Below are 57671 nucleotides of genomic sequence, written 5' to 3' on the forward strand. Positions count from 1 at the left end.
CCACACCGAGGCCGCGGTCGACCTCATGCGCCTCGCGGGACTCGAGCCCGTCGGCGCGATCGCCGAGGTCGTCGCCGAAGACGGCAGCATGATGCGCCTGCCCGGACTCTTCGAGCTCGGCGAGCGCGACGGCATCCCGGTCATCACGATCGAGCAGCTCATCGGCTACCTCAACGAGACCGACCCGCTGCCCGCGACCGCTCCCGCCCGCCGCCGGGTGAGCCTGCGCGCCGAGTCGAACGTGCCCACCTCGCACGGCACCTTCCGCTTCCTCGCGTACAAGGACCGCATCACCGGCACCGACCACCTCGCCGTCGTGTCGGGCGACCTGTCCGACGAAGCCCCGCTCGTGCGGGTGCACTCCGAGTGCCTGACGGGTGAGGCCTTCGGTTCGCTCAAGTGCGAGTGCGGTCCGCAGCTCGAGGCGGCCCTCGACACGATCGACCGCGACGGCGGCATCGTGATCTACATGCGCGGACACGAGGGTCGCGGCATCGGCCTGATCAACAAGCTGCGCGCCTACAACCTGCAGGAGCGCGGCATGGACACCGTCGACGCCAACCTCGCCCTCGGCCTGCCCGCCGACGCGCGCGACTACGCCGCCGCCGCCGGCATCCTGACCGACCTCGGCGTCGAGAAGGTGCGCCTGCTGACGAACAACACCGACAAGGTCGCGCAGCTGCGCGGCTTCGGTCTCGACGTCGTCGAGCAGGTTCCGCTGCTCGTGGGCGTAGGCCCGAACAACCACCAGTACCTCGAGACGAAGCGCGACCGCATGGGTCACATCATCGCCGAGGACGACCTGCGCGACGCCCTCGCGCACATGAAGGAAGAGAGCGCCTGATGGCCGGCAGTGGAGCACCCGAGACCGGCGGCGTCGACGCGTCGGGTCTGAACGTCGTCGTGGTCGCGGGAACGTGGCACGAGGTCATCACGAACGGTCTGATCGCGGGCGCGAAGCGCGTGCTCGACGCGACCGGCGCGACCTACCGCGTCGTGCGCGTCCCCGGCTCGTTCGAGCTGCCCGTCGCCGCGAGCGCGGCCTTCGAGGGCGGGGCGGATGCCGTGGTGGCCCTGGGCGTGATCATCCGGGGCGGCACGCCGCACTTCGAGTTCGTCTCGTCGGCGGCCACCGACGGCCTGACCCGCGTCGCGCTCGACGCCGGCAAGCCCGTCGGCTTCGGCGTGCTGACGCTGGACGACGAGCAGCAGGGCCTCGACCGTGCGGGCCTGGAAGGCTCCAAGGAGGACAAGGGCGAAGAGGCCGCGGATGCCGCGATCCGCACCGCCCTCGTGCTGCGCGAGCTGCGCAGCTGACGCGTTCTTCACGACGGGCCCGGCGACCTCTGCGGTCGCCGGGCCCGTTCGCGTTCGCGGGCCGGAGGGAGGTGGCTGAGCCTGTCGAAGCCACCGAGGGGCCCGCGGGTCGGGGGGGCGGCCCTTCGACAAGCTCAGGGACCGCGCGCGGGCTCAGGGCCAAAGCGAGGTGGCTGAGCCTGTCGAAGCCACCGGGCGTCCGCGGGACGGGGCCGAAGCGAGGTGGCTGAGCCTGTCGAAGCCACCGGGCGTCCGCGGGTCGAGGCCGAAGCGAGGTGGCTGAGCCTGTCGAAGCCACTGGACGTCCGCGGGTCGGGGGCGGCCCTTCGACAAGCTCAGGGACCGCTCGCGGGACGGGCTCAGCGGCCGCGCGGGCTGTGAGGCCCGCCTTGCTGGCGGCGCTGCCGCGGTATCCCTACCCTGACGGGTATGGAGATCCTGCGGAACGTCGTCGTCCTGGTCCACCTCGTCGGCTTCGCCATCCTCTTCGGCGCGTGGGTCGTCGAGGCCGTCGCCCGCCGCATCCGCGTGACCCCGCTGATGAACTACGCGCTGGTCATCTCCCTCGTGACGGGCCTCGCTCTCTCGGCTCCCTGGGGCCTCGACCACGACCTCAACTACGCCAAGATCGGCGTGAAGCTCGTCGTGCTGCTCATCATCGGCGCACTGTTGGGCATCGGCTCGGCCCGACAGAAGCGCACCGGGTCGCTGTCTCCGGCGATCTTCTGGCCCATCGGCATCCTGGCCCTGCTCAACGCCGGTCTCGCCGTCATCTGGCGCTGACCACCCGCGTCGGGGCCACGCTCAGCGCGCGCATAGACTGGAGGGTCTAGACGCCCCTCACTCGGGGACGTCGCCGGTGCCTCCGCCCGTGCGCTCTCTCACCACCACCCCCGTGACCGCTGCGCGCCACCGCTGCGCCCCACCCCGGACGCGAACGAAGACCCTTCCCGTCAGGCAGTCATGACCACGTCATCCCCCTCCACTCGCTCGACCCCGGCCGCACCGGCCAACCCGCGTTCGCGCGTCATCACCGCGAGCCTCATCGGCACCACGATCGAGTTCTACGACTTCTACGCGTACGCCACGGCGGCCGTGCTCGTGTTCCCCGTGCTCTTCTTCCCCACCGGCAACGAGACCACCTCGCTGCTGCTGTCGTTCAGCGTCTTCGGCGCCGCGATGGTCGCGCGCCCCCTCGGTGCCGTCGTGTTCGGCCACTTCGGCGACCGCTTCGGCCGCAAGGCCACCCTCGTGGCATCCCTTCTCACAATGGGTGTCGCGACCTTCCTCATCGGCTGCCTGCCGACCTTCAACGAGATTGGCGTCTGGGCCGCGGTGCTGCTGCTGATCATGCGTCTCGCGCAGGGCTTCGCCCTCGGCGGCGAGTGGTCGGGCGCGGCGCTGGTCGCCACCGAGAACGCCCCGAGGGGCAAGCGCGCCCTGTTCGGCACGTTCCCGCAGCTGGGCGCCCCGATCGGCTTCATCATCGCCAACACGGTGTTCCTCGTGATCAACTTCGCGCTGCCGCACCCCGACGGCACCGCTCAGCGCTCCGCCGAGTTCCTCACCTGGGGCTGGCGCGTGCCGTTCCTGTTCTCGGCGATCATGGTCATCGTCGGCCTCTACGTGCGCCTCAAGCTCGTCGAGAGCGAGTCGTTCGCGAAGGCCGAGAAGAGCGGCGCGATCCGCAAGTTCCCGCTCGGCGAGGTGCTCCGCCGCAACTGGAAGCAGCTGATCCTCGGCACGTTCATCATGCTGGCGACCTACGTGCTCTTCTACCTGATGACGAGCTTCACGCTGTCGTACGGCACCAAGCCCACCGCCGAGGGAGCCGCCGCCGCGGCCGAGAAGGCCGGCACCGCGTTCGACGCCGCCGCCTACGTGCCCGGCCTCGGATTCGGCTACACCGACTTCGTGATCATGCAGATCATCGGCGTGGTGTTCTTCGGCGTCTTCACGATGCTCTCCGGCCCCGTCGCCGACGCGATCGGCCGTAAGCGCCTGCTCATCGGCGTGACCATCGCGATCATCGTGTTCGGTCTGCTGTTCTCAGTGTTCCTGCTGCCCGCGGCCGACCCGAAGTTCACCGGAGCGCTGGTGCAGGCGTTCCTGGTGTTGGGCTTCCTGCTCATGGGTGCGACGTTCGGCCCGATGGGCGCGGTGCTGCCGGAACTGTTCCCGACCAACACCCGCTACACCGGCTCGGCGATCTCCTACAACGTCTCGTCGATCCTGGGCGCCGCCCTCGCGCCGATCGTCGCGGTCGCGCTGTGGGCCGCCGGCGACGGCAACCCGTGGCTCGTGGGCGTGTACCTCTCGGTCATGGGCGTGCTGACGCTCATCGCTCTCGTGCTCTCGCCCGAGACGAAGGACGTCGACTACGACGACAACATCGCCGCCGGAGCGACCGCGCCGTAACCACGCGTTCGCATCGGACACCGGATGCCACGGGGCCCAGGCCTCGTGGCATCCGTCGTTCCGACAGGACTTCGTCGTTGTACGGGCCGAACTCCGGAGATCCGCAACCGCGCGAGGAGCCCGGACTGCTCGCATCGCGGTGAGTCGATGAATTCTCCGGAGTTGTGCACGCCGTCGAGCGGACCGACCGGCGGTGTCGGTGGTGCGGGGTACGGTCGAAGCACCCCATTCTTCTCCCGAGGTGAGCATGTCGTTTCCCGCTCCCGCGCGTGGTCGGCGCGGCCGCCGCGCGCCCGAAGGCCCGCGCGCGTCGTTCCGCCAGCTGGTCCCCTTCCTGCTCGAGCACAAGCGCACGCTCGTCGTCGTCGCCGTGCTCAGCGTGCTCGGCGCCGCTGCCACGCTCGCGCAGCCGCTGCTCGTCGGCGAGGTCATCTCGCGCGTGCAGGCCAGCGTGCCCCTCGGCGCCCTGGTGTGGCTGCTGGTGGGCTTCGTCGTGCTGTCGTCTGTGATCTCGGGCTTCCAGCACTATCTGCTGCAGCGCACCGGCACCGCGGTGGTGTTCTCGAGCCGGCGGCGGCTCATCGCGCGCATCCTGCGCCTGCCCATCAGCGAGTTCGACGCGCGTCGCACGGGCGATCTCGTCTCGCGCGTGGGCACCGACACGACCCTGCTCTACGCGGTGCTGACGCAGGGCTTCGCGGATGCCGTGGGCAACGCCCTCATCCTCGTCGGCGCGGTCATCGCGATGGCCTTCATCGACCCGCTGCTGCTCGGGCTCATCGTGGTGGTGGTCGGCGCCTCTCTCGCGGTGGTCGTGCTGCTGAGCACGCGGATCCGCGCGGCATCCGCCGATCAGCAGGCGAAGGTCGGCGAACTCTCCTCGGGCGTCGAGCGCGCCGTCGGCTCGATCCGCACGATCCGCGCGTCGGGCGCGACCGAGCGCGAGATCGCGGCGGTGACCGAGAACGCCACGGCCGCCTACGCCGCGGGCGTGCGCATCGCGCGGGTGTCGGCGCTCATCGTGCCGATCGCCTTCGTCGCCCTGCAGGTGTCGCTGCTGGTCGTGCTCGGCGTCGGCGGATACCGCGTGGCCTCCGGCGCCATCGACGTCGCCTCGCTCGTCACCTTCGTGATCTTCCTCTTCCTGCTCGTGCAGCCCCTGGCCTCGGCGATCGGCGCGATTACCTCGGTCAACCAGGCGCTGGGCGCGCTGGGGCGCATCCAAGAGGTGCTCGACCTCCCCCTCGAAGACGACGCCGACCGTCCCTCGTCGCCTGCGGCGGTTCCGGATGCCGCGGCCCTGACGTTCCGCGACGTGCACTTCCGCTATCCCGACAACGTCGTGAAGGCCCGCGAGGCCGCCGCCGCAGAGGCCCGCTCGGTGCTCGAGCAGGCGCACCTCGAGCGCGCGGCCGACGAGACCGCCGCCGAGGTCGACGATGACCGCGACGTGCTGCGCGGGGTGTCGTTCGAGGTGCCGCGCGGATCGCGCGTCGCCCTCGTCGGCCCCTCGGGGGCGGGCAAGAGCACGATCCTCGCCCTCATCGAGCGCTTCTACGACCCGACCGGCGGCGCGATCCTCGTCGACGGCGTCGACGCGCGCGAACTCTCCCGCGATGACCTTCGCGCCCGCTTCGGCTACGTCGAGCAGGATGCGCCGACCCTGGCCGGCACGATCGCCGACAACCTGCGACTCGCCTCTCCCGCGGCATCCGACGCCGACTGCGAGCGAGTGCTGCGCGCGGTCAACCTCGGCGACGTGCTCGAGCGCAGCCCGCTCGGCGTCGACGCTCCCGTGGGCGAAGACGGCGTCATGCTCTCGGGCGGAGAACGCCAGCGCCTTGCGATCGCCCGCGCGCTGCTGGCCGCTCCCCCGGTGCTGCTGCTCGACGAATCGACCTCGTCGCTCGACGGCGTCAACGAGCAGCGCATGCGCGAGGCGATCGACGCCGTCGCGACCGACCGCACCCTGCTCGTCATCGCGCACCGCCTCTCGACGGTCGTCGACAGCGACCTCATCGTGGTGCTCGACAAGGGCCGGGTCGTGGGTCGGGGCACGCACAGCGAGCTCGTGGCGTCCACTCCGCTTTACCGCGATCTGGCGAAGCACCAGCTGCTCGTCTGAGCGGGGCGGCGGGCGGTGGGACAGGGGCGGGCGCGTGCCTCGCTCCGAACGCGAGACTGCATCTCGCTGACAAGCCCGTTGCAGCCTGACGCCGAGATGTCAGCCGGATGCAGTCTCGCGATCGCATGGGCCCGGGCCGCCGCGATGACCGACCCCGGTGCGGTCAGGGACCGGCCGGCGGATCAGTCGCCCGCGAGGGCGTCGATCGGCGACACCGCGGTGGCCAGGCGCGTGGGCGCGACGGCGGCGACAGCGGTGAGCAGCGCGGTGGCCACCGCGACGATCCCCACGGTCGCCCACGGGATGCTCGGCAGCAGGAACGTCGGCGACGAGAACTCCGGCGGGACGCCGACCGAACCGAGCAGCGACTGCGCTCCCGCCCAGCCGTAGATCACGCCGAGCACGAGCCCGAGGGCCACCGAGGTCACGGTGAGATGTGCGGCCTCGAGCAGCACCATCCGCCGGATCTGCGGGGCGGCGAAGCCGAGCGTGCGCAGCAGACCGAGCTCCCGACGGCGCTGGATCACCCCGAGGGTGAGCAGGTTCACCAGACCGACGGCGGCGATGACGGCCGACACGGCGACGAGCGACATCATGATCGTGGCGAAGGTGTCCATGAGCGCGAGCAGTTCCTCCGGCGGTTCGCCGCCGCCCGATTGGATGAGAAGGTCGCGGGCCGACTGCGAGGCGACCGCGAACATCGTCACGAGCGTGACTCCCATCACGACGCCGATCGCCATGCGGCTCGAGCGCTCGGGGTAGCGTAGCGCGTTCTCGGCAGCCAGGCGCGCCTCGGCCGAACGGCCGAACAGACGTCCGGTCACGCGGAGCAGAGGCGGCATGACCACGGTGGCGCCGAGGCTCAGTCCCGTGAACGAGAAGATTCCGCCCACGAACGCCACGACGACGCCGAGGGGTGAGAGAAGCCCCAGGGCGATCCCTGCGGCGAGCACCAGCGTGCCGCCGAAGAAGAGGATCCCCGCGACGATGCGGCGAGCGCGACCGCCGACGGCCTCACTCCGGTCGCGCTCGGTCGCCCCCGAGATCGCCTGCAGGGGCGTCACCTCGAGCACCCGGCGCGAACCGGCCCAGGCGGCGGCCCACGTCGTGAGGGTCACGATCACGGCGGGAGCGACCAGCACCGGCTGCAAAAGCGCGTAGTCGACGTCGATCCCCCACGCGGTGCGCGCCACCGGCAGCAGCGCGGCGGCGACCGCTGTCCCGCCGATCAGCCCCACGACCGCTCCGATCGCCCCCACCACGAGACCCTGTCGCGCGACCCGCACGCGCTCCGACCGAGCCGAGGCCCCGATCAGGCGCATCAGGGCGATCTGCCGCGTCCGGCCGGCGACGATCGTCGCGAAGGTGTTCGTCGTCACGATCGCTGCGACGAACATCGCCACGCCGACCAGCAGCGCGCTGAGGATCGCCACGACCACGACGACGCTCTCGCGACCCGCGAGGTAGGGCGCCGCCAGCAACCACGCGCCGATGAAACCGGTGGCGGCGATGAGCAGCGTGCCGAAGCCGCTCGAGATGGCGGCGACCAGCACCGAGGCACCGAGACCGCGTTCCGCGCGCGGCAGGGCGCGCGGCAGGCGGCGGGGGCGCGGCGCGCCGACGGGCCGCTCGGCGACGGCGCTCACGCTCCGACCTCGGACGAGAGCATGTAGGCCGAGATCGCCTCGGCGCTCTGGCGCGGGGTGTCGGCCACGACGCGGCCGTCGCCGAGGAAGACCACCCGGTCGGCGTGCGAGGCCGCGACGGGGTCGTGCGTCACCATCGCGATCGACTGCCCGTGCTCGCGGCTCGCCGCGGCCAGCAGCGCCAGCACCTCGCGGCCGGTGCGGGAGTCGAGGTTGCCGGTCGGCTCGTCGGCGAAGATCAGGTCGGGCTGCGTCGCCAGGGCCCGCGCGATGGCGACCCGCTGCTGCTGACCGCCCGAGAGCTCGTGCGGGCGGTGACGCAGACGACCGCTCAGTCCCATCGACTCGACGAGCGCGTCGATGCGGCGTCGGGCCTCGGGCGAGGGAGACCGACCGGCCAGCTCGAACGGCAGGGTGATGTTGCCGAGCACGTCGAGCGTCGGCACGAGATTGAACGACTGGAAGACGAACCCGACGCGCGAGCGACGCAGCACGGTCAGGTCGAGGTCGCTGAGCCCGGTGATCTCGGTGTCGCCGATGAACGCGCGGCCCGAGGTCGCGGCATCCAGTCCCGCCATGACGTGCATGAGGGTCGACTTGCCCGAGCCGGACGGTCCCATGATCGCCGTGAATTCGCCGCGGCGGAGGCCGATCGTGACGTCGTCGAGCGCGTGGACGCGCGACTCGCCAGCACCGAAGGTCTTCGTGAGGTTCTGCACTCGCGCGGCCATCGGCGCGGTGTCGGAAGGATTCTGCTGCATGACTTCGACGCTACGAACCACCCCCGACCGGCGGCATCGGCCTGGCGTCGTCTCGTCGTACATCCCGGGGATGACGCTGCACGGGCGGCGGGTTGAAATGCGTCTCGAGAGGGACGGTCGTCATCCCCGGGGACGACGACCCGGCGACCTCACCCGGCCACGATCGAACCATGACATCGCACCGCACCTCACCGCTCCTGTTCGCCCTGGCCGTCGCCGCGGGCGGGGCCCTCACCCTCTCGCTCGCCGGGTGCACCGGCATCGAAGAGGCCCTGTCGCAAGAGGTCACCACGGAGTACACCGACGCCGCCGACGTCGCCGCCCGGGCCGACACCACGGTGCCGTGGCTGCCCGCCGACGCGACCGCGATCGTCGTCAAGACCAAGCGCGACGGCGAGGTCGCCACCGCTCTGGCGCGGAGCGGCTCGCCCCTCGATACGGCGACCTGCGTCGAGATGGAGCGTCAGTCGGCCCCGACCGTGCACATCGACGACGCCCCCGACGTGTACGCGAAGGATCGCGTCTTCGCGTGCGGGGCGTGGTCGGTGATCGCCACGACCGACGGCTGGTACGGCTGGACGCCCAACAGCCCCGGCGAGAAGGAGAAGTCGCCCGCGGCATCGTGAGCGGACGAACACCGACGCCCCTCCCGCGCGCCAAGAACGGGAGGGGCGTCGATTCGAGGGCTCGCCCTGTCCGTGCGAAACGGCGCGGAGGGCGAGCCGGTCTCAGGCGCGCTGCAGGCGGTAGCGCAGCGCGGCGAGCTCGGCGCGCAGGGCGGCCGGCAGGTGCGAACCGAAGGTGTCGTAGAACTCTTCGGTCAGGTCGGCCTCTGCGAGCCACGACGCGCGGTCGATCGAGAACAGCTCCTCGAGGTCGGCGGCGGGCAGGTCGAGACCCGACAGCTCGAGGTCTTCGACCTTGGGCAGGCGGCCGATCGGGCTGTCCACGGCATCCACCTGTCCGTCGACGCGACGGATGATCCAGTCGATCACGCGGGCGTTGTCGCCGAAGCCGGGCCAGAGGAACCGGCCGTCGTCGCCCTTGCGGAACCAGTTCACCTGGAAGATGCGGGGAGCGCGGTCGAAGCGGAGCTTCTGGCCGACCTTCAGCCAGTGGCCGAAGTAGTCGCCCATGTTGTAGCCGCAGAAGGGGAGCATCGCGAAGGGGTCGCGGCGCAGCTCGCCGACGGTACCCTCCTGCGCGGCGGTCTTCTCGCTCGAGACCGTCGAGCCGATGAACACGCCGTGCGACCAGTCGGTCGCCTCGACGACCAGCGGCACATTGGTCGCGCGGCGGCCACCGAACAGGATGACGTCGAGGGGGACGCCCTCGGGGGCCTCCCAGTCCTCGGCGATCTGCGGGCACTGCGCGGCGCCGACGGTGAAGCGCGAGTTGGGGTGCGCGGCGGGGCGGCCCGACGCGGGCGTCCAGGCGTTGCCCTCCCAGTCGGTGAGGTGCGGGGGTGCCTCGTCGGTCAGGCCCTCCCACCACACGTCGCCGTCGGGGCGGAGCGCGACGTTGGTGAAGATCGTGTTGCCCCAGAGCGTCTCGATCGCGGTGACGTTGGTCGACTCGCCGGTGCCGGGGGCGACGCCGAAGAAGCCGGCCTCGGGGTTGATGGCCCAGAGGCGTCCGTCTTCACCCGGGCGGATCCACGTGATGTCGTCGCCGAGCGTCTCGACGCGCCAGCCGGGGATCGTGGGACGGAGCATCGCGAGGTTGGTCTTGCCGCAGGCCGAGGGGAAGGCGGCGGCCACGTGGTACGCCTTGCCCTTCGGGTCGATCACGCGGATCAGCAGCATGTGCTCGGCGAGCCAGCCCTCGTCGCGGCCGATGACCGAGGCGATGCGCAGAGCGAAGCACTTCTTCGCGAGGATCGCGTTGCCGCCGTAGCCCGAGCCGAACGACCAGACCTCGAGGGTGTCGGGGAAGTGCACGATGTACTTCTCGTCGTTGCAGGGCCACGCGACGTCCTGCTGGCCGGGCGCGAGGGGTGCACCGACCGAGTGGACGGTCTTGACCCACGGCGCACCGCCTGCGATCTGCTGCGTGACCGAGGTGCCGACGCGGGTCATCACGCCGATGGATGCCACGGCGTAGGCGCTGTCGGTGATCTGCACGCCGATGTGGCTCAGGGGCCCGCCGACCGCGCCCATCGAGAACGGCACGACGTACATGGTGCGACCGCGCATCGAGCCCTCGAAGACGCCGTTCAGCGTCTCGCGGATCTCGGCGGGCGCGATCCAGTTGTTCGTGGGACCGGCGTCTTCTTCGCGGTTCGAGGCGATGTAGGTGCGCGACTCGAGCCGGGCGACGTCGCCGGGGTGCGAGCGGGCGAGGTACGAGCCGGGGCGCCACTCGGGGTTGAGCTTGATGAGCTTGCCCTCGTCGACCATGTCGCGGAGCAGGGCGTCGTTCTCGGCCGCCGAGCCGTCGACCCAGTGGATGCGGTCGGGCTGGGTGAGAGCGGCGACCTGGTCGACCCAGGCGGTGAGGGCGGCGAGGCCGGGACCGTCGACGGCCGGGCGCACGCCGTAGCCGGAACGGGCGGGGGCGGTGGGGGCCGCAGCGGCGCGGCCGGTGGAGCGGGGGGCCAGGAAGTCGGCGAGTGCCATGTCGTTCTCCTCGGTTGAGAGCGAATATCGGTGTCGTTCCTCCATGGTGCGGGTGCGGAACGCCGTCTTATAGAGGTTCCGCGCTGTAAGAAATAGAATTCTTTCGCTATGGTCAAGGAATGGCGTCCACCTTCGAACTCACGACCCTGGGTCATCGCATCCGGCACCATCGCCTCGCGCGGGGCTACACCCTCGACGAGCTCGGCGCCCTGGTCGGAGTGGCCGGCAGCCAGCTGAGCCTCATCGAGAACGGCAAGCGCGAACCCAAGCTCTCGCTGCTGCAGGAGATCGCCCGCGCGACCGAGACCGAGGTCACCGAGCTCCTCTCGCGCGAACCCCCGAACCGGCGGGCGGCGCTCGAGATCGAGCTCGAGAAGGCGCAGACCTCTCCGTTCTTCCGTCAGCTCGGCATCCCACCGGTCAAGGTCACCAAGGGCACGAGCGACGACACGATCGAGGCCGTGCTGGGCCTGCACCGCGAACTGCAGCGCCGCGAACGCGCCACCATCGCGAGCCCCGAAGAAGCCCGCCGCGCCAACACCGAGCTGCGCCTGCGCATGCGCGAGATCGCCAACCACCTGCCAGAGATCGAGCGCCTCGCCGAGAAGCAGCTCAAGGCCGCCGGACACTCGACCGGTGCCCTCACGCACCGCACGGTGAGCATCATGGCCGAGCAGCTCGGCTTCGAGTTGATCTACGTCAGCGACCTGCCGCACTCGGCCCGCTCGGTCACCGACCTCGAGAACGGACGCATCTACTTGCCGCCGGCATCAATCCCGGGCGGTCACGGCCTGCGCTCCATGGCCCTGCAGGCGATGGCGCACCGCCTGCTCGGACACCGCCCGCCCACCGACTACGCCGACTTCCTGCAGCAGCGCCTCGAGATCAACTACTTCGCCGCGAGCTGCCTCATGCCCGAGACGAGCTCGGTCGCCTTCCTCGCGCAGGCGAAGAAAGACCGCAACCTCGCCGTCGAGGACTTCCGCGACGCGTTCGGGGTGACCCACGAGGCCGCCGCGATGCGCATGACCAATCTGATGACGACGCACCTCGGCATCCATCTGCACTTCTTGCGCGTCGACGGCGATGGCGCGATCTCGCGCGTGTACGAGAACGACGGACTGCCGTTGCCCACCGACGTCACGGGATCCGTCGAGGGCCAGGTCGTGTGCAAGAAGTTCTCGGCGCGGTCGGCGTTCGATGAGCACAACCGCACCACCGAGCACTACCAGTACACCGACACCCCGGCCGGCACCTTCTGGTGCTCGACCCAGACGGGCACCACCAGCGACGGCGACTTCTCGATCACCGTGGGCGTGCCGTTCGACGACGCGCGGTGGTTCCGCGGACGCGAAACTTCGACGCGTGGCGTGTCGCACTGCCCCGACGAGTCGTGCTGCCGGCGCCCCGACACCGAGGCGGCCGAGCGCTGGTCGGGTAAGGCGTGGCCGAGTGCGCGGGTGCACCGGCACATGTTCTCGCCCCTCCCCCGTGGCATGTTCCCCGGCGTCGACGACGCCGAGGTGTTCGCGTTCCTCGACCGGCACGCGAACGGCTGACGCCGGGTCGGCCGGGGACGTCGGCATCCGTCCCCTCCTGCGACACCACGCAGGACGTGCGGTCGGCGAGGTCGTCCAGAGGGTCAGATAGGCGACCGCAGAACGGGATCTCCTGCGTCGTGTCGCGGAACGGCGAGTGCCTCGGACGGCGCGACCCCGGCGCACCGAGCAACGCGGAGCTGTGGCGTCCCTCCGCCTCCCCGACATGACACAGGCGTTTCGCGCGACGAAGTCTCCCAACGGGCCAGATGGGCTGCCGGAGAACGGGATCTCCTGCATTGTGTCGCGGGGATGCGAACGGAACGACGGATGCCACGACCCCGGGCCCTCGCGGGGCGCCGGGGTCGTGGCATCCGGTGTCTTCTTCGGCCTGATCAGGCGTAGGGGTTGGCCGTCAGCGTGTACTTGGTCTGCAGGTACTCGTGGATGCCCTCGTCGCCGCCCTCGCGGCCGAGGCCCGACTGCTTCCACCCGCCGAAGGGGGCCGCGGCGTTGGAGACGACGCCGACGTTGAGGCCCATCATTCCGGTCTCGAGCTTGTCGATCATGCGCTGACCGCGCGCGAGCGACTCGGTGAAGACGTACGAGACGAGGCCGTACTCGGTGTCGTTGGCGAGGCGCACGGCGTCGTCTTCGTCGTCGAAGGGGATGATCGCGAGCACGGGTCCGAAGATCTCCTCGCGGAGGATGTCGCTGCCGGGCTGCACGTCGGAGACGACCGTGGGCTCGAAGAACGTGCCAGGGCCGTCGATGGGCGAGCCGCCGACGGTGACGGTCGCGCCGCGTTCGACGGCGTCACCGACCAGGGTCTTGGCCTTGTCGACCGCGCGGTCGTCGATGAGGGGGCCAATCTGCACGCCCTCTTCGGTGCCGCGGCCGATCTTCATGCCCTGCACGCGCTCGGTGACACGGCGCGTGAACTCCTCGACGACGCCGCGCTGGACGATGAAGCGGTTGGCCGCGGTGCAGGCCTGGCCGATGTTGCGGAACTTCGCGAGCATCGCCCCTTCGACCGCCTTGTCGAGGTCGGCGTCGTCGAACACGACGAACGGCGCGTTGCCGCCGAGCTCCATCGAGGTGCGCAGCACGCCGGGCGCGGCCTGCTGCAGCAGCTTCACGCCGACCGGGGTCGAGCCCGTGAACGAGAGCTTGCGCAGGCGCGGGTCGGAGATGATGCGCTCCGAGACCGGGCCGGTGTTGGTGGTGGTCACGACGTTGACGACACCGGCGGGAAGGCCCGCGTCCTGCAGGATCTGCGCGAAGAACAGCGTCGTGAGCGGCGTCAGCGTTGCGGGCTTGATGACGACCGTGCAGCCGGCGGCGAGCGCGGGCGCGATCTTGCGGGTGGCCATCGCGAGGGGGAAGTTCCACGGGGTGATGAGGTAGCACGGGCCCACGGGGTGCTGCGAGACGATCATGCGACCGGTGCCCTCGGGGTTGGCGCCGTAGCGGCCCTGAGTGTGCGCGGTGACCTCGCTGAACCAGCGGAGGAACTCCCCGCCGTAGCCGACCTCTCCGCGCGCCTCGGCGAGGGGCTTGCCCATCTCGAGGGTCATGAGCAGCGCGATGTCTTCCTTGCGCTCCTGCAGCAGGTCGAACGCACGGCGGAGGATCTCGGCGCGCTCGCGCGAGGGGGTCGCCGCCCACGACGGGAACGCGTCGGCCGCGGCATCCATCGCCGCGATGCCGTCGTCGACGGTCGCGTCGGCGATCTGGTGGATGACCTCACCGGTGGACGGGTCGTTGACGTCGACGGTCTTGCCGCCCGTGGCGGCGCGCCACTCCCCGTTGATCAGCAGGCCGGTGGGTACGGATGCCAGCAGCTCGCTCTCGCGCGAATCGGTCATGAATCCTCCTGGATCGATGCGGGGGTGTCCCGCCCATTCTCGTCAGCACACGAGGGTGCGCCGATATACGTTGCGTACAAACGGAGTGGCGTGCTCGCCGCCGTGGCCAGCCCTCCCCGGCGCACGTCGCCGACCCGTCAGCGCGCGACCGCCTCCGCCGGCTGCGCCATCACTCCGGCGAAGAAGCGCTCGAGGCCGGCCGGGTCGGTCAGCGGCAGCACGTGGGCGACGTACTGATCGGGACGCACCACGACCACGGCTCCCTCGGCGGCGATCCCGCGCTCCGCGAAGATGTCGGCGCTCGTCCAGGCCGAGGGCGCGGCGGCGAAGACCTTCTCCCAATCGATCAGGCCGAGCGGGCCCGAGCGCGGGCGGAAGAGATCCGGCACGTCGACCACGTCTTCCCAGCGACCGGGGAACACCGCCTTCACATCGAACACCGCGTCGAGGTCGGCCCCCGCGGGGGTGAGACGCTCGACGATCTCGCGCGCCGCCGTCGCCCACTCCCGCAGCGCCGAGCCCTCGGCATCCGCGAAGGCATACACGCGCCAACGTCCGTCGGCCCGGGCGTGGTGACCGAGGTGCACGGCGTTGCCGTCGCACACCCGCACGACCTCGACGCTTTTGAAACGCTTGCCGACGGGGAATCCGGATGCCAGTTCCTGAGCGGGCGCGTCTGCGGTGACCGCCGAGGGGCCGTAGTGCGTCATGAAGCCCGAGGGGAACTCGGCCGTGGCCAGGTAGTAGGTCGACAGCTCCGCGGGGTCGGTGATCTCGCCGGGCTTGCGCGCCATGAGCGACGACCACTCGCGGTCGAAGTCGATCAGCTGCTGGGCGACGGGGCGCCGCTCGTCGTCGTAGGTGCGCAGGAGGTCGGCGGAGGCCAGGCCGGTGAGCACGTGCCCGAGCTTCCAGCCGAGGTTGAAGCCGTCCTGCATCGAGACGTTCATGCCCTGCCCGGCCTTGGCGCTGTGGGTGTGGCAGGCGTCGCCGGTGAGGAAGACCCGCGGGCTGTCGAGGTCGTCGACGAACTGGTCGGTCACCCGGTGCCCCACCTCGTACACGCTGTGCCAGGCGACCTGCTTCACGTCGATCGAGTACGGGTGCAGGATCTCGTTCGCCCGACGGATCACCTCGTCGATCGGGGTCTGCCGCACGCGGTGGTCGTCGTCGGCCGCGACCTCGCCGAGATCGATGTACATGCGGCTGAGGTAACCGCCCTCGCGAGGGATGTGCAGGATGTTGCCCGCCGCCGCGTTGATCGCGCACTTGATGCGCCAGTCGGGGAAGTCGGTCTCGACGAGCACGTCCATCACGCCCCACGCGTGCCGGGCCGCGGCGCCGACGTGGGTGCGGCCGATCGCCTGGCGCACGCCGCTGCGGGCACCGTCGCATCCGGCGACGTACTTCGCCTGGATCGTGCGCTCGCCCTCGGCGGTGCGCACGCGCACCTCGACGGGGTACTCCCCCTCGCCGACTGTGAGGCCGAGGAACTCGACGCCGTAGTCGGGGCGGATGCGCGCGGGGCCGTCTGCGGCGGCCTCGGCGAAGTAGTCGAGCACGCGCGCCTGGTTGACGATGAGGTGCGGGAACTCGCTGATCTTGAAGCCGTAGTCCTCGGTGCGGGTGGTGCGCACGATCTCGTCGGGGGCCTCGGGGTTCGGAGCCCAGAAGTTCATCCAGCCGATGTTGTAGGCCTCGGCGGTGATGCGGTCGGCGAACCCGAACGCCTGGAAGGTCTCGACGCTGCGGGGCTGGATGCCGTCGGCCTGACCCAGCGGCAGACGCCCCTCGCGCTTCTCGATGAGGCGCGTCGTCAGCTGGGGGAACTGCGACATCTGCGCGGCCAGCAGCATGCCGGCGGGACCGGAGCCCACGATGAGCACGTCGACCTCGTCGGGCAGGCGCTCGGCCCGGTCGAGGCCGGTGCCCGCGGCGTTCTGCACGCGCGGATCGCCCGAGACGTAGCCGTGGTGGTGGAACTGCATCGTTTCTCCTGACGTCGATGTCGAGGTTGCCCCGCGAGGCGGCGTGTTCTATATTCGAACGCACCGTTCCGCTATCGAACGAGAGGTTAGCCGAGCCATGACGTCACGGCAAGACTCCGCCCCCGCTTCGCAAACGCTGAGTCGCGGCATCCGGCTGCTCGAAGTGCTCGCCGACGCCCGCACACCCCTCACGATCGACGAGCTCGCGGGGCGCGTCGACCTGCACCGCTCGGTGGCCTACCGCCTGCTGCGCACGCTCGAAGACCACGGCCTCGTCACCCGCGACGCCGCGGGGGCCGTGCGCCTCGGCACGGGCCTGGCCGCCCTGGCTGCCGGGGTCGCCGCCGACCTGCAGGCCGAGGCCCTGCCCGAACTCACCGCGGCCGCCAACGACCTCGGCATGACGTGCTTCCTCGTCGTGCTCGACCACGACGAATGCGTGACCCTCGCAAGCGTCGAACCCCGGCACACGGTGACCGCGGTGGCGCAGCGGCCCGGGTCGCGGCATCCGGTCACCCGAGGTGCTCCCGGTCGCGCAATCCTCGCGCAGCTCCCCCCGCGTCGGTGGCCCGACGAGGTCGACGCGCGGCTGGCGTCGGAGGTGGCGGATGCCGCGGAGCGCGGCTGGGCGCGCAGTCACGACGAGGTGATCCCGACGCTCCGCGCGGTGGCGGTCCCCCTCGCGGTGCAGGGCCGCGAGCCCGCGGCGGTGGCCGCCGTGCACGTGTCGACCGACCTCGACGACGCCGCGATCGCCGCGCGGCTCGAGGCCGCGGCATCCGCGATCCGGGGGGCGCTGTAGGTCGGTCGCGCGACGCGCTGTCCCCCGCGCTGCGCCCCGGCCCTCCGCGACCCGAAATCCGCCGAGACTGCATCTCGCTGACGAGTGGCCTGCAGCCTGACACCCACTTGTCAGCGAGGTGCAGTCTCGCCGCCAGACGGGCCACGCACGCGCTGACATCGGCCGTGCACGCGCAGACAACCCCGCCCGAGCCCGGGCGACGAGGGTGGACGGTGGAGGAGACACACATGCACGAACACGCTCACCCCACCGTCGACCAGGCGATGGAGAACCCCGACCTCGAGCCCGCGACGGGGGCCGGGCCGGCGACGCATCCCCTCGACCCGCTGAGCGCGGAGGAGATCGAGCGCACGCGCGACATCCTGGTCGCGGCGGGCCTGCTCGGCGAAACCGTGCGGGTGCCCATGCTGCTGCCCGCCGAACCCGAGAAGACGGCCGTGGCCGCGTGGCATCCGGGAGACCCCCTCGACCGCCGCGCCGACGTCACGCTGCTCGACACCGCGACCGGAGAGGTGACCGAGGCGATCGTCGCGATCACCTCTGGCGAGGTGGTGAGCAGCCGTCGGTACGCCTCCGACACCGCCCCCTACGGTCAGCCGCAGTACCTGTTCGAGGAGTACGAGCGCGCCGCCGAACTGGTCAAGGCCTCGCCCGAGTGGCGGGCCGCGATGGAGCGTCGCGGGCTCGCCGACCGCATCGACTTGGCGTTCTGCACCCCGCTCGCCCCGGGGTTCGTCGGGCGTGAGAACGAGGTCGGGCGCCGCGTCATCCGCTCGCTCACCTTCCTCCGCGACAGCGAGGACGACATCGCGTGGGCGCACCCCGTCGAGGGCCTGATCGTGCACATCGACCTCACCGCGAACCGGGTGATCGGCATCGAGGACGAGGGCGACGTGCCCGCACCCTCCGGCAGCGGCCGGTACGACCCCGCGGCCACCGGACCCCCGCGCACGACGCTGAAGCCGATCGAGATCACCCAGCCCGAGGGGCCGAGCTTCGCGGTCACCGGCTCGCACGTGCAGTGGGAGAACTGGTCGCTGCGCGTCGACTTCAATGCCCGCGAGGGACTCGTGCTGCACGACGTGCGCTTCGACGACCGCCCCGTGCTCTCGCGGGCGAGCGTGCCCGAGATGGTCGTGCCCTACGGCGACACCAGCAACACCCGATTCTGGATCAGCTATTTCGACGCCGGCGAGTACCTGCTCGGCAAGAACGCCAACCACCTCGAGCTCGGGTGCGACTGCCTCGGCGTCATCCACTACTTCGACGGCCACGTCGCCGACGATCACGGTCACGCGATGCGCATCCCCAACGCCGTCTGCATGCACGAAGAGGACTACGGCGTGCTGTGGAAGCACACCGAGCCCGGCCCGGTCGGCTCGCACGTGCGTCGTTCGCGACGCCTGGTGGTGTCGTACTTCGCCACGATCGGCAACTACGACTACGGCTTCTTCTGGTACTTCTACCTCGACGGGTCGATCCAGGTCGAGGCCAAGGCCACCGGCATCGTGTTCGTCGGCGGCGGCGAGCCCGGATCGATCAACCGGCACGCCCCCGAGATCGCGCCCGGCGTGTTCGCGCCCGTGCACCAGCACCTCTTCTCGGCGCGGCTCGACATGGCCATCGACGGCGACGAGAATCGCCTGTTCGAGGTGGACGCCGTGCGCATCCCGATGGGCGACGACAATCCGTTCGGCAACGCCTTCACCTGGTCGCAACGATGCGCCCACCGGCGGCCTTGGCGTCGTCGACGAGGCGGTCGACGATGTCGAACTGCTGCTTGTTCTGCAGCGGGCCGAGCACCGTCCCTTCGTCGAGACCGCAACCCATGGGCACCTGGGCTGCGTAACCGGCGAGCGCGTCGACGACCGCGTCGTAGACGTCGTCGTGCACGTACAGGCGCTTGAGGGCGGCGCACGTCTGACCGGTGTTGATGAACGCGCCCCAGAACAGCCCCTCGGCGATGGCCGCCGGGTCGACGTCGGGCAGCACGATGCCGGCGTCGTTGCCGCCGAGTTCGAGGGTGAGACGGGCGAGGTTGCCGGCGGAGCTCTCGATGATCTTGCGACCGGTCGCTGTGGAGCCGGTGAACATCACCTTGTCGATGTCGGGGTGGGCGACGAGCCGCGCGCCGGCGTCGCGGTCGCCCGCCACGGCGATCAGCACGTCGTCGGGCAGCACCTCGTTGATCACGTCGACGAGGGCCAGCACGCTCAGCGGCGTGTATTCGCTCGGCTTGACCACGACGGTGTTTCCCATGCGCAGCGCCGGGGCGATCTGCCAGACGGTGATCATCATGGGCCAGTTCCACGGCCCGACCGCGGCGACGACGCCGAGAGCGCGGTAGTGCAGCTCGGCGTACACCTGACCGTCGTCGACGACCACCTCGGGCCTCAGCTCGGTGCCCGCGGCGGTGCGCAGCCACGCGGCGCACGCGCCCACCTCGAAGCGGGCGTTGGGACCGTCGAGGGGTTTGCCCTGCTCGCGCGAGAGCAGGCGAGCGAGGGCTTCGGAGTTCGCCTCGATGCGGTCGGCGGCGGCCATCAAGAGTGCGCTGCGCTCCTCGTGGCCGCGGGCGTCCCATGCGGGCTGCGCGGCGCGGGCGCGAGCCACGGCGGCGTCGACGTCGGCCACGGTGTGCACCGGGGCTCGGCCGATCACCTCACGGGTGGCGGCATCCGGAATCTCCCGCCCCTGACCCTCGGGTGCCTGCACGCGCGCGAGCAGCGCGGCGTCGGCGGCGGCGGACTCGGCGGAGGGCGCGGCCGCGTCGATCTCGGGATCGGCCAGGGCAGGGGTGGGATCGGACATCTCGGCTCCTTCGGTTCGTGTCCCGGGCCGTGTCGCGATGCCCGTCCCGTCAGCCTCCGCCGGTGGCCCGGGCGCCGCTTGTCCGCGCGTGCGCGGGCCATGACCGGGCGTGCCCGCTTGCCCGGCGGAGCGCTGGCCTGAACGTCCGTCGAGACTGCATCTCGCTGACGACTCCGCGTCAGCCTGACAACGGGTTGTCAGCGAGGGGCAGTCTCGCGGGGCAGGCGGCCGACCAGCACCCGAAACCACCCCACACAGCCTGCGAGATCGTATATGATCGCTCCCGTCAGGCGCACGAGGTCGTGCGTCGCTGCTCGAAAAAGGGGCACGTAGCGCGAGACCCGCGCGAGACACATACGGCTCATTCCCGTTCCTGTTTCGCGAAAGGCTCTCGCATGCCCATCGTCTCCGCGCACGTCGCCCACACCCTCGGCCGCCACCTCGACCACGTCTTCGGTGTGATGGGCAACGGCAACGCGTACTTCCTCGACGCCCTGCACCGGCACACCGACGCCGTCTTCACCGCGATGCGGCACGAGGCCGGCGGGGTCGTCGCCGCCGATGCGCACTATCGTGCGTCGGGCCGCATCGCCGCCGCCACCGCCACCTACGGCGCCGGTTTCACCAACACGCTCACCGCGCTCGCCGAGTCGGCGCAGGCACGCATCCCCCTGCTTCTCGTGGTCGGCGACGAGCCCACCTCGGGCCCGCGCCCGTGGGGCGTCGACCAGGTCGCCCTCGCCTCGGCGGTCGGCGTGCGCACCTATACCGTCGGCGACCGCGACGCCTCGGCCACCGTGCTCATCGCGCTCGAGCACGCGCTGACATACCGCGTGCCCGTGGTGCTGGCGATCCCCTACGACGTGGTCACGCGCAAGGCCGGAGAGCTGACGGATGCCGGGACCGTGACGATCCCCGCTCCCCTGGCCCCGCAGGGTCCCGCGGCGAGCGCCGCGCTCGACCGCGTCGCCGACGCCCTCGCCGCAGCCGACCGTCCGTTCCTGCTGGCGGGTCGCGGAGCCTGGCTCGCCGACGCCGGCCCCGCGCTCGGGCGCCTGGCCGAGACGACCGGGGCGATCACGGCATCCACCGCCCTCGGCCGCGGGATCTTCCCCGACACCGCCCACGACCTGGGCGTCACGGGCGGCTTCGGCGCCGCGGGCGCGATGGAGCTCGTGCGCGAGGCCGACGTCGCCGTCGTCTTCGGCGCGGGTCTCAACCAGTTCACGATGCGTTTCGGCGAGCTCTTCGCCCCGGGCACGCAGGTCTTCCAGGTCGACGTGGCGACGACCGCGACCCACGCCCAGGTGGGTGGGTTCGTGCGGGCGGATGCCGCGGTGGCGGCCGACGAGATCGCGAACCGCCTGCGCTCTCGCGGGGCGGTGTCGTCGGGCTGGCGCGACCGCGTCGACGTCGCGCCGCTGCGCGAGCAGGAGGCCGGCGACGGACTCGCTCCGGACGGCCGCCTCGACCCCCGCTCCGCCGCCGCGCGGATCGGCGAGCTGCTGCCCGAGGATCGCGTGGTCGTCTCGGACGGCGGGCATTTCCTCGGCTGGTCGAACATGTACTGGCCCGTCGCCTCGCCCGACCGCGTGATGATGGTCGGCACCGCGTACCAGTCGATCGGCCTCGGCTTCCCCTCGGTCGCGGGGGCCATCGCCGCCCGCCCCGACTCCACCGTGGTGCTCACCACCGGCGACGGCGGCGGACTCATGGCGATCGCCGACCTCGAGAGCGCCGTGCGCACGGCCGCCGGCCACGGCATCGCGGTGGTGTGGAACGACGCCGCCTACGGCGCCGAGATCAACCTGTACGGACTGAAGGGCCTCGCCCGCGAGCCGATGCTCATCCCCGAGGTCGACTTCGCCGCCGTCGCACGCGGCTTCGGCGCCGAGGGAGTGGTGGTGCGCGAGGTCGCCGACCTCGAGGCGCTGGCGGAATGGACCCGCCGCGACCCCGCCGAGCGGCCCTTCCTGCTGCTCGACCTGCGCATCAGCGGCACCGTGATCGCCCCGTACCAGCGCGAGATCATCAAGGTGAACTCGTGAGTCTCGGCGGCGCGGCCGGGCCGGGCGCCGCGCCCGGGGCCGGCGCGGTACGGGACGCGGCAGCCGTCGCGGTGCCGCGCGCAGGGACGGACGCGACAGCGGACGCCGCGCCCGCCGACGCCCTCGACGAGCTCCGCGCAGCGCTCGGCGGCCGCCTCCTCGACGATCCCGCGAGCCTCGCCGCCTCCGCCGTCGACAGCTCGCGCGCACAGCCCGAGGGTCTGCCGATCGCCGTGGTGCGGGCGACCTCGACCGGAGACGTGTCGACGGCTCTCGCGTGGGCGCACGCCCGTGGCATCCGCGTCTCCGTCCGAGGAGCGGGCACCGGACTCTCGGGCGGGGCCGTGGCCTACGCCGGCGGCCTGGTGGTCTCGCTCGAGGCGATGAATCGCATCGTCGACATCGACGTCGCCAACCGTCTCGCCGATGTCGAGGCGGGAGTGATCACGGCGGACCTCGATGCCGCCGCCCTCGCGCACGGCCTGTTCTTCCCGCCCGACCCGGCGAGCGCGCAGTGGTCGACGATCGGCGGGAACATCGCCACGAACGCCGGCGGTCTGCGCTGCGTCGCGCACGGCGTGACCACCGACGTCGTGGCGGCCCTCGAGGTCGTGCTCGCCGACGGCCGCGTGATGCGCACCGGTGCGCGCACGCGCAAGAACACCACCGGCTACGACCTCACCAGCCTGTTCACCGGGTCAGAAGGCACGCTCGGCGTCATCACCGCGGCGACCGTGCGCCTCAAGCCCGTGCCCCCCGGGCAGCCCCGCACCTTCCGCGCGAGCTTCGACGACATCGAAGACGCCGGTCGCGCGGTCACCGCGATCGTGTCGGGCCCGACCGCCCCCGAGGTGCTCGAGCTGATCGATGCGCGCAGCGTCGAGATCATCGAGGCGTTCCACCCGAGCGGCCTGCCCTCCCCCGGCGCGGCGATGCTGGTCGGGCAGACCGTCGGGCTCGCCGCCCTCGACACCGCCGAGGCGATCGTCGCGCTCTGCCGCGCGCACGGCGCCGTCGAAACCGAGATCAGCGACTCCGACAGCCTGCTCGAGGCCCGTCGCCTGGCGAATCCCGCGCTCACCGCGCAGGGCCTGCGGGTGTCGTGCGACGTGGGCGTGCCCGTCGCGCAGCTGGCGACGGTGTTCCGCGGCATCGGCGAACTGGCCGAGCGCCACGGCCGCCGCATCGCCGTGGTCGCGCACGCGGGCGACGGCAACCTGCACCCGACGGTCGAGGCGGGCGAGAGCCCCGAGGAGTACGCCGCCGCCGAGCTCGTGATCGACGACATCACGCGCCTCGCCCTCTCGCTCGGCGGCACCATCTCGGGCGAGCACGGCATCGGCTCGGTCAAGCGTCACGAGCTCCCCTGGCAGCAGGATGCCGTGGCCCTCGACGCGCAGCGCGCGATCAAGGTCGCGCTGGATCCGCGCGGCATCCTGACGCCCGACCGCTCGATCTGAGGTCCGGCCCACGCCGGCCGGTCCATCGCGACTCGCTCACCCGCGCACGCAACTGTGCTGCGCGCGCACGATGGATGCCGGGCCCTGTCGCGCGCGGCGGCGCTCTTCGTACGCTCGCGTCATGCGTTCGATCCGGCAGCGACGACCCTCGACGCGGCCGTCGCGCGCGGGCGCCGAGGGCCGACGATGACGCTGGAGCTGGCGGCCCATGGAGCCGCCCTCGTCTGCTCGGGCGTCGCCTCGTGCTGCGCGCGCTCCGGTCGCGCCGACGAGCGTCGGGAGCGGATCGTCGCGTCGGTGCTGATGACCGCCGCGATGCTCGATGCGGCCGCTCTCCACCTCATCGCTCCGATCGCCTGGGCGGCCGTCCTCCTCGCCGCCGCGCTGGTCTCGAGCGCATCGCGCCGGTGGCGTGCAGGGCGCGGCGAGCACGGCGTCTACACCCCCGCGGGCCTCGTGGTCATGGCCGCGCTGATCGCGTCGTCGACGCACGGCGACCCGTTCTCGACCGCCGCTGCGACGCACGCCCACGGCGGGCCGACCCTGGCCGGGATCTGCGCCGCTCTCGCCGTGGCGTACACCGCGGCATCCGCGCACCGGATGCGCAACGGGTCGCCCGCCGACCGCGCGCACCACACCGCGATGGGTGGCTCGACGGCGCTGATGGCACTGGGAGCCCTGCTGTGAGCGCCGACCGCGCGCCACGCAACGACGAACGGCCCCACCGCGCCGGAGCGCGACAGGGCCGTCCGTCGACCGACTCAGACCTTCGACAGCCCGCGGATCGGGCTCACTTCCTGCTCGGCCTCGTGGTCGGGGCCGAGGGGGATGCCGCTGCGGTCGCGCAGCAGCATCGTGGCGACGAGACCGAGCACGGCCATGACCGCGAGGTACACCGTGACCGACACGGTCGTTCCGGTCGCATCGACCAGGGCCGTCGCGATGGTCGGGGCGAAGGCGCCGCCGAGGATGGCACCGAGCGCGTAGGCGATCGACACCCCCGAGAAGCGGATGGATGCCGGGAACAGCTCGGCGTACAGCGCGGCCTGCGGGCCGTAGGTCAGGCCGAGGCCGACCGTGAGCAGCATGAGACCGATGGTCAGCAGCACGATGCTGCCGGAGTTGACGAGCGGGAACAGGGCGACGATCGCCACGAGCATCGAGAGCCACCCGATGATGTAGGTGTTGCGGCGGCCGATCTTGTCGCCGAGCCATCCGCCGAGCCACGTGAAGATCAGCCAGGTGATGGCCGACAGGGTCACGGCGCCGAGCACGTCGGCGGTGGCGAGGCCCAGGGGGCCGTCGGGGTTGGTCGCGTAGCGCTGGATGTATCCGCCGGTCGTCATGTAGCCCACGGCGTTGTTGCCGGCGAACACGAACGCCGCGATGATCACGAGCAGCGAGTGCTTGCGGAACAGCTGCACGATCGGCATCCGGGTCTGCTCCTTGCGCTCGGCGAGCTCGACGAACACCGGGCTCTCCTCGACCTTCTTGCGCACGTAGTAGCCGACGAGGATCAGCACGAACGACAGCAGGAACGGCACGCGCCAGCCCCACGCGAAGAACGCGTCACCCGGGGCGATGACGGCCATCAGGCCGAGCATGCCGCTCGCGAGCAGCAGGCCGAGGGGCACGCCCAGCTGCGGCGAGGCGCCGAACAGGCTGCGCTTGGTCTTGGGGGCGTGCTCGACGGCCATGAGCACCGCGCCACCCCACTCGCCACCGGCCGAGATGCCCTGCAGCACGCGCAGCAGGATCAGCAGCACGGGAGCCGCGACGCCGATGACCTCGTAGGTCGGCAGCACGCCGATGAGCGTGGTCGAGGCGCCCATCATGATGAGCGTCAGCATGAGCACGACGCGGCGGCCGTACTTGTCGCCGAGGTGGCCGGCGAGGAAGGCGCCGAGCGGGCGGAACAAGAAGCTCAGACCCACCGTGAGGAACGACAGGATCTGCGCGATGCCGGGGCCGGCGGGAGCGAAGAACAGCTGGCCGAAGACGAGGCCGGCGGCCGAGGCGTAGAGGAAGAAGTCGTACCACTCGACGGTGGTGCCGACAACGGTGGCGAAGACCACGCGGCGGCGGTCCTTCGGGGTGGAGATGGTGCCGGTGGGCGTGAAGCCCTGTGGCTGAGAGCGGGACATGGGGACTCCTTCGAGACGTCATCGTCAGACCCCGGGACGTCGTCGTCGGCGACGAGGCGCGGTGTTGCTGGGGCGTTCGTCATCGTATACGATTTCGGATACGACGCAAGGGAGCCTCATGAACGACACCACCGACCCCCGGTTCACCGTCCTCGGCGGTCGCCCGGGCAAGATCGTGGCCGTCCACCTGTCGTACGGCTCGCGCGCCGATCAGCGCGGTCGTCGACCGGCCGCCCCGTCGTACTTCTTCAAGCCGTCGAGCTCGCTCGCGGCATCCGGGTCCGAGATCGTGCGCCCCGCGGGTACCGAGCTCCTCGCGTTCGAGGGCGAGATCGCGCTCGTCATCGGCGAGCCGGCTCGGTGGGTGACTCCGGATGCCGCGTGGTCGCACGTGGCATCCGTCACCGCCGCGAACGACTTCGGTCTCTACGACCTCCGCGCGAACGACAAGGGCTCGAACGTCCGCTCCAAGGGCGGCGACGGATACACCCCGCTCGGCCCCGCGCTCTTCGACGCCCACGAGGTCGACCCCACCGCCCTGCGCCTGCGCACGTGGGTGAACGGCGACCTCGTGCAGGACGACTCCACCGCGGGCCTCATCTTCTCGCTCGCCCAGATCGTCGCCGACCTCTCGCAGCACTTCACCCTCGAGACCGGTGACGTGATCCTCACCGGCACCCCCGCCGGCTCGTCGGTGGTCGTCCCCGGCGACGTGGTGGAGGTGCAGGTGGATGCCGGCGCCCTCTCGACCGGCCGGCTCCGCACGACCGTGACCCAGGGCGCGCAGTCGTTCGATGCCGCGATCGGCTCGCTCCCCGCGGTCGACGACACCCAGCGCACCGAGGCGTGGGGCTCGGCCGAGGCGGCTGGCCTCAGCCCCGCGGCCCCCGCCCTCTCCCCCGCCCTGCGCGACAAGATCTCGCGCGTGCCGGTCGCCGCCCTCAGCGGGCAGCTGCGCAAGCGCGGCCTCAACGACGTCACCATCGACGGCGTGCGCCCGCTCACCCCGGGCAGCCGCTTCGTCGGCATGGCGCGCACGCTGCGCTTCGTCCCCCACCGCGAAGACCTCTTCGCCTCGCACGGCGGCGGCCAGAACGCCCAGAAGCGCGCGTTCGACGCGGTCGGCGAGGGCGAGGTCATCGTCATCGAGGCCCGCGGCGAAACCGGTTCCGGCACGCTCGGCGACATCCTCGCGATCCGCGCGCACGCCCGGGGGGCTGCGGCCATCGTCACCGACGGCGGGGTCCGCGACGCTGAGGCCGTGGCCGCGGTGGGCATCCCCGTCTTCACCGCCGGGGCGCACCCGGCGGTCCTCGGCCGCCGCCACGTGCCGTGGGAGACCGACGTGGCCGTGGGCTGCGGCGGCACGACCGTCGAGCCCGGCGACATCCTCGTGGGCGACGGCGACGGCGTGATCGTCATCCCGCCCGGGATCGCCGAAGAGGTGGTCGACGCCGCCCTGGCGCAAGAGGCCGAAGACGCGTGGATCGCCGAGCAGGTGGCATCCGGTCACCCGATCGAGGGGCTGTTCCCGATGAACGCGGAATGGCGCGCGCGCTACGAGAGCGAGAGGAACGCATGATGGCCCTTCGACAAGCTCAGGGACCCCATCGACAGGCTCAGGGACCCGGCACCGAGCCCACCAAGAGCAAGTCGCAGCAGGCGTACCAGTGGATCAAGCAGCGCATCGCGTCGCAGGAGTTCACCCCCGGCTACCGCCTGGTGCTCGGCTCGATCGCCGGTGAGCTCGACATGAGCGTCGTGCCCGTGCGCGAGGCCATCCGCCAGCTCGAGGCCGAGGGTCTGGTGATGTTCGAGCGCAACGTCGGCGCGCGCGTGTCGATGGTCGACGACACGGCCTACCGCTTCAGCATGCAAGCGCTGAGCCTGCTCGAGGGGGCCGCCACCGCCCTGTCGGCCCGCGCGCTCACCGCCGACGACGTTCGTCGCGCCCGCCAGGTCAACGAGCTCATGGTCGAGACGCTCGAGCACTTCGACCCGCGCGCCTTCACCGCGCTCAACCAGGAGTTCCACGCGATCCTGTTCGAGAAGTGCGCCAATCCGCGCATGCTCGAGCTCGTGCAGGCCGAGTGGGCGCGCCTGGGGCACCTGCGCGATTCGACGTTCAGCTTTGTGCCGGGCCGCGCCGCGGAGTCGGTGCGCGAGCACGAGAACATCCTCGTGCTCATCGAGAACGGCGCTCCCCTGGCCGAGATCGAGAAGGTCTCGCGTCGCCACCGCTCGGCCACCCTCGACGCGTACATGATCCACGAGCACCCCGACCAGGTGCTCGGCCTCCCCGCTTTCTGACCTCGAAAGACAGTTCCGGATGCCATGACCCCGCGCCCCGACGACATCGCCGTCGCGGATCGCCTGCCACCCGGCATCCACCCCTCTTCACCGAAGGAGCACCCATGACCACCCCGCTCACCACCGCCCGCCGAATCCCCGCCGATCTGCCCGAGCGCATCCAGCACTACATCGGGGGCCGCTTCGTCGACTCGGTCGACGGCGACACCTTCGACGTTCTCGACCCGGTGACCAACCAGACCTACCTCACCGCCGCCGCGGGCAAGAAGGCCGACATCGACCTCGCCGTCGCCGCCGCGCGGAAGGCCTTCACCGAGGGACCCTGGCCCCGGATGCTGCCGCGCGAGCGCTCGCGTGTGCTGCACCGCATCGCCGACATCGTCGAGTCGCGCGACGAGCGCCTCGCCGAGCTCGAGTCGTTCGACTCCGGCCTGCCGATCACGCAGGCGCTCGGTCAGGCGCGGCGTGCGGCCGAGAACTTCCGCTTCTTCGCCGACCTGATCGTGGCCCAGACCGACGACGCCTTCAAGGTGCCCGGGCGCCAGCTCAACTACGTGAACCGCAAGCCGATCGGGGTCGCCGGCCTCATCACGCCGTGGAACACCCCCTTCATGCTCGAGTCGTGGAAGCTCGGCCCCGCTCTCGCCACCGGCAACACCGTGGTGCTCAAGCCCGCCGAGTTCACGCCCCTGTCGGCGTCGCTGTGGGCCGGCATCTTCGAGGAGGCGGGCCTGCCCGAGGGCGTGTTCAACCTCGTCAACGGTCTCGGCGAAGACGCCGGCGACGCCCTCGTGAAGCACCCCGACGTGCCGCTCATCTCGTTCACCGGCGAGAGCTCGACGGGTCAGCTGATCTTCGCCAACGCGGCGCCCTTCTTGAAGGGCCTCTCGATGGAGCTGGGCGGCAAGAGCCCGGCGATCGTGTTCGCCGACGCCGACCTCGACGCCGCGATCGACGCGACGATCTTCGGAGTCTTCTCGCTCAACGGCGAGCGCTGCACCGCGGGTAGCCGCATCCTCGTGCAGCGCGAGGTCTACGACGAGTTCGTCGAGCGCTACGCCGCTCAGGCCGACCGCGTGAAGGTCGGCTTCCCCGACGACCCCGACACCGAGGTGGGCGCTCTGGTGCACCCCGAGCACTACGCCAAGGTCATGTCGTACGTCGAGCTCGGCAAGGCCGAGGGGCGCCTGGTCGCCGGCGGCGGTCGCCCCGAGGGCTTCGACGAGGGCAACTTCGTGCGCCCCACCGTGTTCGCCGACGTCGCCCCCGACGCGCGCATCTTCCAGGAGGAGATCTTCGGCCCGGTCGTCGCGATCACCCCCTTCGACACCGACGACGAAGCCCTCGCCCTCGCGAACAACACGAAGTACGGCCTGGCCGCCTACGTGTGGACGAACGACCTCACGCGCGCGCACCTGTTCGCGCAGAACGTCGAGGCCGGCATGGTGTGGCTGAACTCCAACAACGTCCGCGACCTGCGCACCCCCTTCGGCGGGGTGAAGGCCTCGGGGCTCGGCCACGAGGGCGGATACCGCTCGATCGACTTCTACACCGACCAGCAGGCCGTGCACATCACGCTCGGCCCCGCCCACAACCCCACCTTCGGCAAGGCGCAGGGGCACTGAGCCCCGCCGCCGGTGGCTGAGCCGCCATCAGGTGGCTGAGCTTGTCGAAGCCACCGCCCGACCACCGGTCCCTTCGACAGGCTCAGGGACCTCCGCGACGACTGGTCGCTGAGCCGATACCCCACCCTTCCGGCATCCGCCCCTCTTCACACGCAAGGACGCGACATGACAGACCGCAGCCAGATGACCCGCACCTCGTCGGGATTCTTCGTCTCGCAGGAGGCCCCCATCGAGGCCTCCAACCCCATCCCCACGCCCACCTCTCCCGCGCCCGACATCCTGCGCTGCGCGTACATGGAGCTCGTGGTCACCGACCTCGCGGCATCCCGTGTCTTCTACGTCGACATCCTGGGCCTGCACATCACCGAAGAGAACGATGAGGCGATCTACCTCCGCTCGACCGAGGAGTTCATCCACCACAACCTGGTGCTCCGCCAGGGCCCGGTCGCGGCCGTCGCCGCCTTCTCGTACCGCGTGCGGTCGGCCGACGACCTCGACAAGGCCGTCGCGTTCTACGAGGAGCTCGGCTGCGAGGTGCGCCGCGAGCCGAACGGGTTCACCAAGGGCATCGGCGACTCGGTGCGCGTGGTCGACCCCCTCGGCTTCCCGTACGAGTTCTTCTTCGACACCGAGCACCAGGAGCGCCTGTCGTGGCGCTACGACCTGTACTCCCCCGGCGAGCTCGTGCGCCTCGACCACTTCAACCAGATCACCCCCGACGTTCCCCGCGCGGTGAACTTCATGCAGTCGCTCGGCTTCCGCGTGACCGAAGACATCCAAGACGAAGAGGGCGTCGTCTACGCGGCCTGGATGCGCCGCAAGCCCACCGTGCACGACACCGCCATGACCGGCGGCGACGGACCCCGCATGCACCACGTGTGCTTCGCGACGCACGAGAAGCACAACATCCTCTCGATCTGCGACAAGCTCGGCGCGCTCCGCCGCTCGGATGCCATCGAGCGCGGCCCCGGCCGCCACGGCGTCTCGAACGCGTTCTACCTGTACCTGCGCGACCCCGACGGCCACCGCGTCGAGATCTACACGCAGGACTACTACACCGGCGACCCCGACAACCCGGTCGTCACGTGGGACGTGCACGACAACCAGCGCCGCGACTGGTGGGGCAACCCCGTCGTGCCGTCGTGGTACACCGAAGGCTCGCTCGTGCTCGACCTCGACGGTCAGCCTCAGCCCGTGCGCGCCCGCACCGACTCGAGCGAGATGGCCGTGACGATCGGTGCCGACGGCTTCAGCTACACCCGCGCGCCCGAAGAGGTCGGCGCTGGCGAGTTCAAGCTGGGCAACCAGCTGTAAGCCGCCGCCTGCCCGCCCAGCGAGCGCCAGCGCCCGCCCACCCATGTCCCACTTATGGCAGGTTGGGCACCCCTCAACCAGCCGAATTCGGGACACGCTCCACCAAAAATGGGACGCGCGCACAGCAGCAGGCCGTCCAGCCCACCCATGTCCCACTTTTGGCTGGTTGGGCACCCCCTCAACCAGCCAGAAGTGGGACACGCTCCACCAAAAGTGGGACGAGGTTCGTGAGACCGACCAAGGAGACCCCATGCTCACCGACGCACAGATCGACGCCATCGCGGCCGAGCTCGCCGAGGCCGACCGCGCGCACGCGGTGATCCCGCGGATCACGGCGAGGTATCCGGATGCCGTGGTCGAAGACTCCTACGCGATCCAGGGTCGCTGGCGCGATACGCAGATCGCCGCGGGGCGCACCCTCGTCGGGCGCAAGATCGGCCTGACGTCGAAGGCGATGCAACAGGCGACGGGCATCACCGAGCCCGACTACGGCGTGATGTTCGACGACACCGTGTACCGCTCGGGAGACGAGATCCCGGTCGCGCTGTTCTCGAACGTGCGCATCGAGGTCGAGCTGGCGTTCGTGCTGAAGACCCCGCTCGAGGGCCCCGACTGCACGCTCGACGACGCCCTCGCCGCGATCGACTACGCCGTGCCTGCTCTCGAGGTGCTCAACTCGCACATCGAGCTCGAGGGCCGCACGATCGTCGACACGATCAGCGACAACGCCGCCTACGGCGCGATGGTGCTCGGCGACGTGCACAAGCGCCCCGACGAGATCGACCTGCGCTGGGTTCCGGGCGTGCTGAGCCGCAACGGCGAGATCGAAGAGACCGGCGTCGCCGCGGGCGTGCTCGGGCACCCGGCGACGGGGGTGGCGTGGCTGGCGAACAAGTTCCACCAGCACGGCGCTCGCCTGGAGGCGGGCGAGATCATCCTGGCAGGATCGTTCACGCGCCCGATGTGGGTGTCGCAGGGCGACGACGTGCTGTGCGACTACGGACCGATGGGAACGATCTCGTGCCGCTTCGTCTGACCCCGACCTTCCGGGCCGCCCTCGCGGCATCCGACCGCCCCCTCGCGGGCATGTGGGTGTGCTCGGGCAACGCCACGATCACCGAGGTCGCCGCGGGCTCGGGCCTCGACTGGCTGCTGCTCGACCTGGAGCACTCCGCGACCTCGCTCGAGTCGGTCCTGACCCAGCTGCAGGTGGCGGCCGGCTACCCGGTCACCCCGGTCGTGCGGGTGCCGTGGAACGATCCCGTAACCATCAAGCGAGTGCTCGACCTGGGCGCGCAGAACCTCATCGTGCCGATGATCTCGACCGCCGACGAGGCGCGGGCCGCGGTCGCCGCCACGCGGTACCCGCCGCAGGGCGTGCGCGGAGTCGGCAGCGCCCTCGCCCGCAGCGCCCGCTGGAACCGCGTCGAGGGCTACCTCGCCGAGGCCGCCGAGCTCGTCTCTCTCACGGTGCAGATCGAGACGACGACGGGCGTCGACAACGCCGCCGACATCGCCGCTGTCGAGGGGGTGGATGCCATCTTCGTCGGCCCCAGCGACCTCTCGGCCTCGATGGGTCTGCTCGGTCAGCAGTCGCACCCCGACGTCGTGGCGGCGGTGCATCGCGTGTTCGCCGCGGCGAAGCATGCCGGTACTCCGGTCGGCGTGAACGCGTTCGACCCGGCGGTGGCCGAGGCCTACATCGACGCCGGCGCCGATTTCGTCGCGGTCGGTGCCGACGTGGCGCTGCTCGCCCGCGCGTCCGAGGCGCTGGCGGCGCGGTTCGTCACCGGGCGCACGGCGCAGCGCGACAGTTACTGAGCGCGCGCCGTTCCGAGCGCCGCGAGCTCGGCCCGCGTCGAGACGCCGGCTTTGCGCAGCAGGTTCGACACGTGGAACTTCGCCGTGTTCTCGCTGATGCCGAGGCGTTCGGCGATCGCGCGGTTGCGTGAGCCCGCCACGACCAGGCTGAGCACCTCGCTCTCGCGGGGGCTGAGGTCGACCGCCTCGTCGAGGAAGTCGGGTCGCGGGGGCGGATCGAGCGGCAGCACGACCGACAGCTCCGACCCCCACCCGGGGGTCGAGGCGACGTCGAACGCCCCGTTGAGCGCACTGACCCGCTCGACGATCGGTCCCAGCGAGTCGTCGTGAGCGGTGAGGGTGCCGGCTCCGTCGTCGCGGATGCCGATGAGCAGGTTCAGCCCGTCGCAGTCCCATTGGATGCGCACGCGGTGCGGAGTGCCCCGGTCGAGCAGGGCGAGCACGGCGCTGCGGACGATCGCCCGCGCCTCGTGCGCGACTTCGCCGGGCAGGGCGCGGCCGGTCGCCGGCGGCTCGACGAACTGCACATCGAGGTCGCCGTGACGGACGAGCGGGCGGAGGTCGGTGCGCAACCGGGCGAAGGCCCCGGTGACGGGTTCGAGCAGGGCGCTGCGCTGCTGATCGGTCGAGGTTCGCAGCACGACGAGGGCGGCGGCCGCCGTCTCCACGGCGAGGGCGCGCGCGGCCCGGTCGTCGAGGCGCGTGGACCGCAGGATCGCCAGCACCGATTCGAGCGTCACGGCGTGGCGGTCGGCCTGCTCGGCGACGATGCGTTCGTGCTCGATGACGAGGACGCGGGACGCGGGAGACGACAACTCGGCGGACGACTTCACCCGCCCTAACCTAGCCGACGGAGGCGAACCTACCCGATCGGGTAGGTCGACCCGTGCGGTCGACCGGCCACGCGCTCCGCTCCCCCGGCGAAGCATGGAGACATGACCTCCCCCGACACCGGCATCGCGGCATCCCTCACCCGCATCTCGGAAGAGCTGACCTCGGTCGTCGACAGCCTCGCCACCGGCGACAACGCGGACGACGTGCTCGAGGTGCTGGGCGGCGCCGACCGCGTGTTCGTCCTCGGCGCCGGGCGCTCGGGCCTCGCGTTGCAGATGACCGCGATGCGCCTCATGCACCTCGGCCTCGCCGTGCACGTCGTCGGTGAGACGACCGCCCCCGCGATCCGCGCCGGCGACGTGCTCCTCACCGCGAGCGGCTCGGGGACGACGACCGGCATCGTCCGCGCCGTCGAGACGGCCACCGAGGTCGGCGCCCGCGTCGTGGCGATCACCACCGCGCCCGACTCGCCCCTCGGACGGGCGGCGGACGCCCTCGTCGTGGTGCCCGCCGCGACGAAGCTCGATCGCTCGGGCACGGCATCCACCCAATACGCCGGCGGCCTGTTCGAGCAGGCCGTCGTTCTCATCGGCGACGCGATCTTCGACGCGCTCTGGCAGCGCTCGGGCCTCTCGGCCGACGACTTGTGGCCCCGCCACGCGAATCTCGAATGACCCTCCACCCCGACAGTCAGGACCCCCGAATGAAGCTGCAGTTCGCCATGGACACCCTCACCACCGAGGCCGCCCTCGACCTCGCCGCCGCCGCGGCCCCGCACGTCGACATCCTCGAGCTCGGCACCCCGCTCATCAAGAGCGAGGGCCTCTCGGCCATCACCGCCATCAAGAAGGCCCACCCCGACAAGATCGTCTTCGCCGATCTGAAGACGATGGATGCCGGCGAGCTCGAGGCCGACATCGCCTTCGGCGCCGGAGCCGACCTCGTGACGGTGCTCGGCAGCGCCGGAGACAGCACGATCGTCGGAGCCGTCACCGCCGCCAAGAAGCACGGCAAGGGCGTCGTCGTCGACCTCATCGGGGTCGCCGACAAGCCGGCCCGTGCCAAGGAGGTCATCGCCCTCGGCGCCGAGTTCGTCGAGATGCACGCCGGCCTTGACGAGCAGGCCGAAGAGGGCTTCACCTTCGCCACGCTGCTGCGTGACGGAGAAGCCTCGGGCGTGCCGTTCTCGGTCGCCGGAGGTGTCAACGCATCGAGCATCGCCGACGTGCAGAAGGCGGGCGCCCAGGTCGCCGTCGCCGGCAGCGCCATCTACAGCGCCCCCGATGTGGGCGCCGCCGCCGCCGAGCTGCGCGCCGCGATCATCTGAGCGCCGACCGCATCCCGAGAACGACGAAGGGCCGGACGATCACTCGTCCGGCCCTTCGTGGTGTCGAGGGTCAGTCCTCGTCTTCGTCGTCTTCGTCGTCGTCGCCGACGATCTCGATGTCTTCGACCTCGAGCTCGGGCGTCAGCTGCACGTGCACGAGAGCGTCGGGGAACGAGGTCTGACCGGCGAAGACCACGATGATGGCGTCGGCGAACACGCCCACGCCGATCGCCTCGAGGTCGGTGCGCAGGTCGACGTCGGCATCGAGCTCGTCGTCGTCGAGGGCGTCTTCGATGTCGCTCGCGACCTCTTCGACGATCGCGCGCCAGCGCTCTTCGCCGACCGAGAGCACGTCCTTGAGGTTGCTCATGATCGCGTCGAGGTCGGGGGCGTCTTCTTCGTCGATCTCGGGGTCGAGGTCGACCTCCACCTCGACGCCGGCGGCGTCCAGGTGTCCCGACCCGATGACGCTGTCTTCGTCGATCTGGGCGTCGTCGAGCAGGCCGCTCTCGGTGACGCGGCGGAGGAGGTCGTTCAGCACGGACTCAGTCATGCATCAACGATCCCACGTCCGGCTCCCTGTGGGGAACACCTTGCGCGCGCCGCGAAGGCTGTTCAGCCCGTGCTTGCGCGCGGTTCACCCTCAGGCGGATGCCGCCCGCTCGGCCGCCTCGACGACGTTGGTCATCAGCAGGGCCACGGTCATCGGTCCGACCCCGCCGGGGTTGGGCGAGACGAAGCCCGCGACCTCGGCCACGTCGGGGTGCACGTCGCCGTACACGCGCGACTTTCCGGTCTCGGGGTCGGTCTCGCGCGTGACGCCCACATCGAGCACCGCGGCGCCCGGCTTGACGTCGGCGGCCCGCACGATGTGCTTCACTCCCGCGGCGGCGACGATGACGTCGGCCTCGCGCAGGTGCTTCGCCAGGTCGGCGGTGCCAGTGTGGGTGAGGGTCACGGTGGCGTTGATCTCGCGGCGGGTCAGCAGCAGCCCGATCGAGCGGCCGATCGTGACGCCGCGGCCGACGACGACGACCTCTTTGCCCTTCAGGTCGTAGTCGTTGCGCAGCAGCAGCTCGATGACGCCGCGCGGGGTGCACGGCAACGGCGTGTGGATCGGGGCGTTGACGTTGAGCACGAGACGCCCGAGGTTCGTGGGGTGCAGGCCGTCGGCATCCTTCGCCGGATCGATCCGCTCGAGCACGCGATCGGTGTCGATGTGCTTCGGCAGCGGCAGCTGCACGATGTAGCCGTGGCATTCGGGGTCGGCGTTGAGGCGGTCGATGACGGCCTCCACCTCTTGCTGCGTGGCCTCGGCGGGCAGCTCGACCTGGATCGAGTTCATGCCGATCGCCTCGGACTGCTTGTGCTTCATGCCGACGTACAGCTGCGAGGCGGGATCGGCGCCCACGAGCACCGTCGCGATACCCGGGACCACGCCCTTCGCGCGCAGGGCCGCGACGCGCTCGGTGAGCTCCGCTTTGATCGCCGCCGACGCGGCCTTACCGTCGAGAATCGTCGCCGTCATGGCGTCCCTCTTCCTGGGTGTCGATGGGGGCGGCCCGCCGTGTGCGCGACCGCCCGCCGAGACGGGGCCGCCGCAGCAGCCCCGCCCCGGCCCGGGGCTCACTGGTGCAGGTCGGGGTACAGCGGGAAGGCGTCGGCGAGGGTCGCGACGCGTGCGCGCAGGGCCTCGACGTCGGCGCCGGGGATCAGCGCGAGCGCGATGATGTCGGCCACCTCGGTGAACTCGGCGTCGCCGAAACCGCGGGTCGCGAGCGCCGGGGTGCCGATGCGCAGGCCCGAGGTCACCATCGGCGGACGCGGGTCGTTCGGCACCGCGTTGCGGTTGACCGTGATGTGGATGTCGTGCAGCAGGTCTTCGGCCTGCTTGCCGTCGATCTCCGCCTCGCGCAGGTCGACGAGCACGAGGTGCACGTCGGTGCCGCCCGAGCGCACGGCGATGCCGGCGTTCTTCACGTCGTCCTGGGTGAGGCGGTCGGCGAGGATCGACGCGCCCCGCAGGGTGCGCTCCTGGCGTTCTTTGAACTCCGGCGTCATCGCGAGCTTGAACGCCGTGGCCTTCGCGGCGATGACGTGCATGAGCGGGCCGCCCTGCTGGCCGGGGAAGACCGCGGTGTTGATCTTCTTGGCCAGGTCGGCGTCGTTGGTGAGGATGAGGCCCGAGCGCGGGCCACCGATCGTCTTGTGCACGGTCGTCGACACGACGTGCGCGTGCGGGATCGGCGAGGGGTGCACGCCCGCGGCGACGAGACCGGCGAAGTGCGCCATGTCGACCCACAGCAGGGCGCCCACCTCGTCGGCGATCGCGCGGAACGCCTCGAAGTCGAGCTGGCGGGGGTAGGCCGACCAGCCGGCGATGATGACCTTCGGCTTGTGCTCGAGGGCGAGGCGGCGCACCTCGTCCATGTCGATGACGCTGGTCTCGGGGTCGACGCCGTAGGCGACGATGTCGTACAGGCGGCCCGAGAAGTTGATCTTCATGCCGTGGGTCAGGTGACCGCCCTGGTCGAGGGCGAGGCCCAGCAGCGTGTCGCCGGGGCGGGCGATCGCGTGCAGCACCGCGGCGTTGGCCGAGGCGCCCGAGTGGGGCTGGACGTTGGCGAACTCGGCGCCGAACAGCTGCTTGGCGCGCTCGATGGCCAGCGACTCGGCGACGTCGACCTCTTCGCAGCCGCCGTAGTAACGACGACCGGGGTAGCCCTCGGCGTACTTGTTCGTCAGCACCGAGCCCTGCGACTGCAGCACCGAGACGGGAACGAAGTTCTCCGACGCGATCATCTCGAGGAATCCGCGCTGGCGGTTCAGCTCGCGCTCGAGGACCTCGGCGATCTCGGGGTCGACCTCCGAGAGAGGGGCGTTGAAGTACGGATCGGTCATGCGATCTCCTTGACGATGGTTCCGGATGCCGCGGACTCGGCGAGTCCGCGGAGATACCGCATCGACCCAGGCGTGCGGTCGAATACCGTCAAGCGGTCGCTCCCCGGTGGTGTCCCACCTCAACGCCAGTCGCGACGGTGCCACTGTAGCGCGTATCACGCGCGCGTCCTCGCGCGTCGCGGCATCCACCGTTCCTCCACAGGTTCCGCCCGATGCTGGGGTGGCTGAGCTCATCGGGAACACCGGGAGGGGTACGGTCCGGAGCAGAGGTGGCTGAGCCTGTCGAAGCCACCGGGGCCACCTAGGTGCTGTCCGGAGCAGAGGTGGCTGAGCCTGTCGAAGCCACCGGGGCCACCGCGGGTCCCGGACCCTTCGACAAGCTCAGGGACCTGCGTAACGCCAGGTGGCTGAGCCCGTCGAAGCCACCGGGCATCCACGGGTCCCGGGCCTTTCGACAAGCTCAGGGACCTGCGTAACGCCAGGTGGCTGAGCCTGTCGACGCCACCGGGCATCCACGGGTCCCGGGCCTTTCGACAAGCTCAGGGACCTGCGTAACGCCAGGTGGCTGAGCCTGTCGAAGCCAGCGGGCCACCGCGGGTCCCGGACCCTTCGACAAGCTCAGGGACCCGCGCTGCGCGAGGGACCTGCGGGTACCGGGCCCTTCGACAAGCTCAGGGACCTGGGCTGCGCGAGGTGGCTGAGCCCGTCGAAGCCACCGGGGCATCCGCGGGTCCCGGACCCTTCGACAAGCTCAGGGACCTGTGCCTCGCGAGGTGGCTGAGCCTGTCGAAGCCACCGGGCCTCCGCGGGTCCCGGACCCTTCGACAAGCTCAGGGACCTGCGTAACGCCAGGTGGCTGAGCCTGTCGAAGCCACCGGGCCTCCGCGGGTCCCGGGCCCTTCGACAAGCTCAGGGACTTCGGCCGCGCCGCGAACGGCTCGACGGTGAGCGATCCCGGATGCCGTGCCCCGGCGCCCGCGTAAAATGCTGGGGTGACCGACACTCCGAACGTCCGCGCGCAGGCGCCTCTCGCTCCCGGCATGCGCCCGCGCCCGTCGGGGGTCGAGATCGGCAGCGTCATCTGCGGCCTCTTCGCCTTCATCACGCTCGCCATCTGGGGCTTCACCGCGTGGCCCTTCCCCTGGAGCATCGTCGCCGGCATCGGCGCCCCCGTCCTGGCGATCGCCGTGTGGGCGCTGTTCGTCTCACCGCGCGCCGTGCTGGCGGTGCACCCCTTCGTCCGCGCGATCGTCGAGCTCTTCGTCTACGCCGCCGCCACCGTGGCGTGGTGGAGCATGGGCCAGGCCCTCATCGGCCTCGTGTTCGCGATCGTCGCCGTCACGTTCGGCGCTCTGAACGGCAGACGGCGCCTGGCGTGATCGCCGACGAGACGGCCGACGACTCGCCGTCTCCGCGCGCGCCCGACCGGGCCCTCGCGTTGCTGCGCGCCGAGCTGGGTGCGCGCGTCGACACCTCTCCCGCGTCGCTCGACGCGGCCCGGGCCGACAAGTCGGGCCATGCGGCCGAGGGGCTCCCCCTGGCCGTGGTGCACGCGGCATCCGTCTCCGACGTGCAGGCGGTGATGCGCATCGCCACCGCCACGCGCACCCCCGTCGTGCCGCGCGGCGCGGGCACCGGCCTCGCGGGCGGCGCGAACACCGGCGGCGGAGAGATCAGCCTCTCGGTGCGCGGCATGGATCGCGTGCTCGAGGTACGCCCCGACGACCTGCTGGCCGTGGTCGAACCCGGCATCCTGAACGCCGACCTCAACGCGCAGCTCGAACCGCACGGCGTGTGGTGGGCACCCGATCCGGCCAGCCGCGCCATCTCCACCGTCGGCGGCAACATCGCCACCGGCGCCGGCGGCCTGCTGTGCGCGAAGTACGGCGTCGTGCGCGACGCGGTGCTCGGCGTCGACCTCGTGCTCGCCGACGGGCGGCTCCTGCACCTCGGTCATCGCAGCGTGAAGGGCGTCACGGGTCTCGATCTCACCTCGCTCGTCATCGGGTCGGAGGGCACGCTCGGTGTCGTCGTCGGCGCGACGCTCAAGCTCCGTCGCCTCGTCGAGGGCGAGCGCGTCACCCTGACGGCCCTGTTCGAGGGTGTGCGGGCCGCCGCCGTCGCGTCGGCGGCGGTCACGGCATCCGGAATCCAGCCCGCGATCATGGAGTTGATGGATGCCACGAGCCTCGCGGCCGTGCATCGCCTGCTGTCTCTGCCGACCCCCGTCGCCGGTGCCGCTCAGCTGACCGTGCAGACCGACGGACCCGTGGCCGTCGACGAAGCTCGCGCGGTCGCCGAGGTGCTGCGTGCCGCCGGTGGAACGGTGACCGTCGCCGCCGACGCGGCCGAGGGCGAGGCACTGCTGGCCGTGCGACGGGCGATGCATCCCGCGATGGAGACCCTCGGCACGACCCTCATCGAAGACGTGTCGGTGCCGCGCAGCGCCCTGCCCGACATGTTCGACGAGATCGCGCGCATCGAGCGCGAGTTCGGCCTCGTCATCCCCGCGGTCGCCCACGCGGGCGACGGCAACCTGCACCCCAACTTCGTGTTCGAGGGGCCCGAGGTGCCGCCGATCGTGTGGGACGCCGCCGAAGAGCTTTTCCGCGCGGCGCTGGCGCTGGGCGGCACCCTCACCGGCGAGCACGGCATCGGTGTGCTCAAACGGCGCTGGCTGGCCGACGAGCTGGGCGACGACCAGTGGACGCTGCAGCGCGACATCGCCCGGGTGTTCGACCCCCTCGGCATCCTGAACCCGGGAAAGGTGTTCGCGCCCTGACGTCGTGCGCGGCCGGAACGGCCGCGTCACGCCGCGGGCGTGATCAGACCGTGATATTGCTCGGGGGTGACGCGCAGGCCGCGGCTTTAGCATGGGAAGACTGACTTCCGGGGGGTTTGACTCATGACCGACGGCGCACCTGGCACCGACGGCGCGACCTACGCTTGGGCTCCGTCCGAGCCCACGACGCGCAAGAACCGCTCCGGCCTGTGGATCGGCATCCCCGCCGGCGCGACGGCCGTGGCCCTCATCGCGGCCTCCCTCGTGCTGATCGCCCCCGGCGCCTCGGTCGCCGGTGTGCAGATCGGCGGTCTCACCGCCGGCGCCGCCGCGCAGGCGATCTCGACCCGACTGGCCGACACCGCCGTCGTCGTCGAGAGCCCCGCCGGAGAGGTCACCGTCACCGGCGCCGACCTCGGCGCGACGGTCGACGCCGCCGCCCTGGCCGACAAGGCCTTCGCCGACAACCCCATGTGGAAGCCCGCCGCGTGGTTCCCCGAGGGAGCCGGCGTCGCCGTCCAGATCGACGAGTCCGCGGCCACCGCCGCCCTGCGCGACAAGGCCCCCGGCGCGTACCGCGCGCCCGTCGACGCCACCGTCGCCTACGACGCGGGCTCGCAGGCCTACGTCGCCACCCCCGCCGAAGCGGGCGAGGGCATCGACGTCGCCACCGTCGCCGCCGCCCTGCAGTCGGCCTTCGACTCCGGTGAAACCACCACCACGGTCGACGCGACCCTCGTGCCCGTCGAGGCCCCCGTCTCGACAGACGAGGCCGGCGCCGCCGTCGCGACCCTCAACGGCATCCTCGACTCGGCCGGCTTCTACGTCGGCGACGAGCGCACGGTGCCCGTCGACCGCGCCACCGCCGCCTCGTGGCTCACCGTCACCCCCGACGGCACGGGCGACTTCGTCATCTCGGCCGACCAGAGCGCGATCCAGACCGTCGTCGACGGCCTGACCGGCACGGTCGACCGCGGTGCCGTCAACGCCGACGTGATCGTCGACACCGGTGGAGAGGTCATCCACACCCTCACCGAGGGCCAGACCGGCCGCGCGCTCGGCGACACCGCCGGCATCGCCGCGGCCTTCGCGACGCAGCTCGCCGACGGCAACGGACGCTACGCGTTGAACGTCACCGAGACGCCGTTCGACACCACCAAGACCGAGCGCCGCATCGACGTCAACCTCAGCACGCAGACCACCACGCTCTGGCAGAACGGTCAGGTGTACCGCACCTACACGATCTCGTCGGGCGCCGGCGAGCACGCGACGCACACCGGCAACTTCCGCATCGGCTGGAAGACCGCGATGCAGGACATGGGCTGCGTCCCCGGCTACGACTACTGCACCAAGGACGTCCCCTGGGTCGCGTACTTCAACGGTGACGAGGGTTTCCACGGCACCTACTGGCACAACAACTTCGGCACCCCGATGAGCCACGGCTGCATCAACATGACCATCCCGCAGGCCAAGGAGCTCTACGACTGGGCCTACCGCGGCACGGAGGTCTCGGTTCACTACTGAGCCCGGATCCTTCTGAGAGGGGTGGATGCTTCGGCATCCGCCCCTCTGTCTTTTCTCCCGGCGGGACTGCGTCCTGGTGCGACAGCGTCCCGGCGTGACAGCGTGCCGGCGGGCCGGCGTCTTCGCACCCTGCGTCGCACCGCTGTGACGCAACGCAGGACTCTCGCCCGGCAACCCGCCCCGACACTTCGCGTCCGGGGCCCCGGCGGGCACAACTCCTGCTCTCTGCCCCGCCCGGGCCCTCCGGAGTGCCCGACAACCGCGGATTACAGGAGTTGTGCCGTGCCGACGCGCCGAGCCGCGGCCCGGAAACCCCAGAAGGGGCGGATGCCGTGTGGCATCCGCCCCTTCTGGGGTTTCCGGCTCAGCGCAGGGCGTCGACCACCGCGTTCAGCGTGACCGAGGGGCGCATGACCTTCTCGACGAGCTCCGCGTTCGGGCGGTAGTACCCGCCGATCTCGGCGTGGTGACCCTGGACGGCGTTGAGCTCGGCGACGATCGTCTGCTCTTCCGCGGCCAGCTTCTCGGCGACCGGGGCGAAGACCTGGGCCAGGTCGGCATCCGTCGACTGCTTCGCCAGCTCCTGCGCCCAGTACAGGGCGAGGTAGAAGTGACTGCCGCGGTTGTCGATCGTGCCGAGGGCACGGCCGGGCGACTTGTCGTTCTCGAGGAACGTGCCGGTCGCGGCATCGAGGGTCTGCGCGAGCACGCGAGCCCGCTCGTTGCCCGTGGTGTCGGCGAGGTGCTCGAGCGAAGCCGCGAGGGCGAAGAACTCACCGAGCGAGTCCCAGCGGAGGTAGTCCTCCTCGACGAGCTGCTGCACGTGCTTGGGAGCCGAGCCGCCGGCGCCGGTCTCGAACAGGCCACCGCCCGCGAGCAGCGGGACGATCGAGAGCATCTTGGCGCTCGTGCCCACCTCGAGGATCGGGAACAGGTCGGTGAGGTAGTCGCGCAGCACGTTGCCGGTGACCGAGATCGTGTCCTCGCCGCGGCGGATGCGCTCGAGCGAGTAGGTCGTCGCCTCGGCGGGGGCGAGGATCTCGATCGTGAGGCCGTCGGTGTCGTGGTCGGCGAGGTACTCGTGCACCTTGGCGATGAGGTTGCGGTCGTGCGCGCGGGTCTCGTCGAGCCAGAACACGGCCGGGACACCGGTCGCACGGGCGCGGGTGACGGCGAGCTTCACCCAGTCGCGCACCGCGACGTCTTTGGTCTGGGTCGCGCGCCAGATGTCGCCGGTGCTGACCTCGTGCTCGAGCAGCACGTCGCCGTTCGAGGCGACGACCTGCACGCGGCCGGGGGCGGCGATCTCGAACGTCTTGTCGTGGCTGCCGTACTCCTCGGCCGCCTGGGCCATGAGACCGACGTTCGGCACCGAGCCGATGGTGGCCGGGTCGAGGGGGCCGTTCGCGATGACGTCCTCGATGGTCGCCTGGTAGACACCGGCGTACGAGGAGTCGGGGATGACGGCGAGCGTGTCGTCTTCTCCCCCGTCGGCGCCCCAGAGCTTGCCGCCGTTGCGGATGAGCGCGGGCATCGAGGCGTCGACGATCACGTCGGAGGGCACGTGCAGGTTGGTGATGCCCTTGTCGCTGTTGACGTACGACAGGCGGGGGCCGGATGCCAGGGCCTCACGGATCTCGGAGGCGATGGCGTCGCCGCCCTCGACGTTCGACAGACCCGCAAGGATCGAGCCGAGGCCGTCGTTGGGGGTGAGACCGGCCGCGGCGAGGGCGTCGCCGTGGCGGTCGAACACGTCGGCGAAGAACGCCTTGACGACGTGACCGAAGATGATCGGGTCGCTGACCTTCATCATCGTGGCCTTCAGGTGCACCGAGTAGAGCACGTCGTCGGCCTTCGCCTGGGCGAGGGTGTCGGCGAGGAACGCGTCGAGGGCCGCGGCCGAGAGGAAGGTGGCATCCACGATCTCGCCCTGGAGGACCTTGAGGCCCTCCTTCAGCGTCGTGGTGGAGCCGTCGGCGGCCACGTGCTGGATCGTCAGCACGTCATCGTCGCCGAGCACCACCGACTTCTCGTTCGAGCGGAAGTCGTCGTGGCCGAGGGTTGCGACGCGGGTCTTCGAGCCCTCGGCGAACGCCTTGTTGCGGTGGGGGTGCTTCTTGGCGTAGTTCTTCACCGCGAGCGGGGCCCGGCGGTCGCTGTTGCCCTCGCGCAGCACGGGGTTCACCGCGGAGCCCTTGATGCGGTCGTAGCGCGCGCGCACGTCTTTGTCTTCGACGCTCGACGCCTCATCGGGGTAGTCGGGGATGTCGTAGCCCTGCGACTGGAGCTCCGCGATCGCGGCCTTCAGCTGCGGGATGGATGCCGAGATGTTCGGCAGCTTGATGATGTTCGCCTCGGGCAGCGTGGCGAGTCCGCCGAGCTCGGCCAGCGCGTCGCCGACCTGCTGCTCGGGCGTGAGGCGCTGCGGGAAGGCCGCGAGGATGCGGCCGGCGAGCGAGATGTCGCGGGTTTCGACGTCGACACCCGCCTGCTTCGTGACGGCCTGCACGATGGGCAGGAACGACGCGGTGGCGAGAGCCGGCGCCTCGTCGGTGTACGTGTAAATGATGGTGGAATCGGGCACGTCAGATCTCTCCGTAGAGGCGGCCAGGGTTGCGATTCAGCCTATCGCACATGGGCAAAGTCTCTTGATGTCGAGATAGTTCTCGGCATCCGCCCTCGTCTTTCCCCGCTGCTCCCCCTCGGCAAGAACATGCGTCGGTATGCGATCTTTGGGGGCGGGGCGGGCGTGCCGGTAGCCTGAGCGCATGGCTGACCTGCGTCTCGTCGAACTGTCCGCCGCCACGATCGTGGCCGTCAACACGCTCTCGCTCAAGCCCGGACAGGAACAGTTCCTCGCGCCCGTGAGCTACGGGGTCGCCGCCACGGTGAGCAACCCGCAGACGACCTGGCAACGCGTGGTCCTCGACGGCGATGAGGTCGTCGGCTTCGTCAGCGCGAACTTCGATCGCGACGCCCACGAGGAGCACTTCCAGTCGGTGCTGTGGCGCATCAACGTCGACGCCGACGAGCAGGGCCGCGGCGTCGGAAGCTACGCGATCGCCGCCGTGCTCGAGGAAGCCCGCGGTCGCGGCATGGACCACGTCGACGTGATCTACGAACCCGGTGTCGGCGGTCCCGAGGCGTTCTTCCAGCGCGTCGGCTTCGAGCCGGTTGGCGAGACGGCGTACGGCGAGGTCATCGCCCGCGCGCGGGTGTGATCGGCTGAGGCGCGAAGATCCGGGCGGGGCGCTGGGCGCCCTCATTCGGTTCGACTGGTGTGACTCGAAACGGCACCGGACAGCAGACTGCTTTCGACGGAAAGACGGATGCCACGCGCCCGAGGGGCAGCGTGGCATCCGTCATTCCCGCGGGGCGGGCTAGACCAGCGACTCGCGCCAGGCGGCGTGGAGCTGGGCGAACTTGCCCGTGCCGGCGATGAGGGCGGCCGGGGTGTCGTCTTCGATGATGCGACCGTGCTCCATCACCAGCACGCGATCGGCGATCGCCACCGTCGACAGGCGGTGGGCGATGATGATCGCCGTGCGGTCGGCGAGCAGCGTCTGCAGGGCGTCCTGGATCTGCCGCTCGCTGGGGATGTCGAGCGAGGCCGTGGCCTCGTCGAGGATGAGCACCGCCGGGTCGGCGAGGAACGCCCGCGCGAACGAGATCAACTGACGCTGGCCCGCCGACACACGGCCACCGCGCTTGTTCACGTCGGTGTCGTAGCCGTCGGGCAGCTTCGAGATGAACGCGTCGGCACCCACGGCGCGAGCCGCCGCGCGGATCTCGTCCATCGTGGCATCGGGCTTACCGAGGGCGATGTTGTCGGCCACGGTCCCACTGAACAGGTAGGCCTCCTGCGTGACCATGACGATCGCGCGACGCAGGTCTTTCGGGTGCAGACGCCGAAGGTCGACGTCGTCGAGGGTCACGGCGCCCTTCGTCGGGTCGTAGAACCGCGACACGAGCTTGGCCAACGTCGACTTGCCCGCACCGGTCGTGCCGACGAGCGCGATGGTCTGCCCGGCCGGGATGTCGAGCGAGAAGTGCGGCAGGATGACGCGGTCGTCGGAGTATCCGAAGGTGACGTCGTCGAAGCTCACGTGGCCCCGGGCGGTCCACAGGTCGACCGGGTCGGTCGGGTCGGGAACCGTCGGCTGCTCCTCGAGCACGCCCGACACCTTCTCGAGCGCGGCCGTCGCCGACTGGTAGGAGTTCAGGAAGAACGCCACCTCCTGCAGCGGCGAGAAGAAGTTGCGGACGTACAGCACGGCGGCGGTGAGCACACCGATCTCGAGCGGCCCCGCGATCACGCGTCCGCCGCCCCACAGCAGCACCACGGCGACCGAGACCGCGGCGACGCCCATGATGCCCGGCTCGAAGGTTCCGAACAGCTTGATCGAGCGCATGTTCACGTCGCGGTAGTCGCCGGCGAGCTTGCCGAACTCCGCGTCGTTGCGCGGCTCCTTGCGGAACGCCTTGACCGCCCGGATGCCGGTCATCGTCTCGACGAACTTCACGATCACCTGGGCGCTGATCACGCGCGACTCGCGGTAGATCACCTGCGAGCGCGAGTAGAACCAGCGCATGAGGAAGTACATGGGGATGCCCATGACGGTGAGGATCAGCCCGGACTGCCAGTCGATCAGGAACAGGGCCGCGAGGGTGAACAGGCCGTAGAGCACGCCCGACACCAGCTCGTTGAGCCCGCCGTCGAGCAGCTCGCGGATCGTGTCGAGGTCGCTCGTCTGCCGCGAGATGATGCGCCCCGACGTGTACGACTCGTGGAACTCGAGGCTCAACCGCTGCGTGTGCAGGAAGATCCGCTTGCGCAGGTCGAGCATGACGGCCTGCGTGAGGCGCGCGGCTACGACGACGTACCAGCCGATGAGCACGGCGCCGCCGATGCCGGCGAGCAGATACACGATGACGACGCCGTACGTCGGCATCCAGTCGCTGCGCTCGATGACGGCCGGCAGGGCGTTGTCGATGCCGTACGCGATCAGCGCCGGACCGGCGACCCGCAGAGCGGTCGAGACGACGAGCACGGCGCCGGCGAGCACGAGCTGCCAGCGCAGCGGTGAGACGAGCGAGCCGAGAAGGCGCAGCGAACGCTGACGGATCGCGCGGCTCTCGTCGCGCGTGTAGTCGGAGCGGTCTTCGCCGCTCGTCCCGGAGACGGTGGAGGTGCTCATCGGGTCGCCTCCTTCTCGGTGAGGACGTCGTCGTCGGACGGGATCACGTCGATCGCGCCCGTGCGGGCTTCGCGCTCGGCCTCTTCGAGGCTCGAGATGACGTAGCGGTAGTGGTCGCTTTCGCGGAGCAGGTCGGAGTGCGTGCCGACGGCGGTGATGCGGCCGTCTTCGAGCAGAGCCACCCGGTCGGCGAGAGTGACCGTCGAGGGCCGGTGGGCCACGACGAGGGCGGTCGTCTCGCTGAGCACCTCGCGCAGCGCGTCTTCGACCAGGGCCTCGGTGTCGACGTCGAGCGCCGACAGCGGGTCGTCGAGAACGAGCACGGCGGGGCGGGCCGCGACCGCGCGTGCGAGCGCCAGGCGCTGACGCTGACCGCCGGAGAGGCTCAGGCCCTCTTCGCCGATGACCGTGTCGAGGCCGTCGGGCAGGTCGTACACGAAGTGCGCCTGCGCGACCTGCAGCGCTTCGCGCAGGATCTCCTCGGCCTCGGGTGAGCCGGGCGTGAGGTCTTCACGACCGAGCAGCACGTTGTCGCGCACCGTCTGCGAGAACAGCGTGGCGTCTTCGAAGGCCATGCCGACGTGACGCCGCAATTCGGCGAGCGTCAGGTCGCGCACGTCGACACCGTCGATCAGCACGCGGCCGCCGGTCGCGTCGTACAGGCGCCCGGGCAGCGTGGTGAGCGTGGTCTTGCCCGAGCCGGTCAAGCCGACGAGCGCCATGGTCTCGCCCGGCCGCAGCACGAGGTCGATGCCGTTCAGCAGGTCGGGCTCGGTGCCGGCGGAGTCCTGGTAGCGGAAGTGCGCGCCCTCGAAGGTCAGCTCGCCGCGCGGCTCCGCGATGGTGCGGGGGTTCTCGGGGTCGACGATGGTGTTCTGCTCGTCGAAGACCTCGAAGATGCGGTCGGTGGCGGTGCGCGCGTCGAGCAGGAACGAGAACAGGAACCCGATCGACTCCATCGGCCACCGCAGCACGGTCGCCATGGCGAAGAACGCCACGAGCTCGGCGACCTGCAGCTGCTGGAGCTGGGTCAGCACGATGCCGGCGCCGAGGCACACCGCGAATGCGATGTCGGGCAGCAGCACGAGCCAGAACCAGATCCACCCGATCGCGCGGGCCTTGTCGATCTCGGTCTCGCGCAGCGATTCAGCCTGGCGGGTGAACTTCTGCAGAGCGTGCTTGCCGCGCCCGAAGGCTTTGAGCACCCGGATGCCGTGGACGCTCTCTTCGACGCTGGTGGCGAGGTCGCCGGCCTGGTCTTGGCTCTGACGCGTCAGCGCGCCGTAACGCTTCTCGAAGCGGAAGCCGACGTAGATGACCGGGGCGGAGGTGACGAGGAACAGCGCGCCGAGCAGCCAGTGCCAGCGGAACAGCAGCACGGCGCCGATGGCGATGGTCAGCAGGTTGACCACGAGCAGGATCACGCCGAAGGCGAGCCAGCGGCGCAGCATGCTGATGTCCTGCATCATGCGCGAGAGGAGCTGCCCCGACTGCCACCGGTCGTGGAAGGCGACGGGCAGGCGCTGGAGGCGGGAGTAGAACGACTGGCGCAGGTCGTACTCGACCTTGGTGGCGGGAGAGAGCACGAACCAGCGGCGGAGCCACACCATGGCGGCTTCGGCGAGGCCCAGGCCGAGCACGGCGAGGGAGCCCCAGACGAGGGCTCCGGCGTCGAGCGAGGCGATGGGGCCGGCGACGATCTGCTCGAGAACGAGAGGGATAGCCAGGGCCAACAGGCTCGCGATGAGGGCGGTGACGGCACCGGCGATGAGGCGCGGCAGAACCGGCCGTGCGATCGGCAGCAGGCGCGCGAGCGCGCGCGGAGTGGACAGGCGTTGCGGAGGCGTTGAGGTGGTCATGATCCTCGTGGGGTCGGAGCGGGCGCCGGGATCGGGCGCGGAGAGGGAGCCGGGAGGCGCGACGAAGTGCGTCGGTCGAGGCGTGACGGTCGCGCGTGAGCGCGGCGTGGTGCCCTAGGAGCGTCGGCCGGGGCGCGCAGCGACGGAGGATGCGGCGGCCGGGGCGACGGGGGCGTCGATCTGGTCCATGGAATCCTCCTCAGTTGGTGTAGCTTCCGCCGGGGGGACGGCAGCCCTCCAGACTATCCCTGAGAGATTGCTGAGGGCAAGGATTTCTTGCGGCGGCCGACGCGACCCGGCACCTCCCGGCCCCCACCCAGGTCCCTGAGCCCGTCGAAGAGACCGGAACCCGCAGTCCCCGACTCAGGTCCCTGAGCCTGTCGAAGGGGCCGGAACCCGCAGTCTCCGGCCCAGGTCCCTGAGCCTGTCGAAGGGACCGAAACCCGCAGTCCCCGACCCCAGGTCCCTGAGCCCGTCGAAGGGACCGGAACCCGCAGTCTCCGGCCCAGGTCCCTGAGCCTGTCGAAGGGACCGGAACCCGCAGACCCACCGGTGGCTTCGACAGGCTCAGCCACCTCCCTCACCCCACCCAGGTCCCTGAGCCTGTCGAAGGGACCGAAACCCGCAGTCCCCGACCCCAGGTCCCTGAGCCCGTCGAAGAGACCGGAACCCGCAGTCCCCGACCCAGGTCCCTGAGCCTGTCGAAGGGACCGGAACCCGCAGACCCACCGGTGGCTTCGACAGGCTCAGCCAGTTCCTCACCCGGGACCGGGACCCGCAGTCGCCCGGTGGCTTCGACAAGCTCAGCCACCTCCCACACCCGGCCCGGGGCCCCGAACCCGCAGGCGCCCGGAGGCTTCGACAAGCTCAGCCACCTCCCACACCCGGGACCGGAACCCGCAGTCGCCCGGAGGCTTCGACAAGCTCAGCCACCTCCCACACCCGGGACCAGAACCCGCCGTCGCCCGGAGGCTTCGACAGGCTCAGCCACCTCCCCCGCCCGGGCCCGGAACCCGCAGCCCTCCGGTGGCTTCGACAGGCTCAGCCACCTCTCGCCCTGGTCAACCCGCCGATTCGCGCGTCAGCAGGCTCTGCTTCACCCCCGTGCCCCACGCGAAGCCGCCGAGCGTCCCGTCTCCGCGCAGCACGCGGTGGCAGGGGACGAACAGCGCGACGGCGTTGCGCGCGCAGATCGAGGCTGCGGCGCGCACGGCAGTCGGCGACCCGAGGGCCGCCGCGAAGCCGGTGTACGTCAGCGGTGCGCCGGGGGTAATCGAGCGCAGCGCCTGCCACCCCGCTCGCTGCAGAGGCGTGCCGGTCTGCGCGACGGCGACGGCGTCGATCGCGGCGATGTCGCCGTCGTAGTACGCCCGCACGGCAGGGGCGGCCCCCGTACCGCCGCTTACGACGCGCTCTGGCCGCCGCTCGGGCCGCAACCGCGCGAGGACGGCGTCGGTGTCGGCCGTCCAGCCCGAGACGATGACGCGATCGGCCTCGTCGGCGAGGATCGCGAAGGGACCGTCGGGGGTGTCGACGAATTCGAGGATCGCGGTGGTCATTCGGGGGTCTCGCTTCCGGTCGAGGGGCGGGTGAGGGATGAGGGGCGTTCGACGTCGGATGCCGCGACGTCTGCGGCTCGTCGGGTGCGCGCACGCCGGGGTCGGGCCACGACGGCCGCCGCGGTCTCTGCGGGCGACCTCCATGCCTGGGTGACGGGGGCGGCGTACCAGTAGTGCGCCATGGCGTAGCTGCGCCAGGGCGACAGGCGTTCGGACCATTCGGTGAAGCCCGCGGGGTCGGAGGGCAGCCCGAGTGCCGCGGCACCGGCGCGCGCGGCGACATCGCCGGGCAGCAGCACGTCGGGGTCGCCGAGCACGCGCATGCGCACGTAGTCGGCGGTCCACGGTCCGATCCCCCGCCGCGCCAGCAACCGCTGGCGCTGGTCGACCCCGTCGTCGCCGAAGCCCAGGGTGAGGCTGCCGTCGGCCAGCGCCTCGGCCGCCTCGACGATCGCGCGCATGCGGGCGGCCGGCCCCCGAAGGACCTCGAGCCCGCGCTCCGCGATCGCGGCGGGCGTGGGGAACAGCGTCATGGGTTCGGGGCCGACGCCGACCTGCTCCCCCAACGCAGCGGTCAGACGGCCCTGCATGGTGCGGGCGGAGGCCACGCTGATCTGCTGGCCGATCATGGCGCGCAGCAGCATCTCGTCGGCGTCGATCGCGCCGGGCACCCGCACGCCGGGGATGGCGGCGACGGCGGGCGCCAGCTGCGGATGCCGGGCGAGCGCCTCGTCGATCGCGAGCGGGTCGGCGTCGAGGTCGAACAGGCGCCGCACGCGGGAGATGAGGGTGCCGAGATCGGCGAGCGCCGACAGTCGAGCTCGCAGGCGGAGGCGCCCGTCGTCGGCCAGGCGCACCTCGAACCACGCCGGTCCGCCGGGAAGGCGCACGACGCGAGCGAAGGAGGCGTCGGCACCGACCTCGACTTCGGGGATGGCGTGCGCGCGCATCCACCCGAACAGCCCGACCGTGTCGATCGGCCCGCGCACCGGCAGGGCGAGGTCGATCTCGCCCGCGGCGGCCTCGACGCCCGAGGAGTGCGGCCGGCGGGCGCGCAGCTCGCGCGGGGGCATGCCGAACACCTCGCCGATCGTGTCGGTGAACTGCCGCACGCTCGAGAAACCCGCCGAGAACGCCACGTCGGCCGACGACAGGTCGGTGCCCACCAGCAGGGCGCGGGCGGTGTGCGCGCGATGCGCTCGAGCCAGCGCGAGGGGGCCGGCGCCCAGTTCGGCCTGGAGCAGGCGCGTGAGGTGGCGCGACGAGTAGCCCAACCGCTGGGCCAGACCGGGCACGCCCTCGCGGTCGACCACCCCGTCGGCGATCAGGCGCATCGCCCGCGCGACGACGTCGCCCCGCACGTCCCAGAGCGGCGACCCGGGTGCCGCCTCGGGCAGGCACCTCTTGCACGCTCGGTACCCGGCCTCGTGCGCGGCCGCGGAGGTCGCGTAGAACGTGACGTTCTGCTCTTTCGGGGTGCGCGCGGGGCAGCTCGGGCGACAGTAGATACCGGTCGAGCTCACCGCCGTGACGAACTGGCCGTCGAACCGGCGATCGCGCGACTGGATGACGCGGTAGCGCTCGGCGAAGCCGGGAAGGGCGGCGGCGGTGGTGGTCATGGCCTCCACCCTGCCATCGACCTCCGACATCGGCTGGCGGAAATCGGACACGGCCGTGACGCGGCTGACGGGCACGCCCCGAGGCCGCCGGCCCCACGGCGCCGCAACACCGCCCAGCGACACCGCGCACAAGATCGGCCGAGCCCCGAAAGACCCGGCCGATCCGATGCACTCACCCCTGGGCGATCGCGAATCCACCCGGGGGCACGACCACGGTCGCCGTTCCGCTCGTCGACGTGCTGCGCACCAGCGTGCCCGAGGCGTCATCGACCGACACGGTCGAAGCCACTCCCGCGGCACCGATGCCGGTGCGCTGCGGCCCCACCGCGCTCGAGTGCACGAGCTCGCTGCGAGCGTCACCGCCCAGCACGAGGCGCGAGATCCAGGGCCGGACGATCAGTCCGTCGAGGGTCAGCTCGCCCTTCTGCACCTTCACGTCGACCTGAGAACCTTTGCCCGCGGCGGGCGCCGTGAGCGCGTAGGGCAGCAGAGCGCCCGGCGTCGGTGAGATGCCCTGTTCGGGCCCGGTGATCTTCAGCGCGCCGCCGCCGCGCCAGGTCGACTGCGACTTCTCACCCGGCTCGGTCCACACGACGGGCTCGATCCATCGTCCGGTGGCGGAGGCGCCGATGTCCCAGGTGGCGCTCTGACGTGCTCCCAGCGTCAGGCCGTCGCCCGACCAGCTCGACTCCCCCGTCCACGACGACTCCGGAGTGAACACGGCGCCGTCGGTGCGCACGGCGTCTTCGGCCTCGACGTACGACAGTCCCACGCGGCTCTCGACCGAGGTCAGGGCCGTCGCCCGCTCCGCCACCGCGGGGTGGGCGTCGAGCGCGAGCGCGGTGAGCAGGCCGTGGATGGTCGACTCGGCTCCGCTGTTGCGATTGACCGTGCCGTCGGGCTGGAGGCCGTCGTAGGTGACTCCGGTCGCCGGGTCGTACATCTGCGCCCCGGCGTGGTTGGCGCCGAAGAACCAGGCGGCCTGCATGCCCGCGAGCTCGGCGAATGCGGCCGATCCCGTCGTGTCGGCGAGCGCGAGCAGCGATTGCACGCGCGAGTCGGCGCCGTAGGCGATCTGCACGCGGTCGCTGGGGCTCGGGAACCATCCGTTGTCGGGCCCGCCGGCGGTGAGCAGCGTCGTGGTGAAGCCCGTGGCATCCGCGATCGCCGGTTTCACCAGCGCGTCGTCGCCGAACAGGTCGCCGGCCTCGGCGAGCGCTGCGGGCATCTGCGAGCCCCACGCGTGCCACATCGCGGGCGACTGGGCCCACGGCAGGACGGCACCGTACGGCCACTGGCGGGTGTTCCCGGTTGCCATGGCGGCCACGCCCTCCGCGAGCTGACGCGCCGCGGTGGCGGAGGTGTCGTCACCGGCGCGCACGGCCGCCGTGAGTCCGAGGACCGCTTCCGCCGTGGCATCCGCCCCGTCGACGATCAGCCACGCGGGCACCTTCTCGCCGTCTGACTCGACGTACTGCCCGTACTTCGACAGCGCGTCGCGTTCGATGGCGCCGCGCGAGAGGGCGAGGCGGTCCTTGAGGAACGACGCGAACGCGGGGTCGTCGTCGGCGAACGCAGCGTACCCCTCACCGAGGGCCCAGACGGTGCGGGCGGTCCAGTAGCTGGGTCCGGAATCGGAAGGATCAGGCAGCTCGACGGGCTCGGCCGAGGGGTTGAGCTCTCCGTCGGGTTGCATCCACAGCACGACGTTGCCGGCCGAGGGACCCTCGGTCGTCTGATGGTACGCGACGGTGCGCAGCAGCTCGTACGCCTTCTGCCGACTGTCGGGGTCGCCGGTGAGCTCCCAGTGCCGGGTGTAGACGACGGCCGCGCGGGTGTTGTCGTCGGCGTTGAAGGCGCCCTGGCCCCAGTCGCCGGTCGCGGGGTCGAGCGGACCGCCGCCCACGCGTTGGAAGGTGCCGCCGTCGCGGGCGTCGGCGTAGGTCCACGGCGCGAGGATCGTGGGTTCCTCGGCTTGTCGGTAGGTCGAGTGACCGGCGACATCGGCGGGCGGCGTCGCTTCGTCGAGCAGGAAGTCGAGGTGGTCGAGGTTGGTCAGAGCACCGGATGCCGCGGCGGCGGGCGCTCCGAGCGCCTGGGGCGCGGCGGCTCCGGCGGTGGTCAGCGGGACGGCGAGGGCGGCGACGCCCAGTACGGCCGTCATTCGCGCACTCCATCGTGCGTTCATGGGGAGGGGGATCCTTTCGAGGGGTGGGGTGCGCGACCCCGGCCGACGCGGTCCCGACAGGGGAACCCGCGAGGGCCGGAGCCGCGCCGTACTCAGTCGGTGCGCTCGAGCAGGGCGACGCCGATCTTCGAGTCGGCCATGCCGTAGAACACGAAGTGACGACCGTCGATCTCCTCGATCGCGGTCGGGAACACGACGTTGGGCACGATGCCGCTGCGCTCGTCGTCGGTCTCGGGAGCCAGGAGCGGCTCGGGCGTGCGCGCGATCACGCGGCTGGGGTCAGCGGCATCCAGGATCAAGGCCCCGGCGGCGTAGTTGACCTTCTGCTGCTGCGAGAACGCGCTGTCGATCACGCCGGTCACCCCGTGGTGCAGCACGAGCCACCCCTCGGGGATGCGCAGCGGCGGCGGACCGCCACCGATCTTGACCTCTTCGAAGGGGTACTGCGGCCCCGCGACGAAGCGGTGCTGTCCCCAGAGCGCGAGCGCCGAGAGGTCGTCGCGGACGGCCTCGAGGGGCACGTAGCTGATCCAGATCGACTGCCGCTGGTCTTCGATCCCGGCCGGCACGCGCACGCCCTGGCCGGGCTTGGTCTCGCCGAGGTCCCACATCGGGCGGTGCAGCACCGCGAGCGACTCGGTGCCGTCGGGCGCCGTGACCGGCTCGGGGAAGAACACCGTGTCCTTGTTGTGGAACAGGTTGAGGTCCATGTCGAGGTCGTCCTGGTAGCGGAACATCGCCGGCCCCAGCCGCTTCCACTCGCGCAGGTCCTCCGACACGGCGACGGCCGTGCGGGGTCCGAGCGGGCCGTAGGCGACGTAGGTCATCACGTGCAGGCCCAGGGCCTCGATCCACGTGGTGCGGGGGTCTTCGGTGCCGGCGTTGCCGACGCCGCGCTCCCACCCGCGATCGGGCTGCAGCACGATGCCCTCGCGCTCGACCGAGACGGGCACGCCGTCGTCGATCACGACGCGGGCGATGCCGACGCGCGAGACGTTTCCCTCCGCGACCAGGCGGGGCAGCAGGTACAGCTGGCCGTCGGGGCCGCGTCCGGATGCCGGGTTGAGCACGCCCTCGGCCTCGTCGGCGTTGCCGGGCTCGGGGGTCATCACCACCCCGACGCGCGTGAGGCGGTAGGGGACGGGGGATTCGGGGGTCATTGTCATCCTTTCACTCCGGATCCGAGGTCGTTCGAGGTGAAGTAGCGCTGGAAGATCAGGAACAGCGCCACCGCGGGTGCGGCGAGCACGACGGCGCCGGCCATCATGGCGCCGAAGGGGTTGGTGGTGGATGCCGCGATGTTCGAGATGAAGTTCGCCAGCGACACCGCCAGGGGCTGCATCGTGGCGTCCTTCGTGATCAGGAACGGCCAGAGGAACTCGTTCCACGGACCGATGAAGGTCAACAGCACCGCCGTGAGCAGCGCCGGGCGCACGAGGGGCAGCGCGACGCTCCACAGCAACCGGAACTCGTTGGCGCCGTCGATACGGGCGGCGTCGAAGAGCTCCTTGGGCAGTTGCAGGAAGTACTGGCGGAAGATGACCACGGCCGTGGAGTTGATGAAGAACGGCAGGATCATGCCCAGGTAGCTGTCGCTCAGGCCGTAATCGCGGGCGATCATGACGTAGAGCGGGATCATCAGCAGCTGGAACGGGATCACCTGCACCAGCAGCACGAGCGCGAAGGTCGCGGAGCGTCCGCGCCACCTCAGCACCGCGAGCGCGTACCCGGCGAGCACGCCGAACACGAGCGTGCCGAGGATGACGCCGCCGGTGAAGATGCCCGAGTTCGCCAGGCCCTGCAGCAGGTTGATGCGCCCGTCGATCGCGGTGTAGTTCTCCACCGTGAGGTTGGAGGGGTGCGGGAACGCCCCCGCGATCGAGGTGTCGGGGCTCGTCTGCAGCGACCCGGCGATCATGTAATAGAAGGGGAACAGGAACGCGAGCGCACCGACGGTCAGCACGCTGTACGTGACGATCTTGCTTCTCATGATTCCTCCCTTCCGACGAACCGGCGCTGCAGCAGCGCGATGACGAGCACGAAGATGATCAGCACCACGCCGATGGCCGCGGCCACGTCGGGGTTCTGCTGTTCGATGCCCTTCTGGTAGATGAGGAGCACGGGCGACGTGGACGCACCGTTGGGTCCGCCGCCGCTCGTGAGCAGGTAGGGCTCGGTGAAGAGGTTCGCGCCCGTGATGGTCGACAGCAGCAGCACGAGGAACGTCGCGGGCCGCACGCCCGGCACGGTGACCGCGAAGAACTGGCGGATGCGCCCGCCCCCGTCCACCGCAACCGACTCGTGCAGCTCGCGCGGCACGTTCTGCAGGGCGGCGAGGTAGAGCAGGATGTAGAACCCGAGGCCCTTCCAGGTGACGAACAGCGCGATCGTGGGCATCGCCAGCGCGGAGTTGACCAGCCACGACGGGTTCGGCGCGAGGGGTCCGAGCACGTTGTTGACCAGGCCCGTGTTCGAGAACAGGAACAGCCACACGGCGACCACGGCGACGGATGCCGTGACGTAGGGCACGTAGAACGCCACCCGGAAGAAGGTGCGGGCGCGCACTGCGCGATCGAGCGCCGTCGCGAGCAGGATCGACAGCACCACGGTCAGCGGCACGTTGATCAGCAGGAAGACGCCGACGTTGCCGAAGGCCCGCCACACGTCGGGATCGCTCAGGGCGGTGACGTAGTTGTCGAAGCCGACGAAGGGCCGGTCGACGTTGGCGCCGGGGGCGGTGAAGAAGTAGTCGTGGAACGACATCCACACCGCGAAGATGATCGGGTACGCGAACACGACCCCGATGAAGATCAGGTACGGGGCGGAGAACAGGATGCCGAGCGGCTGCGCTCCGAACGGGCGGCGCCGCGTCTTGGTCGTGGTCTCCGCGCCCCCCGCACGGCCCGGCCGCCCGGGGTCGCCCCCGGTGCGGCCGGCCGTGCCGGCGACGGACGTGGTCATGTCACTTCCCCGCCGCGAGCTGGTCGATCTGGGTCTTGGCATCCGTCAAGAAGGTCTTGACGTCGCCCTCGCCGAAGATGACGGCCTGGGAGTACCCGTCGCGGAACGCCTGCCAGATCTCCACGGAGTTCTGCACGTTCGGCACCTCGACGGTGCGGGCGGCCTGGTCACCGAACTGCTGGTACGACGGGTTGGCCGAGAAGTAGTCGGCGTAGGTCGTCGTGAGGTCGGTGCGCAGCGGCATCTGTCCGGTCTCCTCGAGCCACGTGCCGTCCTGCTCCTCGCTCGTGGCGAACTTCAGCACG

The 57671-nt window shown here is 71.0% G+C and carries 43 protein-coding genes, 2 pseudogenes and 1 riboswitch (2 of these 46 cut by a window edge); of the genes and pseudogenes, 24 read left to right on the plus strand and 21 right to left on the minus strand.

The features are described from left to right. The 5 genes from ribA to FS769_RS02755 form a co-directional block, all read left to right on the plus strand. Positions 1-844: the 3' portion of a GTP cyclohydrolase II gene (gene ribA / locus FS769_RS02735; protein WP_144829050.1), read on the plus strand. It extends 425 nt beyond the left edge of the window; the window shows 844 of its 1269 coding nt (coding positions 426-1269); the start codon falls outside the window, past its left edge; it ends in the stop codon at positions 842-844. After that, positions 844-1317, plus strand: coding sequence for a 6,7-dimethyl-8-ribityllumazine synthase (gene ribH / locus FS769_RS02740; RefSeq protein ID WP_144829053.1), 474 nt, complete (start codon positions 844-846; stop codon positions 1315-1317). The genes ribA and ribH overlap by 1 nt, the downstream gene beginning before the upstream one ends. Before the next feature lie 429 nt (positions 1318-1746). After that, positions 1747-2100, plus strand: a complete 354-nt coding sequence (locus FS769_RS02745) for a Fe-S protein (protein WP_144829056.1) — start codon at positions 1747-1749, stop codon at positions 2098-2100. Between the two features lie 180 nt (positions 2101-2280). Beyond that, a complete protein-coding gene (locus FS769_RS02750) occupies positions 2281-3735 on the plus strand; it encodes an MFS transporter (RefSeq protein WP_144829059.1) in 1455 nt (484 codons plus the stop codon). 247 nt (positions 3736-3982) lie between these two features. Continuing rightward, the gene (locus tag FS769_RS02755; RefSeq protein ID WP_144829062.1) at positions 3983-5860 is read left to right on the plus strand and encodes an ABC transporter ATP-binding protein; all 1878 of its coding nucleotides are present in this window, start codon (positions 3983-3985) and stop codon (positions 5858-5860) included. Between the two features lie 182 nt (positions 5861-6042). Here the strand turns inward: FS769_RS02755 and FS769_RS02760 are convergent, their stop codons facing one another. Together FS769_RS02760 and FS769_RS02765 are read right to left on the minus strand one after the other, a co-directional pair. After that, complete coding sequence (locus tag FS769_RS02760; protein WP_144829065.1) at positions 6043-7506, minus strand: ABC transporter permease; 1464 nt, start codon at positions 7504-7506, stop codon at positions 6043-6045. Next, on the minus strand, positions 7503-8267 hold the full coding sequence (locus FS769_RS02765) for an ABC transporter ATP-binding protein (protein WP_144829068.1): 765 nt from the start codon (positions 8265-8267) through the stop codon (positions 7503-7505). Before FS769_RS02765 ends, FS769_RS02760 begins: the two co-directional genes overlap by 4 nt. Before the next feature lie 170 nt (positions 8268-8437). On the opposite strand from FS769_RS02765, the gene FS769_RS02770 reads away from it, so the two are divergent. Continuing rightward, complete coding sequence (locus FS769_RS02770; protein ID WP_144829071.1) at positions 8438-8893, plus strand: hypothetical protein; 456 nt, start codon at positions 8438-8440, stop codon at positions 8891-8893. A gap of 102 nt (positions 8894-8995) precedes the next feature. Here FS769_RS02770 and FS769_RS02775 read toward each other — a convergent pair whose 3' ends face one another. Beyond that, the gene (locus FS769_RS02775; protein WP_144829074.1) at positions 8996-10885 is read right to left on the minus strand and encodes a phosphoenolpyruvate carboxykinase (GTP); all 1890 of its coding nucleotides are present in this window, start codon (positions 10883-10885) and stop codon (positions 8996-8998) included. Between the two features lie 119 nt (positions 10886-11004). On the opposite strand from FS769_RS02775, the gene FS769_RS02780 reads away from it, so the two are divergent. Continuing rightward, the gene (locus FS769_RS02780; RefSeq protein WP_144829078.1) at positions 11005-12444 is read left to right on the plus strand and encodes a helix-turn-helix transcriptional regulator; all 1440 of its coding nucleotides are present in this window, start codon (positions 11005-11007) and stop codon (positions 12442-12444) included. A 374-nt stretch (positions 12445-12818) separates the two neighbouring features. Here FS769_RS02780 and FS769_RS02785 read toward each other — a convergent pair whose 3' ends face one another. Further along, positions 12819-14291 carry an NAD-dependent succinate-semialdehyde dehydrogenase gene (locus FS769_RS02785; RefSeq protein ID WP_144829081.1) on the minus strand — a complete coding sequence of 491 codons (1473 nt, stop codon included), beginning with the start codon at positions 14289-14291 and terminating at the stop codon, positions 12819-12821. Positions 14292-14428: 137 nt separating this feature from the next. Beyond that, a complete protein-coding gene (locus tag FS769_RS02790; protein ID WP_144829084.1) occupies positions 14429-16279 on the minus strand; it encodes an FAD-dependent monooxygenase in 1851 nt (616 codons plus the stop codon). Positions 16280-16376: 97 nt separating this feature from the next. Here FS769_RS02790 and FS769_RS02795 point away from each other — a divergent pair, with 97 nt between their 5' ends. Next, complete coding sequence (locus tag FS769_RS02795) at positions 16377-17081, plus strand: IclR family transcriptional regulator (protein WP_144829087.1); 705 nt, start codon at positions 16377-16379, stop codon at positions 17079-17081. Between the two features lie 263 nt (positions 17082-17344). After that, positions 17345-18751 (plus strand): annotated as a pseudogene (locus tag FS769_RS02800) (tyramine oxidase); the annotation flags it as partial. Between the two features lie 46 nt (positions 18752-18797). Here the strand turns inward: FS769_RS02800 and FS769_RS02805 are convergent. Continuing rightward, positions 18798-19892: pseudogene (locus FS769_RS02805) on the minus strand (aldehyde dehydrogenase family protein); the annotation flags it as partial. Between the two features lie 395 nt (positions 19893-20287). On the opposite strand from FS769_RS02805, the gene FS769_RS02810 reads away from it, so the two are divergent. The 3 genes from FS769_RS02810 to FS769_RS02820 all read left to right on the plus strand — a co-directional run bounded on the left by FS769_RS02810 (position 20288) and on the right by FS769_RS02820 (position 24087). Beyond that, positions 20288-21940, plus strand: a complete 1653-nt coding sequence (locus FS769_RS02810) for a thiamine pyrophosphate-binding protein (RefSeq protein ID WP_144829090.1) — start codon at positions 20288-20290, stop codon at positions 21938-21940. Then, a complete protein-coding gene (locus FS769_RS02815; protein ID WP_260979674.1) occupies positions 21937-23400 on the plus strand; it encodes an FAD-binding oxidoreductase in 1464 nt (487 codons plus the stop codon). The genes FS769_RS02810 and FS769_RS02815 overlap by 4 nt, the downstream gene beginning before the upstream one ends. 186 nt (positions 23401-23586) lie before the next feature. Next, complete coding sequence (locus FS769_RS02820; protein WP_144829096.1) at positions 23587-24087, plus strand: hypothetical protein; 501 nt, start codon at positions 23587-23589, stop codon at positions 24085-24087. Between the two features lie 74 nt (positions 24088-24161). On the opposite strand, the gene FS769_RS02825 is transcribed toward FS769_RS02820, so the two are convergent. Then, a complete protein-coding gene (locus tag FS769_RS02825) occupies positions 24162-25544 on the minus strand; it encodes an MFS transporter (protein WP_144829099.1) in 1383 nt (460 codons plus the stop codon). A 118-nt stretch (positions 25545-25662) separates the two neighbouring features. Between FS769_RS02825 and FS769_RS02830 the strand changes: the two genes are divergently transcribed. The 6 genes from FS769_RS02830 to FS769_RS02855 all read left to right on the plus strand — a co-directional run bounded on the left by FS769_RS02830 (position 25663) and on the right by FS769_RS02855 (position 32614). Further along, positions 25663-27126 carry a fumarylacetoacetate hydrolase family protein gene (locus FS769_RS02830; RefSeq protein ID WP_144829102.1) on the plus strand — a complete coding sequence of 488 codons (1464 nt, stop codon included), beginning with the start codon at positions 25663-25665 and terminating at the stop codon, positions 27124-27126. Continuing rightward, positions 27126-27854: a GntR family transcriptional regulator gene (locus tag FS769_RS02835; RefSeq protein WP_144829105.1), complete on the plus strand. Its 729-nt coding sequence runs from the start codon at positions 27126-27128 to the stop codon at positions 27852-27854. The genes FS769_RS02830 and FS769_RS02835 overlap by 1 nt, the downstream gene beginning before the upstream one ends. A gap of 104 nt (positions 27855-27958) precedes the next feature. Then, positions 27959-29479 carry a 5-carboxymethyl-2-hydroxymuconate semialdehyde dehydrogenase gene (hpaE, locus tag FS769_RS02840; RefSeq protein ID WP_144829108.1) on the plus strand — a complete coding sequence of 507 codons (1521 nt, stop codon included), beginning with the start codon at positions 27959-27961 and terminating at the stop codon, positions 29477-29479. Positions 29480-29644: 165 nt separating this feature from the next. Next, positions 29645-30793 (plus strand): 3,4-dihydroxyphenylacetate 2,3-dioxygenase, encoded by a 1149-nt coding sequence (gene hpaD, locus FS769_RS02845; RefSeq protein ID WP_144829111.1) that lies wholly within the window; start codon positions 29645-29647, stop codon positions 30791-30793. Between the two features lie 250 nt (positions 30794-31043). Further along, positions 31044-31829 (plus strand): fumarylacetoacetate hydrolase family protein, encoded by a 786-nt coding sequence (locus FS769_RS02850; protein WP_144829114.1) that lies wholly within the window; start codon positions 31044-31046, stop codon positions 31827-31829. Then, a complete protein-coding gene (locus tag FS769_RS02855; protein ID WP_144829117.1) occupies positions 31814-32614 on the plus strand; it encodes an HpcH/HpaI aldolase/citrate lyase family protein in 801 nt (266 codons plus the stop codon). Before FS769_RS02850 ends, FS769_RS02855 begins: the two co-directional genes overlap by 16 nt. Here the strand turns inward: FS769_RS02855 and FS769_RS02860 are convergent. Continuing rightward, positions 32608-33447, minus strand: a complete 840-nt coding sequence (locus FS769_RS02860) for a helix-turn-helix transcriptional regulator (RefSeq protein ID WP_260856205.1) — start codon at positions 33445-33447, stop codon at positions 32608-32610. The genes FS769_RS02855 and FS769_RS02860 overlap by 7 nt on opposite strands. A 102-nt stretch (positions 33448-33549) precedes the next feature. Here FS769_RS02860 and hxlB point away from each other — a divergent pair, with 102 nt between their 5' ends. Then, positions 33550-34122 (plus strand): 6-phospho-3-hexuloisomerase, encoded by a 573-nt coding sequence (gene hxlB, locus FS769_RS02865; protein ID WP_144829123.1) that lies wholly within the window; start codon positions 33550-33552, stop codon positions 34120-34122. Positions 34123-34151: 29 nt separating this feature from the next. Further along, the gene (gene hxlA, locus FS769_RS02870) at positions 34152-34775 is read left to right on the plus strand and encodes a 3-hexulose-6-phosphate synthase (protein ID WP_144829126.1); all 624 of its coding nucleotides are present in this window, start codon (positions 34152-34154) and stop codon (positions 34773-34775) included. A 70-nt stretch (positions 34776-34845) separates the two neighbouring features. Here hxlA and FS769_RS02875 read toward each other — a convergent pair whose 3' ends face one another. From FS769_RS02875 to glyA, 3 genes are all read right to left on the minus strand, one after another. Continuing rightward, positions 34846-35328 (minus strand): cytochrome C5, encoded by a 483-nt coding sequence (locus tag FS769_RS02875; RefSeq protein WP_144829129.1) that lies wholly within the window; start codon positions 35326-35328, stop codon positions 34846-34848. A 90-nt stretch (positions 35329-35418) separates the two neighbouring features. Continuing rightward, positions 35419-36303, minus strand: coding sequence for a bifunctional methylenetetrahydrofolate dehydrogenase/methenyltetrahydrofolate cyclohydrolase (locus FS769_RS02880; RefSeq protein WP_144829132.1), 885 nt, complete (start codon positions 36301-36303; stop codon positions 35419-35421). A gap of 98 nt (positions 36304-36401) precedes the next feature. After that, positions 36402-37676, minus strand: coding sequence for a serine hydroxymethyltransferase (gene glyA, locus FS769_RS02885; RefSeq protein WP_144829134.1), 1275 nt, complete (start codon positions 37674-37676; stop codon positions 36402-36404). 57 nt (positions 37677-37733) lie between these two features. After that, positions 37734-37819, minus strand: a riboswitch (ZMP/ZTP riboswitch). An 849-nt stretch (positions 37820-38668) separates the two neighbouring features. Between glyA and FS769_RS02890 the strand changes: the two genes are divergently transcribed. The 3 genes from FS769_RS02890 to FS769_RS02900 all read left to right on the plus strand — a co-directional run bounded on the left by FS769_RS02890 (position 38669) and on the right by FS769_RS02900 (position 41982). Continuing rightward, the gene (locus FS769_RS02890) at positions 38669-39055 is read left to right on the plus strand and encodes a YrdB family protein (RefSeq protein WP_186325400.1); all 387 of its coding nucleotides are present in this window, start codon (positions 38669-38671) and stop codon (positions 39053-39055) included. Beyond that, positions 39052-40458: an FAD-binding oxidoreductase gene (locus tag FS769_RS02895; protein WP_144829137.1), complete on the plus strand. Its 1407-nt coding sequence runs from the start codon at positions 39052-39054 to the stop codon at positions 40456-40458. The genes FS769_RS02890 and FS769_RS02895 overlap by 4 nt, the downstream gene beginning before the upstream one ends. A gap of 123 nt (positions 40459-40581) precedes the next feature. After that, a complete protein-coding gene (locus tag FS769_RS02900) occupies positions 40582-41982 on the plus strand; it encodes a L,D-transpeptidase family protein (RefSeq protein ID WP_144829140.1) in 1401 nt (466 codons plus the stop codon). A gap of 364 nt (positions 41983-42346) precedes the next feature. Here the strand turns inward: FS769_RS02900 and FS769_RS02905 are convergent, their stop codons facing one another. Next, positions 42347-44566 (minus strand): NADP-dependent isocitrate dehydrogenase, encoded by a 2220-nt coding sequence (locus tag FS769_RS02905; protein WP_144829143.1) that lies wholly within the window; start codon positions 44564-44566, stop codon positions 42347-42349. Positions 44567-44750: 184 nt separating this feature from the next. Between FS769_RS02905 and FS769_RS02910 the strand changes: the two genes are divergently transcribed. After that, on the plus strand, positions 44751-45203 hold the full coding sequence (locus tag FS769_RS02910; protein WP_144782529.1) for a GNAT family N-acetyltransferase: 453 nt from the start codon (positions 44751-44753) through the stop codon (positions 45201-45203). A gap of 159 nt (positions 45204-45362) precedes the next feature. Here FS769_RS02910 and FS769_RS02915 read toward each other — a convergent pair whose 3' ends face one another. The 9 genes from FS769_RS02915 to FS769_RS02955 form a co-directional block, all read right to left on the minus strand. Continuing rightward, the gene (locus tag FS769_RS02915; RefSeq protein ID WP_144782531.1) at positions 45363-47180 is read right to left on the minus strand and encodes an ABC transporter ATP-binding protein; all 1818 of its coding nucleotides are present in this window, start codon (positions 47178-47180) and stop codon (positions 45363-45365) included. Beyond that, positions 47177-49039 carry an ABC transporter ATP-binding protein gene (locus tag FS769_RS02920; RefSeq protein ID WP_144829145.1) on the minus strand — a complete coding sequence of 621 codons (1863 nt, stop codon included), beginning with the start codon at positions 49037-49039 and terminating at the stop codon, positions 47177-47179. The genes FS769_RS02915 and FS769_RS02920 overlap by 4 nt, the downstream gene beginning before the upstream one ends. A 1061-nt stretch (positions 49040-50100) precedes the next feature. Continuing rightward, positions 50101-50598 (minus strand): methylated-DNA--[protein]-cysteine S-methyltransferase, encoded by a 498-nt coding sequence (locus FS769_RS02925; RefSeq protein ID WP_144829148.1) that lies wholly within the window; start codon positions 50596-50598, stop codon positions 50101-50103. Then, positions 50595-52217, minus strand: coding sequence for an AlkA N-terminal domain-containing protein (locus FS769_RS02930; RefSeq protein ID WP_144782537.1), 1623 nt, complete (start codon positions 52215-52217; stop codon positions 50595-50597). Before FS769_RS02930 ends, FS769_RS02925 begins: the two co-directional genes overlap by 4 nt. A gap of 172 nt (positions 52218-52389) precedes the next feature. Beyond that, positions 52390-54381 (minus strand): hypothetical protein, encoded by a 1992-nt coding sequence (locus FS769_RS02935; RefSeq protein WP_260979675.1) that lies wholly within the window; start codon positions 54379-54381, stop codon positions 52390-52392. A gap of 116 nt (positions 54382-54497) precedes the next feature. Then, positions 54498-55565: a glycosidase gene (locus tag FS769_RS02940; protein ID WP_144829154.1), complete on the minus strand. Its 1068-nt coding sequence runs from the start codon at positions 55563-55565 to the stop codon at positions 54498-54500. Between the two features lie 2 nt (positions 55566-55567). Next, a complete protein-coding gene (locus FS769_RS02945) occupies positions 55568-56395 on the minus strand; it encodes a carbohydrate ABC transporter permease (RefSeq protein ID WP_144782543.1) in 828 nt (275 codons plus the stop codon). Further along, on the minus strand, positions 56392-57366 hold the full coding sequence (locus FS769_RS02950; RefSeq protein WP_144829157.1) for a carbohydrate ABC transporter permease: 975 nt from the start codon (positions 57364-57366) through the stop codon (positions 56392-56394). Before FS769_RS02950 ends, FS769_RS02945 begins: the two co-directional genes overlap by 4 nt. Position 57367: 1 nt before the next feature. After that, a protein-coding gene (locus FS769_RS02955) for an extracellular solute-binding protein (protein ID WP_144829159.1) crosses the window boundary here: on the minus strand, positions 57368-57671 show its 3' end. It continues 980 nt past the right edge of the window; the window shows 304 of its 1284 coding nt (coding positions 981-1284); the start codon falls outside the window, past its right edge; the stop codon is at positions 57368-57370.

This window comes from Microbacterium sp. BH-3-3-3, from assembly GCF_007679045.1.
GTDB classification, from domain to species: domain Bacteria; phylum Actinomycetota; class Actinomycetes; order Actinomycetales; family Microbacteriaceae; genus Microbacterium; species Microbacterium algihabitans.

What these genes read in the sequence shown, in the direction of transcription:
- FS769_RS02750 (WP_144829059.1), top strand. Translation starts at nt 2,281, where the DNA reads ATGACCACGTCATCCCCCTCCACTCGCTCGACCCCGGCCGCACCGGCC.
- FS769_RS02810 (WP_144829090.1), top strand. Translation starts at nt 20,288, where the DNA reads ATGCCCATCGTCTCCGCGCACGTCGCCCACACCCTCGGCCGCCACCTC.
- hpaD (WP_144829111.1), top strand. Translation starts at nt 29,645, where the DNA reads ATGACAGACCGCAGCCAGATGACCCGCACCTCGTCGGGATTCTTCGTC.
- FS769_RS02755 (WP_144829062.1), top strand. Translation starts at nt 3,983, where the DNA reads ATGTCGTTTCCCGCTCCCGCGCGTGGTCGGCGCGGCCGCCGCGCGCCC.
- hxlA (WP_144829126.1), top strand. Translation starts at nt 34,152, where the DNA reads ATGAAGCTGCAGTTCGCCATGGACACCCTCACCACCGAGGCCGCCCTC.
- FS769_RS02765 (WP_144829068.1), bottom strand. Translation starts at nt 8,267, where the DNA reads ATGCAGCAGAATCCTTCCGACACCGCGCCGATGGCCGCGCGAGTGCAG.
- ribH (WP_144829053.1), top strand. Translation starts at nt 844, where the DNA reads ATGGCCGGCAGTGGAGCACCCGAGACCGGCGGCGTCGACGCGTCGGGT.
- FS769_RS02850 (WP_144829114.1), top strand. Translation starts at nt 31,044, where the DNA reads ATGCTCACCGACGCACAGATCGACGCCATCGCGGCCGAGCTCGCCGAG.
- FS769_RS02790 (WP_144829084.1), bottom strand. Translation starts at nt 16,279, where the DNA reads ATGCAGTTCCACCACCACGGCTACGTCTCGGGCGATCCGCGCGTGCAG.
- hxlB (WP_144829123.1), top strand. Translation starts at nt 33,550, where the DNA reads ATGACCTCCCCCGACACCGGCATCGCGGCATCCCTCACCCGCATCTCG.
- FS769_RS02780 (WP_144829078.1), top strand. Translation starts at nt 11,005, where the DNA reads ATGGCGTCCACCTTCGAACTCACGACCCTGGGTCATCGCATCCGGCAC.
- FS769_RS02875 (WP_144829129.1), bottom strand. Translation starts at nt 35,328, where the DNA reads ATGACTGAGTCCGTGCTGAACGACCTCCTCCGCCGCGTCACCGAGAGC.
- FS769_RS02925 (WP_144829148.1), bottom strand. Translation starts at nt 50,598, where the DNA reads ATGACCACCGCGATCCTCGAATTCGTCGACACCCCCGACGGTCCCTTC.
- FS769_RS02930 (WP_144782537.1), bottom strand. Translation starts at nt 52,217, where the DNA reads ATGACCACCACCGCCGCCGCCCTTCCCGGCTTCGCCGAGCGCTACCGC.
- FS769_RS02785 (WP_144829081.1), bottom strand. Translation starts at nt 14,291, where the DNA reads ATGACCGATTCGCGCGAGAGCGAGCTGCTGGCATCCGTACCCACCGGC.
- FS769_RS02770 (WP_144829071.1), top strand. Translation starts at nt 8,438, where the DNA reads ATGACATCGCACCGCACCTCACCGCTCCTGTTCGCCCTGGCCGTCGCC.
- FS769_RS02830 (WP_144829102.1), top strand. Translation starts at nt 25,663, where the DNA reads ATGAACGACACCACCGACCCCCGGTTCACCGTCCTCGGCGGTCGCCCG.
- hpaE (WP_144829108.1), top strand. Translation starts at nt 27,959, where the DNA reads ATGACCACCCCGCTCACCACCGCCCGCCGAATCCCCGCCGATCTGCCC.
- FS769_RS02910 (WP_144782529.1), top strand. Translation starts at nt 44,751, where the DNA reads ATGGCTGACCTGCGTCTCGTCGAACTGTCCGCCGCCACGATCGTGGCC.
- FS769_RS02940 (WP_144829154.1), bottom strand. Translation starts at nt 55,565, where the DNA reads ATGACCCCCGAATCCCCCGTCCCCTACCGCCTCACGCGCGTCGGGGTG.
- FS769_RS02950 (WP_144829157.1), bottom strand. Translation starts at nt 57,366, where the DNA reads ATGACCACGTCCGTCGCCGGCACGGCCGGCCGCACCGGGGGCGACCCC.
- FS769_RS02915 (WP_144782531.1), bottom strand. Translation starts at nt 47,180, where the DNA reads ATGAGCACCTCCACCGTCTCCGGGACGAGCGGCGAAGACCGCTCCGAC.
- FS769_RS02935 (WP_260979675.1), bottom strand. Translation starts at nt 54,381, where the DNA reads ATGACGGCCGTACTGGGCGTCGCCGCCCTCGCCGTCCCGCTGACCACC.
- glyA (WP_144829134.1), bottom strand. Translation starts at nt 37,676, where the DNA reads ATGACCGATCCGTACTTCAACGCCCCTCTCTCGGAGGTCGACCCCGAG.
- FS769_RS02745 (WP_144829056.1), top strand. Translation starts at nt 1,747, where the DNA reads ATGGAGATCCTGCGGAACGTCGTCGTCCTGGTCCACCTCGTCGGCTTC.
- FS769_RS02920 (WP_144829145.1), bottom strand. Translation starts at nt 49,039, where the DNA reads ATGACCACCTCAACGCCTCCGCAACGCCTGTCCACTCCGCGCGCGCTC.
- FS769_RS02795 (WP_144829087.1), top strand. Translation starts at nt 16,377, where the DNA reads ATGACGTCACGGCAAGACTCCGCCCCCGCTTCGCAAACGCTGAGTCGC.
- FS769_RS02775 (WP_144829074.1), bottom strand. Translation starts at nt 10,885, where the DNA reads ATGGCACTCGCCGACTTCCTGGCCCCCCGCTCCACCGGCCGCGCCGCT.
- FS769_RS02835 (WP_144829105.1), top strand. Translation starts at nt 27,126, where the DNA reads ATGGCCCTTCGACAAGCTCAGGGACCCCATCGACAGGCTCAGGGACCC.
- FS769_RS02820 (WP_144829096.1), top strand. Translation starts at nt 23,587, where the DNA reads ATGACGCTGGAGCTGGCGGCCCATGGAGCCGCCCTCGTCTGCTCGGGC.
- FS769_RS02900 (WP_144829140.1), top strand. Translation starts at nt 40,582, where the DNA reads ATGACCGACGGCGCACCTGGCACCGACGGCGCGACCTACGCTTGGGCT.
- FS769_RS02880 (WP_144829132.1), bottom strand. Translation starts at nt 36,303, where the DNA reads ATGACGGCGACGATTCTCGACGGTAAGGCCGCGTCGGCGGCGATCAAA.
- FS769_RS02945 (WP_144782543.1), bottom strand. Translation starts at nt 56,395, where the DNA reads ATGAGAAGCAAGATCGTCACGTACAGCGTGCTGACCGTCGGTGCGCTC.
- FS769_RS02825 (WP_144829099.1), bottom strand. Translation starts at nt 25,544, where the DNA reads ATGTCCCGCTCTCAGCCACAGGGCTTCACGCCCACCGGCACCATCTCC.